60 protein-coding genes, 1 tRNA gene and 2 pseudogenes (2 of these 63 only partly in view) are annotated in these 54129 nt (G+C 67.1%); 23 read left to right on the forward strand and 40 right to left on the reverse strand.

From position 1 onward, the window contains the following. Positions 1-1022, forward strand: the 3' portion of a protein-coding gene (locus tag HALNA_RS14320; RefSeq protein ID WP_049937021.1) for a DUF7289 family protein. Its footprint begins 391 nt before the window's first position; 1022 of the gene's 1413 nt are visible here — the last part of the coding sequence; its start codon lies off the left edge, out of view; the stop codon is at positions 1020-1022. 4 nt (positions 1023-1026) lie between these two features. Here HALNA_RS14320 and HALNA_RS14325 read toward each other — a convergent pair whose 3' ends face one another. From HALNA_RS14325 to HALNA_RS14355, 7 genes and pseudogenes are all read right to left on the reverse strand, one after another. Beyond that, positions 1027-1785, reverse strand: a complete 759-nt coding sequence (locus tag HALNA_RS14325; RefSeq protein WP_049937022.1) for a DUF7289 family protein — start codon at positions 1783-1785, stop codon at positions 1027-1029. Further along, positions 1782-2219 carry a DUF7266 family protein gene (locus HALNA_RS14330; protein WP_049937023.1) on the reverse strand — a complete coding sequence of 146 codons (438 nt, stop codon included), beginning with the start codon at positions 2217-2219 and terminating at the stop codon, positions 1782-1784. The genes HALNA_RS14325 and HALNA_RS14330 overlap by 4 nt, the downstream gene beginning before the upstream one ends. Continuing rightward, positions 2216-3181, reverse strand: coding sequence for a DUF7261 family protein (locus tag HALNA_RS14335; RefSeq protein WP_049937024.1), 966 nt, complete (start codon positions 3179-3181; stop codon positions 2216-2218). Before HALNA_RS14335 ends, HALNA_RS14330 begins: the two co-directional genes overlap by 4 nt. After that, entirely contained in the window at positions 3169-3759 is a 591-nt protein-coding gene (locus HALNA_RS14340) for a DUF7288 family protein (RefSeq protein WP_049937025.1), read from the reverse strand. The genes HALNA_RS14335 and HALNA_RS14340 overlap by 13 nt, the downstream gene beginning before the upstream one ends. 2 nt (positions 3760-3761) lie before the next feature. After that, on the reverse strand, positions 3762-4244 hold the full coding sequence (locus tag HALNA_RS14345; RefSeq protein ID WP_049937026.1) for a DUF7287 family protein: 483 nt from the start codon (positions 4242-4244) through the stop codon (positions 3762-3764). Next, a complete protein-coding gene (locus HALNA_RS14350) occupies positions 4241-6274 on the reverse strand; it encodes a type II secretion system F family protein (protein ID WP_049938083.1) in 2034 nt (677 codons plus the stop codon). The genes HALNA_RS14345 and HALNA_RS14350 overlap by 4 nt, the downstream gene beginning before the upstream one ends. Position 6275: 1 nt before the next feature. Then, positions 6276-8819: pseudogene (locus HALNA_RS14355) on the reverse strand (type II/IV secretion system ATPase subunit); the annotation flags it as partial. Between the two features lie 300 nt (positions 8820-9119). On the opposite strand from HALNA_RS14355, the gene HALNA_RS14360 reads away from it, so the two are divergent. Continuing rightward, complete coding sequence (locus HALNA_RS14360; RefSeq protein ID WP_049937028.1) at positions 9120-9665, forward strand: cupredoxin domain-containing protein; 546 nt, start codon at positions 9120-9122, stop codon at positions 9663-9665. A gap of 137 nt (positions 9666-9802) precedes the next feature. On the opposite strand, the gene crcB is transcribed toward HALNA_RS14360, so the two are convergent. The 3 genes from crcB to HALNA_RS14375 form a co-directional block, all read right to left on the reverse strand. Next, complete coding sequence (crcB, locus tag HALNA_RS14365) at positions 9803-10168, reverse strand: fluoride efflux transporter CrcB (protein ID WP_049937029.1); 366 nt, start codon at positions 10166-10168, stop codon at positions 9803-9805. Further along, positions 10168-10554, reverse strand: a complete 387-nt coding sequence (locus HALNA_RS14370; protein WP_211226024.1) for a fluoride efflux transporter FluC — start codon at positions 10552-10554, stop codon at positions 10168-10170. Before HALNA_RS14370 ends, crcB begins: the two co-directional genes overlap by 1 nt. A 207-nt stretch (positions 10555-10761) precedes the next feature. Continuing rightward, positions 10762-11025 (reverse strand): Sec-independent protein translocase subunit TatA/TatB, encoded by a 264-nt coding sequence (locus HALNA_RS14375; RefSeq protein WP_049937030.1) that lies wholly within the window; start codon positions 11023-11025, stop codon positions 10762-10764. 123 nt (positions 11026-11148) lie between these two features. Here HALNA_RS14375 and HALNA_RS14380 point away from each other — a divergent pair, with 123 nt between their 5' ends. Both HALNA_RS14380 and HALNA_RS14385 read left to right on the forward strand, forming a co-directional pair. Continuing rightward, positions 11149-11625 carry a redoxin domain-containing protein gene (locus HALNA_RS14380; RefSeq protein ID WP_049938085.1) on the forward strand — a complete coding sequence of 159 codons (477 nt, stop codon included), beginning with the start codon at positions 11149-11151 and terminating at the stop codon, positions 11623-11625. Between the two features lie 88 nt (positions 11626-11713). Continuing rightward, entirely contained in the window at positions 11714-12517 is an 804-nt protein-coding gene (locus HALNA_RS14385) for an HD domain-containing protein (protein ID WP_049937031.1), read from the forward strand. On the opposite strand, the gene HALNA_RS14390 is transcribed toward HALNA_RS14385, so the two are convergent. The 3 genes from HALNA_RS14390 to HALNA_RS14400 all read right to left on the reverse strand — a co-directional run bounded on the left by HALNA_RS14390 (position 12514) and on the right by HALNA_RS14400 (position 14007). Beyond that, entirely contained in the window at positions 12514-13410 is an 897-nt protein-coding gene (locus HALNA_RS14390; RefSeq protein WP_049937032.1) for a mechanosensitive ion channel family protein, read from the reverse strand. The genes HALNA_RS14385 and HALNA_RS14390 overlap by 4 nt on opposite strands. Continuing rightward, positions 13407-13655: a YhbY family RNA-binding protein gene (locus tag HALNA_RS14395; protein WP_049937033.1), complete on the reverse strand. Its 249-nt coding sequence runs from the start codon at positions 13653-13655 to the stop codon at positions 13407-13409. Before HALNA_RS14395 ends, HALNA_RS14390 begins: the two co-directional genes overlap by 4 nt. Before the next feature lie 76 nt (positions 13656-13731). Beyond that, entirely contained in the window at positions 13732-14007 is a 276-nt protein-coding gene (locus HALNA_RS14400; protein ID WP_049937034.1) for a ribonuclease P protein component 4, read from the reverse strand. Positions 14008-14118: 111 nt separating this feature from the next. Between HALNA_RS14400 and HALNA_RS14405 the strand changes: the two genes are divergently transcribed. Together HALNA_RS14405 and HALNA_RS14410 are read left to right on the forward strand one after the other, a co-directional pair. Then, positions 14119-15171 (forward strand): glycosyltransferase family 4 protein, encoded by a 1053-nt coding sequence (locus HALNA_RS14405; protein WP_049937035.1) that lies wholly within the window; start codon positions 14119-14121, stop codon positions 15169-15171. Between the two features lie 24 nt (positions 15172-15195). After that, the gene (locus HALNA_RS14410; protein ID WP_049937036.1) at positions 15196-16299 is read left to right on the forward strand and encodes a glycosyltransferase family 4 protein; all 1104 of its coding nucleotides are present in this window, start codon (positions 15196-15198) and stop codon (positions 16297-16299) included. Between the two features lie 104 nt (positions 16300-16403). On the opposite strand, the gene HALNA_RS14415 is transcribed toward HALNA_RS14410, so the two are convergent. Further along, entirely contained in the window at positions 16404-16835 is a 432-nt protein-coding gene (locus tag HALNA_RS14415) for a hypothetical protein (protein ID WP_049937037.1), read from the reverse strand. A 123-nt stretch (positions 16836-16958) separates the two neighbouring features. Between HALNA_RS14415 and HALNA_RS14420 the strand changes: the two genes are divergently transcribed. After that, the gene (locus tag HALNA_RS14420; protein ID WP_049937038.1) at positions 16959-17288 is read left to right on the forward strand and encodes a hypothetical protein; all 330 of its coding nucleotides are present in this window, start codon (positions 16959-16961) and stop codon (positions 17286-17288) included. Positions 17289-17320: 32 nt separating this feature from the next. On the opposite strand, the gene HALNA_RS14425 is transcribed toward HALNA_RS14420, so the two are convergent. Both HALNA_RS14425 and HALNA_RS14430 read right to left on the reverse strand, forming a co-directional pair. Continuing rightward, on the reverse strand, positions 17321-18109 hold the full coding sequence (locus tag HALNA_RS14425) for a DUF2797 domain-containing protein (protein ID WP_084510062.1): 789 nt from the start codon (positions 18107-18109) through the stop codon (positions 17321-17323). Between the two features lie 29 nt (positions 18110-18138). After that, positions 18139-19068 carry an NAD-dependent epimerase/dehydratase family protein gene (locus HALNA_RS14430; RefSeq protein ID WP_049937039.1) on the reverse strand — a complete coding sequence of 310 codons (930 nt, stop codon included), beginning with the start codon at positions 19066-19068 and terminating at the stop codon, positions 18139-18141. Positions 19069-19149: 81 nt separating this feature from the next. On the opposite strand from HALNA_RS14430, the gene HALNA_RS14435 reads away from it, so the two are divergent. Continuing rightward, on the forward strand, positions 19150-19689 hold the full coding sequence (locus HALNA_RS14435; RefSeq protein ID WP_049938087.1) for a tRNA (cytidine(56)-2'-O)-methyltransferase: 540 nt from the start codon (positions 19150-19152) through the stop codon (positions 19687-19689). Here HALNA_RS14435 and codB read toward each other — a convergent pair. Next, entirely contained in the window at positions 19686-21080 is a 1395-nt protein-coding gene (gene codB / locus HALNA_RS14440) for a cytosine permease (RefSeq protein WP_084510064.1), read from the reverse strand. The genes HALNA_RS14435 and codB overlap by 4 nt on opposite strands. 106 nt (positions 21081-21186) lie before the next feature. On the opposite strand from codB, the gene HALNA_RS14445 reads away from it, so the two are divergent. Continuing rightward, positions 21187-22470, forward strand: a complete 1284-nt coding sequence (locus HALNA_RS14445) for a cytosine deaminase (RefSeq protein WP_049937040.1) — start codon at positions 21187-21189, stop codon at positions 22468-22470. A 55-nt stretch (positions 22471-22525) separates the two neighbouring features. On the opposite strand, the gene HALNA_RS14450 is transcribed toward HALNA_RS14445, so the two are convergent. After that, positions 22526-23230, reverse strand: coding sequence for a class I SAM-dependent methyltransferase (locus HALNA_RS14450; protein WP_049937041.1), 705 nt, complete (start codon positions 23228-23230; stop codon positions 22526-22528). Between the two features lie 187 nt (positions 23231-23417). Between HALNA_RS14450 and HALNA_RS14455 the strand changes: the two genes are divergently transcribed. Further along, a complete protein-coding gene (locus tag HALNA_RS14455) occupies positions 23418-23690 on the forward strand; it encodes a winged helix-turn-helix transcriptional regulator (protein ID WP_049937042.1) in 273 nt (90 codons plus the stop codon). 73 nt (positions 23691-23763) lie between these two features. On the opposite strand, the gene HALNA_RS14460 is transcribed toward HALNA_RS14455, so the two are convergent. From HALNA_RS14460 to HALNA_RS14470, 3 genes are all read right to left on the reverse strand, one after another. Next, positions 23764-24177 carry a zinc ribbon domain-containing protein gene (locus tag HALNA_RS14460; protein ID WP_049937043.1) on the reverse strand — a complete coding sequence of 138 codons (414 nt, stop codon included), beginning with the start codon at positions 24175-24177 and terminating at the stop codon, positions 23764-23766. A 111-nt stretch (positions 24178-24288) separates the two neighbouring features. After that, positions 24289-24975, reverse strand: a complete 687-nt coding sequence (locus tag HALNA_RS14465; RefSeq protein WP_049937044.1) for a type I 3-dehydroquinate dehydratase — start codon at positions 24973-24975, stop codon at positions 24289-24291. Then, positions 24972-26042, reverse strand: coding sequence for a DNA-methyltransferase (locus HALNA_RS14470; protein ID WP_049937046.1), 1071 nt, complete (start codon positions 26040-26042; stop codon positions 24972-24974). The genes HALNA_RS14465 and HALNA_RS14470 overlap by 4 nt, the downstream gene beginning before the upstream one ends. A gap of 93 nt (positions 26043-26135) precedes the next feature. On the opposite strand from HALNA_RS14470, the gene HALNA_RS14475 reads away from it, so the two are divergent. Beyond that, positions 26136-26867, forward strand: coding sequence for a helical backbone metal receptor (locus HALNA_RS14475; protein ID WP_049937047.1), 732 nt, complete (start codon positions 26136-26138; stop codon positions 26865-26867). Here HALNA_RS14475 and HALNA_RS14480 read toward each other — a convergent pair. Beyond that, positions 26864-28693 (reverse strand): flippase-like domain-containing protein, encoded by a 1830-nt coding sequence (locus tag HALNA_RS14480; protein ID WP_049937048.1) that lies wholly within the window; start codon positions 28691-28693, stop codon positions 26864-26866. The genes HALNA_RS14475 and HALNA_RS14480 overlap by 4 nt on opposite strands. 546 nt (positions 28694-29239) lie before the next feature. On the opposite strand from HALNA_RS14480, the gene HALNA_RS14485 reads away from it, so the two are divergent. Genes HALNA_RS14485 through HALNA_RS14500 form a run of 4 tightly spaced genes read left to right on the forward strand, consistent with a single transcriptional unit; the run spans position 29240 to position 32464 of the window. Further along, the gene (locus HALNA_RS14485) at positions 29240-29803 is read left to right on the forward strand and encodes a CNNM domain-containing protein (RefSeq protein ID WP_049937049.1); all 564 of its coding nucleotides are present in this window, start codon (positions 29240-29242) and stop codon (positions 29801-29803) included. A 21-nt stretch (positions 29804-29824) separates the two neighbouring features. Further along, the gene (locus tag HALNA_RS14490) at positions 29825-30268 is read left to right on the forward strand and encodes a DUF5788 family protein (RefSeq protein ID WP_049937050.1); all 444 of its coding nucleotides are present in this window, start codon (positions 29825-29827) and stop codon (positions 30266-30268) included. Further along, a complete protein-coding gene (gene polX, locus HALNA_RS14495; RefSeq protein WP_049937051.1) occupies positions 30265-32013 on the forward strand; it encodes a DNA polymerase/3'-5' exonuclease PolX in 1749 nt (582 codons plus the stop codon). Before HALNA_RS14490 ends, polX begins: the two co-directional genes overlap by 4 nt. 7 nt (positions 32014-32020) lie before the next feature. Further along, positions 32021-32464 carry a Mut7-C RNAse domain-containing protein gene (locus tag HALNA_RS14500; protein ID WP_049937052.1) on the forward strand — a complete coding sequence of 148 codons (444 nt, stop codon included), beginning with the start codon at positions 32021-32023 and terminating at the stop codon, positions 32462-32464. Between the two features lie 6 nt (positions 32465-32470). Here the strand turns inward: HALNA_RS14500 and HALNA_RS14505 are convergent, their stop codons facing one another. Continuing rightward, entirely contained in the window at positions 32471-33382 is a 912-nt protein-coding gene (locus HALNA_RS14505; RefSeq protein ID WP_049937053.1) for a DUF7139 domain-containing protein, read from the reverse strand. Positions 33383-33571: 189 nt separating this feature from the next. Here HALNA_RS14505 and HALNA_RS14510 point away from each other — a divergent pair, with 189 nt between their 5' ends. From HALNA_RS14510 to HALNA_RS14525, 4 genes are read left to right on the forward strand one after another with little or no spacing between them, the layout of a single operon-like run. Continuing rightward, positions 33572-33862, forward strand: a complete 291-nt coding sequence (locus HALNA_RS14510) for a DUF5789 family protein (protein WP_049937054.1) — start codon at positions 33572-33574, stop codon at positions 33860-33862. 59 nt (positions 33863-33921) lie between these two features. Continuing rightward, complete coding sequence (locus tag HALNA_RS14515; protein ID WP_049937055.1) at positions 33922-34584, forward strand: CPBP family intramembrane glutamic endopeptidase; 663 nt, start codon at positions 33922-33924, stop codon at positions 34582-34584. Further along, positions 34581-35051: a universal stress protein gene (locus tag HALNA_RS14520; protein ID WP_211226025.1), complete on the forward strand. Its 471-nt coding sequence runs from the start codon at positions 34581-34583 to the stop codon at positions 35049-35051. Before HALNA_RS14515 ends, HALNA_RS14520 begins: the two co-directional genes overlap by 4 nt. A gap of 31 nt (positions 35052-35082) precedes the next feature. Then, positions 35083-35523 (forward strand): DUF302 domain-containing protein, encoded by a 441-nt coding sequence (locus HALNA_RS14525; RefSeq protein ID WP_049937056.1) that lies wholly within the window; start codon positions 35083-35085, stop codon positions 35521-35523. Here HALNA_RS14525 and nreA read toward each other — a convergent pair. From nreA to HALNA_RS14545, 4 genes and pseudogenes are all read right to left on the reverse strand, one after another. Next, positions 35520-36770, reverse strand: a complete 1251-nt coding sequence (gene nreA / locus HALNA_RS14530; protein ID WP_049937057.1) for a DNA repair protein NreA — start codon at positions 36768-36770, stop codon at positions 35520-35522. The two genes, HALNA_RS14525 and nreA, sit on opposite strands and share 4 nt — an antisense overlap. Before the next feature lie 97 nt (positions 36771-36867). Next, the gene (locus tag HALNA_RS14535; RefSeq protein ID WP_049937058.1) at positions 36868-37836 is read right to left on the reverse strand and encodes a transcription initiation factor IIB; all 969 of its coding nucleotides are present in this window, start codon (positions 37834-37836) and stop codon (positions 36868-36870) included. Positions 37837-38059: 223 nt separating this feature from the next. Continuing rightward, positions 38060-39250, reverse strand: a pseudogene (locus HALNA_RS21700) (molybdopterin molybdotransferase MoeA). A gap of 109 nt (positions 39251-39359) precedes the next feature. Further along, entirely contained in the window at positions 39360-39998 is a 639-nt protein-coding gene (locus tag HALNA_RS14545; RefSeq protein ID WP_049935679.1) for an IS6 family transposase, read from the reverse strand. Positions 39999-40090: 92 nt separating this feature from the next. Here HALNA_RS14545 and HALNA_RS14550 point away from each other — a divergent pair, with 92 nt between their 5' ends. Further along, positions 40091-40270, forward strand: a complete 180-nt coding sequence (locus HALNA_RS14550; RefSeq protein ID WP_049937059.1) for a DUF7836 family putative zinc-binding protein — start codon at positions 40091-40093, stop codon at positions 40268-40270. Here HALNA_RS14550 and HALNA_RS14555 read toward each other — a convergent pair whose 3' ends face one another. Further along, positions 40271-40678, reverse strand: coding sequence for a translation initiation factor IF-2 subunit beta (locus HALNA_RS14555; protein ID WP_049937060.1), 408 nt, complete (start codon positions 40676-40678; stop codon positions 40271-40273). 394 nt (positions 40679-41072) lie between these two features. Then, complete coding sequence (locus HALNA_RS14560) at positions 41073-41624, reverse strand: DUF7344 domain-containing protein (protein WP_049937061.1); 552 nt, start codon at positions 41622-41624, stop codon at positions 41073-41075. Positions 41625-41945: 321 nt separating this feature from the next. On the opposite strand from HALNA_RS14560, the gene HALNA_RS14565 reads away from it, so the two are divergent. Then, on the forward strand, positions 41946-42179 hold the full coding sequence (locus HALNA_RS14565; protein WP_049937062.1) for a UPF0058 family protein: 234 nt from the start codon (positions 41946-41948) through the stop codon (positions 42177-42179). A gap of 231 nt (positions 42180-42410) precedes the next feature. On the opposite strand, the gene HALNA_RS14570 is transcribed toward HALNA_RS14565, so the two are convergent. The 3 genes from HALNA_RS14570 to HALNA_RS14580 all read right to left on the reverse strand — a co-directional run bounded on the left by HALNA_RS14570 (position 42411) and on the right by HALNA_RS14580 (position 45577). Beyond that, a complete protein-coding gene (locus tag HALNA_RS14570) occupies positions 42411-42833 on the reverse strand; it encodes a DUF555 domain-containing protein (protein WP_049937063.1) in 423 nt (140 codons plus the stop codon). Positions 42834-43202: 369 nt separating this feature from the next. Beyond that, complete coding sequence (locus tag HALNA_RS14575) at positions 43203-44117, reverse strand: DNA-3-methyladenine glycosylase family protein (RefSeq protein ID WP_049937064.1); 915 nt, start codon at positions 44115-44117, stop codon at positions 43203-43205. Between the two features lie 38 nt (positions 44118-44155). After that, positions 44156-45577 (reverse strand): APC family permease, encoded by a 1422-nt coding sequence (locus tag HALNA_RS14580; protein ID WP_049937065.1) that lies wholly within the window; start codon positions 45575-45577, stop codon positions 44156-44158. Between the two features lie 89 nt (positions 45578-45666). Here HALNA_RS14580 and thrS point away from each other — a divergent pair, with 89 nt between their 5' ends. Then, entirely contained in the window at positions 45667-47589 is a 1923-nt protein-coding gene (thrS, locus tag HALNA_RS14585; RefSeq protein ID WP_049937066.1) for a threonine--tRNA ligase, read from the forward strand. Here thrS and HALNA_RS14590 read toward each other — a convergent pair. The 8 genes from HALNA_RS14590 to HALNA_RS14625 form a co-directional block, all read right to left on the reverse strand. Then, positions 47586-47765, reverse strand: a complete 180-nt coding sequence (locus HALNA_RS14590; protein WP_049937067.1) for a hypothetical protein — start codon at positions 47763-47765, stop codon at positions 47586-47588. The genes thrS and HALNA_RS14590 overlap by 4 nt on opposite strands. A gap of 130 nt (positions 47766-47895) precedes the next feature. Further along, positions 47896-49728, reverse strand: a complete 1833-nt coding sequence (locus tag HALNA_RS14595; protein ID WP_049937068.1) for a GAF domain-containing sensor histidine kinase — start codon at positions 49726-49728, stop codon at positions 47896-47898. 98 nt (positions 49729-49826) lie between these two features. Next, positions 49827-50108: a glutaredoxin family protein gene (locus HALNA_RS14600; RefSeq protein ID WP_049937069.1), complete on the reverse strand. Its 282-nt coding sequence runs from the start codon at positions 50106-50108 to the stop codon at positions 49827-49829. A 116-nt stretch (positions 50109-50224) separates the two neighbouring features. Further along, the gene (locus HALNA_RS14605; protein WP_049937070.1) at positions 50225-51019 is read right to left on the reverse strand and encodes a DUF7537 family lipoprotein; all 795 of its coding nucleotides are present in this window, start codon (positions 51017-51019) and stop codon (positions 50225-50227) included. Positions 51020-51303: 284 nt separating this feature from the next. Continuing rightward, entirely contained in the window at positions 51304-51669 is a 366-nt protein-coding gene (locus HALNA_RS14610; RefSeq protein ID WP_157573552.1) for a hypothetical protein, read from the reverse strand. Positions 51670-51721: 52 nt separating this feature from the next. Next, the gene (locus HALNA_RS20140) at positions 51722-52072 is read right to left on the reverse strand and encodes a DUF5615 family PIN-like protein (protein ID WP_157573553.1); all 351 of its coding nucleotides are present in this window, start codon (positions 52070-52072) and stop codon (positions 51722-51724) included. Between the two features lie 9 nt (positions 52073-52081). Further along, positions 52082-52399 (reverse strand): DUF433 domain-containing protein, encoded by a 318-nt coding sequence (locus tag HALNA_RS14620; RefSeq protein ID WP_049937073.1) that lies wholly within the window; start codon positions 52397-52399, stop codon positions 52082-52084. Between the two features lie 330 nt (positions 52400-52729). Further along, positions 52730-52803: transfer RNA gene (locus tag HALNA_RS14625), tRNA-Lys, on the reverse strand. A gap of 100 nt (positions 52804-52903) precedes the next feature. Here HALNA_RS14625 and HALNA_RS14630 point away from each other — a divergent pair. Next, positions 52904-54129 carry the 5' portion of a DHH family phosphoesterase gene (locus tag HALNA_RS14630; RefSeq protein WP_049937074.1) on the forward strand. 232 nt of this gene lie beyond the right edge of the window, so only the first 1226 of its 1458 coding nucleotides appear in the window; its start codon is at positions 52904-52906; its stop codon lies beyond the right edge, outside the window.

The raw sequence follows: 54129 nt of genomic DNA on the forward strand, positions 1-54129 counted from the left end.
CATACCAGGGCGGCGGTGTCTGGCGGCGTGATACGTCCGGGAGCACCCTAGTGTCGCCGCCAGCCTTTCACTACCGCGGGCAGACGCTAACCCTCCCGCTGATCCTCGTCGGCGGCACGGCGGCGTCGACGAACGCGATAACCATGGCACAGCAGGCACCGCCGGCCGGCCGATATCCGAACGCGACGGCGGGGCTCCGGAATCCGCTTCTCAGCGGGAAGGTCAACGTCACCGTCGGGAGCAGCCACTACCGGGCGTGGGGCCGATTCTTCGAGGACCGGACGCAGGGAAGCGTCGCGTACGACCACGCCAACGAGAGCGTCACGGTCCAGCTAGTGACCCCGTTCAACGAGAAGTTCGACAACGTCATAGCGGCGACCGATCCGGGCGGGATCAACCCGAACCCCGGCCCGCCACCGTCACCGTCGGAGACCGGCGTCTACTACCCGAGCGTCGACTCGAAGATCGAATCCAAGATCACCGAGTGCGAGACCACGTCGAACTGTACCAGCGGCACGTCCACGATCACCACCGACGGGACCTACTACTACCCCTCGGGCATCAGCAGCGGTATGTCCATCGACACCGGGGACGGCGATGTCCAACTCGTGGTGAACGGGGATTTCGATCCGGGGACGGTCACCGTCTCGGGAAGTAACAACGTCACCGTCTTCACCCGACAGGATGTGGTGGTCGGCGACGACGTCAACGCCGGCGGCGACGCGGCGGCGTTCCGCGTGCTCGTCCACTCCGACGGCGTGGTGGATATGAACGGGAACTACAAGTTCGTCGGCATCGTCTACGCGCCGGAGTCCGAGGTCGACCTGAACGGCGGCGGCCCACCGTGGCAGACGAACGTCGAAGGGGCGATCATCAGCGAGACCATCGACATCAACGGCAACCCCAACAAGTTCCAGTACGACCCGTCGGTCGAGAACGCCACCCTCGACCTCGGCACCACGTCCCCGAAGATCACCTACCTCCACGTCTCCGTCACGCGGGTCAACGCGACGGCGACCTGACTCGTTATCGCGTGAGCGTGACGCTCACCGTCGTCTGCTGGACGTACAGCGCGTCGGTCTCGAACTCGTAGGCGATCACGCCGTCGGTCGGGTCGGCACCGGCCGGATCGACGGCGGTGAACCCGCGCCCTTCGAGGAACCGTTTCCACGCGTCCGCACGCGACGAGGTGATGGTGACGGTGACGTTCACCCGCGACCCGGACGCGGGGGCGAACCGGACCGGAATGCTGCGGCTGTCCCGCTGTGTCCGCACCAGAATCGTCGTATCGCCGCTCAGACTCCCGGTGTCGCCGCCCTGTGAGACCCCAAGCAGCGGGACGACCGTCCGTTCGTCGGAGACGGTCCACCGCGGCTCGGACAGCATCACCGCGTCGCTCCGGTCGCGGCGGATCGTCGCCCCCGACGTGTACGCGATGCTCGTGTCGTCGAGTCGGTAGACGATGGGCCGGGTTTCGATCGTGATCGTCCGGTTGTCGAGCGGATCGCTCGTGTTCGTCGCCCGAACGGTGATGTTCGTCGTGTCGCCGAGCTCGATACCGCCGTTACCGAGGCTCAGTTCGGTCGCTCGGCTCGGCGCCGCACGTCGAGACACGTCCAGCATGTTGTCATCGAGCACGTCGAACGCCCGCTCGACGTTGTTGAGTTCCTCGGCGGTGCGGACGTTCTCCAGCGAGGAGAACCCCGCGACGTAGACGACGCCGGTCGTGGAGACGATCAACGCGAAGATCAGGACGAACCCGATGATCTCGCTCTGGGCTCTCACGCCGCCCGCACCTCCAGTTCGCCCGCGGGTGTCAGGACGATCCGCAGTTGCCCGCCACGGACCGTCGTCGAGGCGACCGGCGTCGAGGTGACAAATGAGACGCGACGGGTGGCGTCGACGGTCTCCGCTTCCAACACGAGCGTCGAACTCGATCCGTTCACGCGAACGGTGTACCCGCTCCCGGCGACGCGTGCCGGCAGGTCGACGCCGAGCGAGACGGTCCGGGCGTCGGGTGTCCCGGCCAGACGATCCGCCGACATCAGGTTCGCGGCGAGGCGCTGGCCGACGACTTCGAGTGTGGTCCGCGTGGTCGATTCCCGGCGGTCGTCGACCGCGCCGCCGGCGGCGAGGAGGAGGCCGCTGACGAGGATGGTCGTGATGCCGAGAGTGAGGACGTAGTTGACGGCCGTCGAGACGCCGCGGTCGTGGGTCATTCGTCGGCCTCCGGTCCCGCGTAGATCCGGGCACGATAGGTCAGTTCGGCCGACTCGTACACGACGTCGGCGTGCAGGCTGTAGACGACCGGAACCTGATACGGTGCGATCGTGGTCGGCGAGTCGTCGAAATTCGCGTCGGTGGCCGGCGAGAGGGTCGTGTTCACCGTGAGGGTGTACTCGGCCGTCGTCCGGTTCCCGTACTGAATCAGCACGTCGTCGTACGGCTCGCTGATCCCCGATCCGAACGCGAGGGCGCCGCAGTCGGTTCCGTTGACCGTCCCAGCGGTCAGATTCAGTCGCGGCGGTCCGGCGAACTGCCCGGCACAGACGCCGTCGTCGACCGGTGCCGTTCCGTTCTTGACCGCGAGCGTCACGTTCCCCGTTCCCGCGTCCTCGTAGACGTAGACGCGCCACTCGTCACCGCCGTCACCGACGACGGCGATGCTGAACGCTTCGTCGGTGTCGGTCGTCGATTCGAGCCCGCCCGTGACGTTCAGTTCGGCCGCGTACACGTCGTCGGCGTCCGTTGCCATCGTCCAGTTCGCAGTCGTCGGCGCCCCCGTGGGTGTCGCCGTCCGACTCGCGTTCGTCTGGGCGAGCCGCGTCCCGTTGTGGTACGTCCGGTTCGTGACGGTTGCAGCCGTACCTCCGAGGAGGTGCCTGCGGGCGTTCAGTTCGGCGACACGGTCGACCCGGGCGCTGGCGTTTCGGACGCGCTCCGTCCGGGTTGCGTCTCCATCGTTCACTCCCGAGACGGCGGGCCAGAGGTTCTCCTCGACGGCGTCGCGGTACGCGAGCGCGTCGCTCTCGCCAGTGTCGACGCTCCGGGTTGCGAGGTTCTCCGTGTAGATGGCGGTGTTCAACAACAACACCAAGGCGACGATGGCGACGGCGATGGCAAACCCCGTAACGAGTAAGAGCTGTCCCCGTCCCGCGTCGCGGCCGGTCAGATCCGCCATACGGTGATGCGCACCTCCACGACGTTGAACAGGCGTTGGCCGACCGCCGCGTCGGGCGCGTAAAACGTCGTCGAGGCGTTCGCCCGCGCTTCGGCGACCGTCGTGTTGGGCGACCCGGCGAGCCGCGTGTCGTCATACAGGACGACGTTCCGGCTCGCGACCGTCGCGTCGTCGCTGGGCGTGCCCATGTCGACCAGCGGTTTCGGGCCGGCGTTGCTGTCGTTGACGTCGGTCCAGTAGAGGTCGACATTGAACGCGGTGCGTTGCTCGCGGAACGTCCGATTGAGTGCGTGGCCGAACGCGTTCGGTGGACCCCCGTTTCGGTAGCCGCCGCCGCTCGCGTTCGTGAACGTCCCCTCGCTCGCGTTCCAGTCCACGAGGGCGTCCCGGAGCGTGCCGTTGGCCTCGGCGGCGTCCAACACGCCGAGTGCGGCGGTCCGCTGTTGGTTACCGACGTGCTGGTTCGACGTACTCGCCGACAGCGGGGTCACGGCAGTCGTCTGCAGGGCGAAGACGATACCGCTCAACACGAGGAGGCCAGCGACGAACGCCTCGAGGGTGTGTGCCTGTGCGCGCATCGTCACCACACCCTCACGTAGAGTCGGTTCTGTTGGTCGTCCAAGAGGACGACCCGGGTCGCGACGACCGTGTCGTCGACCGTCGTCGGTGACGGACCGGCCGCCAGCCGCGTCCCGTCCAGCGTCCGGATGCCGGCGTCGTCCCGCACGGTGACGTTCACCCGGACGTTGCCATCGAGGCCGAGCGCCGGACGCAGAGCGGCCGCGTCGTCGTCGTACCGGCAGGTCGGGGGGGCGGTCCCGTCGGCGTCGAAGAAGTCCGCCGTGCAGTCGGCGTCGAGCACCGACGGATCGGCCGGGGACTCGACCAGCGCGTCCGCGCTCAGTCGGTCGGCCGCCCGGTCCGCGACGACGAACTCCGCGCCCGTGTCCGTCTCGAACGGGGCGAACATCGAGGGCATGAACGCGAACGCGAGGACGACCACGCCGAGAAAGAGGCTCACCCCGACGGCGAAATCGAGGGTCGTCTGGGCGCGGTCGGTCATCCAACCACCAGCCACACGGCCAGCGCGATGGTCTGGAGGATCACGACGAACTTGACGCCGGCCATCAGCTTCGCCGTCCGGATGTAGCCGCTGATGATTCCCGAGAGGATCGCCTGCAAGGTGACGGCGTGGAAAAAGAGCAAGGAGAGTAGTTGGGTGTCGATGCCGCCGCCGAACTGCGAGGCGCCGCTGGCGCTCCCGCCGCCGCTACTGCCCGCCTGCTGGGTCAACCCCGCCATCACGTCGAGGAACTGCGTTTTCAGAATCGCCATCACGCCCAGCAGGGTGAGATAAGTCATCAGGATGATCGCCACCTGCATCCGGGTTCGGGACCGCCGCTCGCGTTCGATGTCGTCCTGATTCTCGCTGGCCTGGGCCGCCGTCGTCAGCACCTCGGTGATCTGGCTGGAGGCCTCCTGGGCCTTGCTGATGAGCTTGACCGTCCGCGCCAGCCGGGGGATGTGGTACTTGTTGTTGAACTCGATCAACGCCGTCCGCAGGCTCATCCCGTAGTTCACCTTGGCGTAGAGCACGTCGAACTCGTCGGCCAGCTTTCCGGAGGAGGTTTCCGCGACGGTGTTTACGGATTCGAGAAGCGTCTGTCCGGTGTCGTTCGCGCTCGACAGTTTGCGGAGGTTGTCCGACAGTTTCCCGGTGATCGCCGCCCGCGACCGGACGTTCCACTCGTGGAAGACACCGAGGGGGACCAGCGTCAGGTAGAGCGGGACGTACACCCAGACGAACGTTCCCCAGACGGGCGCTTGCACCATCCCGTCCCACGTCGTCGGCGCCGCGCCGCTGACCCCCGCGAAGGCGACCAGCACCAGCGCCGTGGGGGCGGTCAGCGCCAGCGTGAAGAGCGGGTGATCCCGGAAGAAGTGATGTGGGTTCCGGAGGAGCTGTTTCGTCCGGAACGTGCCTTCCCGAGTTCTGATGCGGTCGAAGACGCCGAACTCGCCGACGTAGTTCTCGATTAGACCGAGGCTGAACAGCCCCCCGTTGGCGGTCCGCTCACTCCGCCCACCGTTGCTGGGGTCGAGGTAGCCGTCGCCCGGTTCGTCCTGTTTCACCGTCGACACCAACACCAGAAACATCACGCCGGTGATCGGGATGAGGCCGTACACCGTCGCGTACAGCATGAACGACTGCGCCTCGCCGAGCATGCTCATGATGACGAGGATGATGATGAGCAACAGGGGAAACAGCGAGAGGGTCATGTACATCTCGCCGAACAGCTCCAAGGTGTCGAGCGTGACCTCCTGTTGCTGTTTGGCGGTCCGCATGTGTTTGTCTTTCTTATCTGAGAGGAACGCCTGCATGTTCCCGCCGGAGTTGACGATAGAGAGCATGTCTGTCAGGAACTGCGAGAGGTCGTCACTCGGCGTCTCGATAGCCTGTTGCTGGATGGCGTTGCGGTAGTCGGTGCCGAAATACTCCGTCTCCTGGACGATGCTCTGGAACTCGCGGGCCACCTCACCGTAGGTGTCCTCGGCCCGCGCCATCGCCTCCAGAATCTCCAACTGGTTCAGACCCCCGACCGACAGGGCGTACATAAAGGAGATGGAGTCCGAGAGCAGCATGTTGATCTCGCGTTCCCGCGAGGAGGCCCGAGAGTAGGGGATGGCGACCAGCGTGCCGAAGCCGGTGGTGAAGCCGACCGATCCCGCGACGATGCCGAGGATGCCGATGGCGGCGGGGACCTTGATCGCCTCGATGATGCCGACGACCGTCTCGTTCGGTATCCGCGCCCCGGTCGAGAACAGATCGGGTGAGACAATGCCGAACGCGAAGAGGCTGTAGCCGACGAGCGTCCCCAGAACCCAGAGGACGAGTCCGAGGAGAACGCCAACCGCGAGCGCCCGCGAGAGGTAGAGTTCGACGGTCGTCGCCATCCGAGCCTGGACCAGTTTCGTCTCCACGTCGCCGACGAAGTCGCCGTCGTCGTCGAACAGCCGGCGGTAGAGCGGGTAGAACAGGTCGCCGAGAACGTCGACGCCGCGGTTCAGTCCGCCACCAGTGTCGAGACTCACGTCACACCTCCTCGTCCGCGTCCGCATCGGTCACGTCGCCGAAGCCCCACTCGTCCATGTCCGTGGACGAGTCGTCGTCCGTGTCGTCCGGTTCGGTGCCGGCAGTCACGTCGTCCGGTTCGGCTGCCTCGGACTCGCCCCAGTCCAAGTCGATATCGGCGCTCGACTCGTCGGTCGGCCCGTCGTCGAAGGAGATGTCGAACCCCTCGTCTGGCTCGGCCGCTCCGGCGTCTCGACCCGCATCCGCGTCGACCGGCGAGCCGTCGTCCAGGTCGACCTCACCCTCGTCGTCGGAGTCGGGGGTCTCGTCACCGCCGTCGGCCGAAGCCGAGGTCGTCACGTCCGGCGCGGCGTCCATCCCCGTGAGCGCCGTGTCGATGCCCGGAACCGAGTCGCCGCGATACTCCGCCAGCAACTCCGTCTGGGCCCGGTCGAGGATGTCCGCACACCGCTCGAGTTCCGCCTCGGTCGGGTCGGGTCGGGGAACCATCGCCTCCTTCTCCGGATCGATATCGATGAGAACGGACTCCATCTCGCGGAGGTCCTCCAGACTGCGTTCGAGTCCGTCGTTCGCCATCAGCGCGAGGATGGTGTCCTCGTCGTTGATGAACGCCTGGACGGTTGCGGCGACCTGCGTGTAGGTGTTGAGCCCGTTCTCGATGAGGTAGGCGAGGACGGCCTCGCGTTTGAACAACTCCTCTTCCAGCCGACCGCGAGTCCACCCGCGGTCGAACCGAATCTCGTCCAACGTGTTCGAGTTGCTCATCCGGAGGAATTCGTCCGTCTCGGCCTGCCACTGATACACGTCCTGAACGTTGATCTCGTCGTTTTCGGCGTCGTAGAAGTTGATCTCGGTGAGGTTCTTGTTTCGCCGGACCTTCCGGCCGCCCACCCTGGTCTGGGTCTGGATCGACACCAGATCGAGCGCGGAGAACATCGTCTTCGAGACGTTGATCGGGTCCGTGGTGAACCGCTTGAGCACCTCGCCCACGCTGTCGGCGTGGAACGTGGTCAGCGTGGTGTGCCCGGTCGACATGACCTGAAAGAGGGTTCGACCCTCCTCGCCACGGATCTCGCCCATGACGATGTACTCCGGACGCTGGCGGAGCGCGGCCTCCAGCAGGTCGAACTCGTCCACGTCGCCCTGTTCGTCGTCGGAAAAGGAGGGCCGGGTGACGGAGGCGACCCAGTTTCGCTGGGGGAGCTCCACCTCACGGGTGTCCTCGATGGAGACGATCTTCGAGTTCGAGGGGATAAAGAGGGAGACGGCGTTCAGGCTCGTGGTCTTCCCCGAGGCCGTGCCGCCGGCGAAGATGAGCGATTTGTTGTTCTCGATGGCGAGCCAGAGATACGCCATCTCCTCCAGCGAGAAGGTCTTCCAGTTGATGAGGTCGATCGGGGTGAACGGAACGTCCTTGAACTGGCGGATGGTGTAGTTGGTGCCGTGATCGGACACCTCTTTGCCGAGGGTGAGTTGAGCACGGGAGCCGTCCGGCAGGGTGGCGTCGACCTGTGGCCGGCGCTTACTAATGCCTTTCCCCGACCGCTGGGCGAGTTTCACCACGAAGTCGTCGAGTTCGTCGTCGCCGTGGTAGATGTTCGAGATGATCTGCTCGTAGTCGCTGTGGTAGACGAAGACGGGCGAGTGGTAGCCGTCACACGAGATGTCCTCGACGTTGATGTCGTGTTTGATGCCGTCGATACGCTCGTAGCCGATGAAGTCGCGTTTGAGATAGTAGAGGAGTTTCTCGACCTGGTACTCCGAGAGGTGGTCGGCGTCTTCCTCGATCAGGGCGGGTTCGGGGCGGACGCTGAGCCCGGAGAGCTCTTGATCGATATCCGGCGACGGCCGCCAGCCGAGTTTCGAGAGGAGACCCCCAACGGCGCCGTCGGCGTCCTCGACGCCGACACTCTCCGCGATACTGTCGAGCAACCCCGCACCGGACGTCTTCGAGTAGAGGTCGTACCGTTCGAGGAGGGCGTAAGTCTCGTCTTTGATAACGCGCTCGCGCTCGTCGAGACCGCCCGCTACCTTCACGTCGGCGTATTTGATCGCGTTCTGGAGTTTGGCCTGCAGGAAATCGAGCAGGTCGTCCTCGATGGGCGTGGTGTGGGGTTGGACCACGTAGTATTTCTTCTCGTTTTCCTTCCGGGACTGGAAGATGACGACGTAGGCGTAGGGTTTGTTCACCCAGTAGCGGTCGATCTCCTCGAAATGCGTCTTCTTCTCTATCGGGACCGTCTTCTCCATGTCGTATCGGTTGGTGACCGCCGTGGAACCGAACTCCGTCTCGAAGAAGGCGTCCTCGTCGATGTCCTCGTCGACGTCGACCGTCCGTTCGTCGACGACGGTGTCGAGGTCCGTAGCGAGGTCGTCGGCACGGGAGAGGACGTTCTCGGTCTTCTCGGGGTCGAACCCGAGCGTGTCGCTGGGGTCGAACGGAACCGCGTTCCCGTCCCCGTCGGTCGGGGGGTCGCCGTTCCCGTCGTAGTAGAACTCCCGTTTGTAATCCTCCCAGGTCCAGAGGTCCTTGACGACCGGCGTCCCGTCGGCCTGCACCCGCGTGAGCGCCGCATCGAGTCGGCTCGCTGCCGTTGCGCCGGCGACGAGTGACGCGTGAAGCTCCGCGTCGACCGCGTCGTGTCCCCGTCCGACGGCGGTCGCGCCGTCGAACCCCTCCGAATCGGAGCTCTCGGCGTCGTCGATAGCCATTGCCCGATCCAAGTTAGTCACAGATATAAACTCTGTTGGCCGATCTAGACGGATGATAATTGGACGCGGGAGGGGATCGACGTCTCGAACGTTTTTTCAGGGGGTGCCACATACCGAATCGCACAACTGACCATGACAGTTAGTCGCAGGAAAGTCGTCGCGGCCGCTGCCGGACTCGTTGGCTCACTCGCGGGGTGTGCGGGTGGTTCCGGTGGTGGCAGCGATGGCGGTGATGGTGGCGGCGAGGCGACCGAGACGAACACTCCCGAACCGACGGCGACGGCAACCGAGACGCCGACGCCGACCCCGTCCGGTCCGCCGGAGGACGCACCGACCACGACCATCACCGTCGAGAACAAGACGTTCGTCCCGATGGTCGCGGAAGTCGAACCGGGGACCGTCGTCGAGTGGGTCTACGATGGGATCGGCTCACACAGCGTCACGTCGATGTCGCCGTCCAGTTCGGAGAGCGGCCGAACGGCCTGGAACCCGGAGATCGCCTCGGACTGGGAGATGGACGCGGACATCACGAGCGACCCGGTCAGCCACTACTTCCCCGAACCGGGCGTCTACGAGTACAAGTGTTCGTACGACTTCGGACACATCGGCGGGTGTGCCGCCGTCGTCGTCGGCGACCAGGACTACGACCAGGAGATGCTCCCCTGCGAACCGCAGTGAACCGATACGGATTAGTGTAACTGTTCACCGGGGGTTCGCCAGGACGGGTCGGCGAACCCCCGGTGATGACTCACACTAAACCGCATGAGGCCCCGTTTTTCCTCGCTCGCCGTGGGACATCGCCCCACCGGCGACAGTCACCACGCTCCGGTCAGGAGGGCGGCCGCGCCGATACCGAAGAGCGCACCCAGAAGGTTCGCGAGGGCGTACCACGCCGCGAGCGTGCGGTCGCCGGCCTCCCAGAGACGAACGGTGTCGACCGAAAACGAGGAGAACGTCGTGTACGAGCCACACGCCCCGGTGCCCGCGAGGAGGAGAAGGTCCTCGCCGGCACCGAGAAAGGTGAGCGACGCGAGGACGAAGGAGCCGACGACGTTGACCGTGAACGTGGCGTACGGGAACGACCGCTTGCCCGCCACGCCGCCGACGTACTGTCCCGTGGCGTACCGGAGGACCGCACCGACGGACGCACCGGCCCCGATCAGGTAGGCAGGATCGACCATCAGATCCCCTCCGCGAGCCGTCGGGCGACGGACCGACCGATCAGGACGGCGGTGAACCCGACGGCGTAGCTCGCCGCGACGTATCCGAGGCCCACCAGCGGCGCCGACTGCACCGTCTCCAGCGCGAACGTACTGTAAGTCGTAAACGAGGAGAGGAAGCCGGTCCCCGCGACGTAGCTCGTCTCCCGGGCGACGACGCCGACGAGTTCGGCCTCGTACACCAGAAATCCGAGCGCGAAACAGCCGAGGACGTTCGCGGCGAACGTCCCGCCGAGTCCGGGGATCAAAAACGACAGAACGTGACGGAGGTTGGCGCCGACGAACCCGCCGATGGCGATCAGAAAGACGATTTCGGCCGTCCGCAGATGCGTCGGAATCCGGCTCATGGTGTGGCGTCCACGACAGCCCGGTTCGGGGCGACCGATATTAATCTCGGGGACGGAACCCCGACTACCGGGCTAGCCGGCGGCCACGGCCGCAGGTATCGATCGGGTGCCCGGCCCGGTGGGCCGTCGACACCGTCCCGTTCGGGTGGCTGTTCGCACGGCACGAGGGGGAGAGAGACGGGGAGTCGGGTCCGGAGACCCCGGCGTTCAGCTAGTTTTCTCGGTTTCGGTCGTCTCCGTGGTCTCCGTAGTCGGCGTCTCGGAGCCGGAAGCGGACTCCTCGGCACCTTCCTGCAGTTCTTCCTCGATCTCCTCGCGCCCGCGCTTGAACTCACCCATGGCCTGCCCGGTCGAACGGGCCAGTTTCGGGATCTTGTTCGCCCCGAACAGCAAAACGAGGACGAAGAGGACGATGAGCAACTCCGGCCCGCCGGGCAACCCGGGGAACAGTGGAACGATTGGGTCGTACATCACTACCTCCTGCTAGCCTGTTCGCAATTATAGGCTTTTTGCTGTTCACGACCCGTCGACGCGCCGTCAGCCATACCCGCCGGTATCAACAAGCGTAAAGCCGTTCTCCGCCGAATGGCGATCATGGTCGACATCGGCGACGAGGCTCCGGATTTCACTGCCCCGCTCGCGAACGGCGATGTCGAGAGCTTCAGGCTCTCGGAGCGTCTCGACGAGGCACCGATCGTCCTCGCTTTCTTCCCCGCGGCGTTTACCAACACCTGCACGACCGAGATGTGTACGTTCCGCGACCAGTTGGCGAACTTCGAGGACATCGGATCGACGGTGTACGGCGTCAGCGTCGACTTGCCGTACACGCTCAACGAGTTCCGCCGGCGGAACGACCTGAACTTCGGCCTCCTCAGCGACGAACGCCGCGAACTGATCGAGGCCTACGGGGTGGTCGACCGGTGGGAGCCACGCGACATCCGGGTCGCCAAGCGGGCCGTCTTCGTCGTCGACGGCGACGGCCGGATCACGTATACGTGGGTGGGTGACAACCCGAAACAGGAACCGGACTACGAGTCGGTGCGCGAGGCGGCGGCCGAAGCGTCCGCCTGATCGTGTGTATTGTGAGTTACAATACCGCGCACGGCCCGGACGACGGGAGCCGGCGGGCTTTTTTTCCACGGCCGGCGAAGGCCGCCGTATGGACAGTGACGACGCGGACGGCCGCACGTACGACCCCGACGCCCCCCACGCGTTCCCCGACCGGAAGCTGAACGAAGTCCTGTCGGTACTCCTTGATGACGTGGAGGTGACGACGTATCTCGAAGCCCAGAACGTCAACGCCGTCACGCGGAAGGGGTACAACGATCACGGCCCGAAACACATCAGCATCGTCCGGAACCGGGCGCTCCGCCTCTACGAGCTGCTGAAACGCGCCGACGTGGCGTTCAACGGCGCGAGCGATCAGGAACTCACGGAGGCCGACGAAGCGGTGATTATCGCGCTCGCGGCCACCCTCCACGACGTGGGCCACGTCGTCCACCGCGACCAACACGCCTACTACTCCATCCCGCTCGCCTCGGACATCCTCGACCGGCTCCTCCCGAAGTGGTACGACACGGGCGACGCGGTGCGGGTGAAAGCCGAGACGCTCCACGCCATCCTCTGTCACCACACGGAGGAAGACCCCCTGACCCGCGAGGCGGGCGTCATCCGCGTCGCCGACGCCCTCGACATGGAGCGGGGACGCTCGCGAATCCCCTACGAGAAAGGCGGGCGGGGCATCAACACGCTGTCGAGTCGGGCGATCCGTGACGTGACGCTCGAAGCAGGCGACGACAGGCCGGTTCTCGTCGAAATCGAGATGGTGAACGCCGCGGGGGTCTACCAGGTCGACAACCTGCTGAAGGCGAAGCTGCGGGATTCGACGCTGGAGGAGTACGTCCGCATCGTCGCCATCAACACGAAAGAGGAGAGCGGGCTGGTCGAACGGATCGAACTTTAGTCCACGACGGTTTCGGCCGTGACGCCACTGATCTCCAGTGAGCCTTCGAGGGTGCGGTTCGGGTAGGGGATATCGATACCCGCCTCGTCGAAGCGTTCCTTGACCGCAGCGACGTACTCGCCGCGGGTTTTGACGAAGTCCGAACGACTCGGGTCGTCGATCCAGACGCGAGATTTGAGCACGACGGAGGAGTCACCGAGGTCGGTCAGGCGAACGGAGGGCGCGGGGTCGTCGAGGATATCCGGGTGAGCGTTGGCCTCCTCGAGAATGATCTCGTTTGCCAGTTCGATGTCGTCGTCGTAGCCGATGCCGAAGGGCACCTGCAGGCGGAGTTGTCCCTTGGCGACCGGGTTCTTGATGACGCCGTCGGTGAGAGCGGAGTTGGGCACCGTCAGGAGTTCGTTGTCGAAGGTTCGCACCCGCGTCACGCGGAAGCTGATGTCCTCGACGATACCCGAGTTGCCGTCCCACTCGATCCAGTCGCCGATGCGGAACGGCTTGTCGGTGAAGATGAAGATGCCGGCGACGAAGTTGGCGATGACGTTCTGCATGGCGAAGCCGATGGCGAGCGTCGCCGCCGCGGCGACGGTGGCGAGAGACTGCAAGAAACTGCCGTAGCCCGCGAAACCGAAGGCGACGGCGATGCCGACGAAGACGACGAGCGCCAGCGTCAGCTTTCGGAGCGGTTTGCGGGCGTGGACCTCCAACCCCTGCGCGTCCATCACGCGGTCCACGAGCGGGATGACGACGGCTCGCCCGACGACGTAGACGACCAGCAGGGCGGCGACGAAGGCGATGGCCGAGCCGATAGCCGCCGCGTACGGCACGCCGTTCTCGGTGAGGATGCGGGCGATGGCCCCACCCCCGCCGTTCTGCAGGGCGACCGGCGTCATCGATAGAGGACTGCGGTGTTGCCCCGCATCTCGACGACCTCTGCATCGACCCGTTCGGCCAGATCGGCCGAAAGCGTCTCCACGTCCGTGCCGCCACGGGCCGCTCGCAGGAACTTCACTTTCACGAGCTCCCGATCCCCCAACTGGTCGTCGAGTTCGTCGACGACGGCCCCGAGTCCGCTCTTGCCGACCCACACCGTCACGTCGAGGTCGTGGGCCCGCTTGCGCAGCGCTTGCGTATCCATACACCGCTACTGGACCCGAACCGGTTTGAAAGTTTATAATAAGGACGGCGAGCGTCGTCGCCGTCGGCGATACCGCTTAACGGTACGGATACCGCGCCGTTGCCCCACAGTCACAGCGGACGACGACGTGGCCGTCCCCCAGACGGACGCGGGCGTTCCGACCCGGTACGAGGTAGGCGTCACAGGCGTCGCAGGTGAACCGCCGGAACGCCCGGGGAAGGGTGAGGCGGTTGCGCTCGGCGATACGGCGGGCCAGACGGACGTACTCCCGGGCGCGTTCCGCCTCGCCCTCCTTGACGGCGGCGCGGGCGAGCGCCGCCAGTCGGTCGACGCGCTCCTCGGGAATGCCCATGGTCGAAGCGGACCGCGGGGCGCCAAAGGCCTTCCGACACCGCGTCGGGGCGCGTGCCGTGGAACGGAAACTATCGGTAGCGTCAAGGGAACCACCGATCAATCGCCGGCCGTGCGGGTGTTGAACTACCTCGAACTGGAGGACCGACTCGACCGAAGCGGCATCGGCACCGCCGCCGACCAGCAACGCGCCGCGCTGGCGACGACCGACGTGTCGGTCGTCACGTCGCCGTGGATCGGCGGGTCGCCGGCCGGCGCCGCTGCCGGCTTCCTCCGGGGCCACGGTGCGTTCCGTAGGTACGACGTGGCCCACTGCAACGTGATCGGCCCCGGTTCGGTCGCCGTTGCCCGTCACGCCAAACGGACGGGGACGCCACTCGTCCTCCACGCCCACGTCACCGCTGAGGACTTCGCCGAGAGCTTCCGTGGCTCCACCTACCTCGCCGGCCCGCTCCGTCGCTACCTCCGCTGGTTCTACTCACAGGCCGACCTCGTCCTCTGTCCCAGCGCGTACACGAAGCGGACCCTCGAATCCTACCCCGTCGACGCTCCGATCCGACCGATCACCAACGGCGTCGACACCGCGTCGCTGGCGGGCTTTGCGGACCTCCGCGAGGCGTACCGCGAGCGGTTCGGCCTCGACGGACTGGTGGTTTTCTCCGTCGGCAACGTCTTCGAGCGCAAGGGCCTGACCACCTTCTGTCGACTCGCCCAGGACACCGACTACGAGTTCGCGTGGTTCGGCCCCTACGACACCGGGCCACAGGCTTCCGAGGCGGTGCGTCGGTGGACGACGAACCCGCCCGACAACGTCACCTTCACCGGGTGGGTGGACGACAAGCGCGGGGCCTTCGCCGCCGGCGACATCTACTGTTTCCCCACCAAGGCGGAGAACCAGGGTATCGCCGTACTGGAGGCGATGGCCTGCGGAAAGCCGGTCGTCCTCCGGGACATCCCCGTCTTCGAGGAGTTCTACACCGACGGCCACGACTGCCTGAAATGCGAGACGCGGGCGGAGTTCCGCGAGGCACTGGACCGACTGGCGGCCGATCCGGAGTTGCGCCAGCGACTCGGCGAGAACGCCGAGGAGACGGCGAGCGAGCACTCCCTGTCGCGGGTGGGCGAGAAACTGGCCGACGCCTACGCCGAAGTCACAAGCGATTAACCCCTCCTCGTCGAATCGCCGGTGATGCATTCGGTCGCCGTCTTCACGGACACCTATCTGCCGACGGTCAACGGCGTCACCTACACCGTCAAGGCGTGGCGCGACTGCTGGGCCGGCCGCGGCGGCCGGATGGACGTGGTCTACCCCCGAACCGACGGCTACGCCGCCCGCGCCGGCGAGTATCCGGTTCGGAGCGTCCCCTTTCCGTTCTACCCCGGCTTCCGTCTCGGCGCGCCCTGGATTCCGCGGCGCGTCCGCGACGTCGAGGTGGTCCACGCCCACACGCCCTTCGCCGTTGGCCTCGCGGGTCTCCGACTGGCCCGGCGCCACGACCGACCCTTCGTCGCCTCGTACCACACGCCCACGTCGGAGTACGCCGACTACGTGGCGCCGAGTGCCCGGATCGAACGCCTCGTCGAACGCGTAAGCGAGCGCTACGAGCGGTGGTTTCTGGACCACGCCGACGCAGTACTCGCACCGAGCGAGGCGACGGCCACCCACCTCACCGACGCGGTGGGTGTCTCGACGCCCGTAACCGTCGTCCCGAACGGCATCGATACCGAGCGGTTCCGCCCCGTCGACGCCGACGCCTTCCGGTCGCGGTACGGCCTCGACGACGCCGCGACGCTGATCGGCTACACCGGCCGTCACGGCTACGAGAAACGCCTGGGGGATATCGTCGACGCCGCGGCGACCCTCGACGCGACGGTCGTCTTCGGCGGCGACGGGCCGGCCCGACCGGATCTGGAGCGGCGGGCGGCCGAATGCGGCGTCGACGCCCGCTTTCTCGGCTTTCTCGACCGCGAGGAGCTTCCCGCCTTCTACAGCGCGCTCGACGCCTTCGTCTTCCCCAGCCCGATCGAAACGCAAGGGCTCGTCGCGCTGGAGGCGAACGCCTGCGGGACGCCGGTCGTCGGCGCAGACGACGGCGCCCTCGCCGACACCGTCGAGGACGGCGTCACGGGGTATCACTTCGAAACGGGCGACATCGAGTCCTTCCGGTCGTCGATCCGGCGGACGCTGGAGGACGGCGACGCGCTCCGCGAGTCGTGTCTCGAAGCGCGAGAACGACACGGGGTCGGCCGCGCAGTCGACCGTCTCGCGGACGTCTACGAACGAGTGAGGTGAAAACGCGGGTCGACTGACGGGCTTATACTGTTTATCGTAACTGGTTACGGTGGGTCGTCAAGACGGTCCGACGACCCTCCGGTAATGACTTACGATGAACAGTATTAGTCGTCCTCGATAGCCTGAGCGATCCGCTGGAGCTGGCGCGTCACGTCACGTACCTCGTCGCGGAGCTGTCGAACCTCGCGAACGAGTTCCTCGTTGCCGACGGACTCCTCCTCGCCCTGGCCGCCACCCATGCCCGGCGGGCCGCCACCGCCGCCCATGCCCGGCGGGCCGCCACCCATGCCACCGCCGCCCATGCCGCCGGGACCACCGCCACCCATCATCCCGCTCATCATCTGCGCGAAGGGGTTGCCGCCCTCGCCGCCACCCATCATCTCCTCGGGGTCGGGGCGCTCGCCCTCCTCGCGCTCCTCGGCGCGGCGCTCGCGGATCTCCTCGACGCGCTCGCGGAAGGACTTCTCCTCCTCGTCGCCCTCGGTTTCCTCGCCACCCTCTGCAGCAGCGTCGTCGCCAGTGTCGTCGTCTGCCATGGCCCTCGATTCGCAATCCACGCCGAAAAGGGTTGTCGTCTCCCCGGCACCGACGGTCGGTGACGCCCGATGCACCTCCGGGAACGCGTGTGTTTTTTGAGCATCGAGCGAGTGTCGCGTGGTATGGCAACCCGTGGACAGCACAGTGGTGGGGCGTCCCTCCCCGACGTGATGCCGTTCGATCCGGCCGTCCTGACGCGGCTAAGCTGGGAACTCGGCTCCCGTGTGGTCGACGACGAAACCTCGACCCGGGTCGGTCGGTGGGAACGCGTGCAGTCGTCGTGGTCGGCGTCGGTGTTTCGAGTGACGAGCGAAACCGTCGTCATGCGTATCCACACGCCGATCGGCCGAGAACGGTTCTACGGGGCAGCGTGGATGGACGTCCAGGATCTGCTCCCGGAACTCGACGGCACGCCCGCCTGGGAACGGCGCGCCCGGGACCGTCGGTCGTAATCGGCAGTCCGAAGCGGAGAAGACGGGGTCGGTCACCCGAACGCGCCGAGACTCGACTGGAGTCGCCGGTCGGTGTCGCCCTCGATCACCTCGTACCCAACCAGATCCCGCATATCGACCGCGTAGGTGCTCCCGCCGTGGTCGAGGACGAGCAGTCGCCCTTTCGTCCCCCGGACCCGGCCCGCCGCCAGCGTCTCGGCGACCGGGCGCTCGGAGAGCCCGAGGCCGTAGTCGAACGCGAACGTTTCGATGGGATCGAACTCGTCGAGCAGGGCGGCCCACGCCGCGTCGTCGACGGAGCGGCCGAGACCCGCCAGTTTCGCGGGCACCCGCACCCGGTCGGGGATTCCGGCCGCCAACTCGGCCTCGATTTCGCGGGCGATCCGGCCGTTCTCGACGGTTCGGATGTGGGCGCCGCGGTCCGCCCCCTGTTCGCGGAGGCGGGTCTCCAGCCGGTACGCCTTGGTGACACCCACCTTGAACGTCTCCGGGGCGAACGCGGCGAGGTAGATGGCGTGGTCGTCGACACAGTCCATCTCGTCTTTGAGGCAGGTGCCGGTACACCGGGCACAGACCCACGTCGAGGTGTGGTCGGGGCAGTGAGGTGTGTCGTCGGCGTCACAGGGGCGGTGGCCGTCGTCTGTGAGGGTGCCGGCACAGTGGCGGTCGTCGAGGCGGTAGGCGAGTTCCGTGCCGGGGTCGAGGGGGACGTACTCGACGGTCGCAGTCGGGTGGCGAGGGTCGGCGCTGGCCGCGTCGTCCCTGACCGAATCGCTCAGGAGGAGGCCGCCGTCGTCCGTGTCGTAGCCGACGATCTGCACGGGTGACGTTGGGGGCGCGGAGTAAAGGGCTATACGATCTCGTCGATCAACTGTCGGGCCGCGCGACGGACGGCGTCGTCGCTCGACGCCGAGGGCTCCCAGCCGAGGGCGGCTAGCTTCTCGATCGAGAGGCGCATCTTCGGCACGTCGCCCGTCCACCCGCGGTCGCCGCCCGTGTACTCGTAGGCCGGATCGAGTCCCAGCTCCTCGCTCACGATGTCGGCGATACGGGTGACGGAGGTGGTCGTCCGCGATCCGAGGTTGTAGGTGTTGAGCGCCGCGTCCGCGTTCTCGACGACGTGGCAGATGGCGTCCACGCAGTCCTCGACGTGGAGGTAGGATTTCTCCTGTCGGCCGTCGCCGAGGATGGTGAGCCGGTCGGGGTCGTCGTCGAGTTTCTCGATGAAGTCCGGAATCACGGTGCCGCGCTGGTGTGGGCCGACGATGTTGGCGAAGCGGAACGTCCACGCCTGCAGGTCGTAGGAGTGGGCGTACGTGGAGACGAGCCCCTCGTCGGCGAGTTTGCTCGCGCCGTACTCGCTGATGGGTTCGAGGGGGCCGTAATCCTCCGGCGTCGGCCGCGGCGCCTCGCCGTAGACGGTCGAGGAGGAAGTGAAGACGAAGCCGTCGACGCCGACGTCGTCGGCGCGTTCGAGGAGGGTGTAGGTCATCTCGGTGTTCTCCTCGAACAGCCGCCGGGGGTCGGCGTAGTTCGTGTCGGTGTAGGCGGCGAGGTGAAAGACGATATCCGTGTCGTCGGTGACGACGGCGGCCACGTCGTCGGGGTGTTTCACGTCCGCGACGACGAGTTCGGCGCCGTCGGGGACGCGGTCGGCCTCGCCCTTGGACAGGTCGTCGGCGACGACCACGTCGTTGTCCGGGGCGAGCCGAGCCGCGAGATGGGTGCCGATGAGGCCCGCGCCGCCGGTGACGACCACGCGCCGGTCGGTGAGATCCATGCCCGAGGGTCCGCCGCGCCGTCCAAGTGCCTTCCGGTCGGGTTCGAAAACCGTTACCCACTCCGCCCCCTCGGAACGCCCATGCAAGACAGTCCGGAGGTCGTCGTGTTGCGTCTGGGGCACCGCCCCGGCCGCGACGACCGCATGACGACACACGTCGCCCTGACGGCGCGGGCGCTCGGCGCCGACCGGGCGGTCCTGGTCGGCGAGGCCACGCAGGCGGGCGAGACGGTCACCGACATCACCGACCGCTTCGGCGGCCCGTTCGAGGTGACCGTCACCGACTCGTATCGGCCGCTCCTGCGGGACTGGGAGGGAACCGTCGTCCACCTCACGATGTACGGCGAGCCGGTCGAGGACGTGACGCCGACGATCCGGGAACGCCATCGCTCGGAGCCACTCCTCCTCGTCGTCGGCGCCGGCAAGGTCGACTTCGAGGTGTACGACCGTGCGGACTGGAACGTGGGCGTGACGAACCAGCCCCACTCCGAGGTGGCGGCGCTGGCGGTGTTTCTGGACCGGCTGTTCGATGGACGGGAACTCGACCGGGAGTGGGAAAACGCGAAGCGGCGGGTGATCCCGCAGGCGACGGGCAAGCGAGTCGAAGAGGTCGACGACTAGAGTCGCTCGGCCGACGAATCCACCTCGTGACCGGGCAGCAGTCCGTTCGCCTCCAGCAGGTAGTACGCGGCCGTGTGGACGACGAAAGCGGCGACGAGGCCGTTCAGCGCGGCACCACCGGGGCCGGGAAGCACCTGCGGCGCGGCCACGCCCGGAACGACCTGTCCGGCGGTGAGGACGGCGACGGCGGCGCCGACGGCGTAAGCGAGGATGGCGCTCCAGCGAACGTCGACGAAGTCGACGTCGTCCATGTGGGGAACGCTCAGCCGCCAGCAGAGCAGGAAGTCGGCGATGATGACACCGCCGAGAGGGGGGACGTACTGGCCGAGCGTCGACAGCCACGGGATGAGCAGACCCTCCGCGCCCGCCAGCGCGAGCAGGATGCCGACGGTGCCGCCGGCCAGCACGAACGGCCGCTTGCGGTCGAACTCGAACGCCTCGCTGCCGGCGACGCCGAAGGCGTAGGCGGCGTTGTCGTTCGTCGTCCAGATGTTGAGGATCAGGGCGATCAGACCGATGGCGGCGAGTCCCTGCGCGGCGAGCACCTCGTAGAGGTCGCCAGCGGGCGTCACGTCGTAGACGGCGCCGCCGACGGCGCCCGAGAGAAAGAGGAAGCCGTTACCGATCAGGAAGGCGATGAGGCCGGCCCAGAACCCGACGCGGGTCGAACTCGCGAACCGGGCCCAGTTCGGCGCCTGTGTGCCGCCGCTGATGAACGTCCCGACGACGATGGTGACGGCGGCGGCAAAGCCCATCTCCCCGCTCCCGGTGCCGGCGAACAGGCCGTCGACGCCGCCGGCGTCCCCGATGGCGATGAACACCGACAGGAGGCCGACGACGACGAGAACCGGGACGGCGATCAGCGAGAGTTTCTCCATCCCTTCGTAGCCGAAGTACGCCGTCGCGAGGTGGAGCACGCCCCAGATCACGATGAGCGCCAGCGTGAGCGTCGGGGAGTCGAGGCCGAAAAACGTCGCAGTGGGGACGGCGACCATCGGGATGGTGACCCCGAACCAGCCGACCTGCGTCCCGCCGAGTAGGAGGTCGGCGAACTTCGCGCCCAACCGGCCGAAACTGTACCTGGCGAGGAGGACGGTCGTCAACCCGGCTTTGGCCGCGATGCCACACAGCGCCGCCACGTAGATCCCGAGGATGGTGTAGCCGACGGCCGTCGCCGAGAGCATCGGCCCGAAGCCCATCGCCGCACCGACCTCGGCGCCGGACCACAGCGTGCCCGCGAAAAAGACGAACCCGAGGAGCACGGCCGAGATACTCACGAGTCCTTTCCGCTCGTCCCGAGGGACGTGGTCTATGGGATAGTCCGGATCGGGAAGGTCCTCGTCGCCGAACACGAACGTCCGCCAAGTCGATGATTCGTCTTCTGTTGCCATCGTCCGTTGTCGCACAGGTATTGTTGATAAAATTTGGCATTACGTCCACGTTCGTGCGGAAATTCGGAGTGCGAAGGAATATGTAGCGGCTGCCCATCGATCCGATATGACCGAGTACATCGTCACCGGGGGGCGGACCCTCGACGGCGACGTCGTCGACATCGAGATCAGGGACGGAACGATCCGACGAGTGGTGCCCGCGGGCGACGGCGATCCGGCGGCGTTCCCGGCGGACCGGCGCCACGACGCCGACGGTCGGCTGGTCACGCCGCCGCTGATCGAACCGCACGTCCACCTCGACGCGACGGGGACCGCCGGCGACCCGACATGGAACGAGAGCGGGACGCTTGCCGAGGGCATCGAGGTGTGGGCGGCGTACAAGGAGGGGATCACGGTCGACGACATCGTCGACCGCGCGACACGAACCGTCGAGTGGTACGCGGCACACGGTGTGACGCGGATTCGGACCCACGCCGATACGACGGAGCCGTCGCTGACGACGGTCGAAGCCCTCCTCGAACTGCGCGACCGGGTATCGGATATCGTCGACCTGCAGGTCGTCGCCTTCCCGCAGGACGGTATCTTCACCGATCCCGACCACGAGGACCTGCTCCACGAGGCGGTGCGGATGGGCGTCGACGTGATCGGCGCGATTCCACACAACGAACACACGCGCGAGGACGGGGTCGAGAGCGTCCGGGCGGTCTGTGACCTCGCCGAGCGCCACGACCGGCCGCTCGACCTCCACATCGACGAGACGGACGACCCGAACTCGCGGTTCACCGAGGTGTTGGCGAGCGAGGCTCTCAAACGCGGCATCGGCGACCGAACGACGGCGAGTCACACGACGGCGATGCATTCGTACAACAACGCCTACGCCGACAAACTGATCTCGCTGCTCGCCGAGAGCGGCGTGAGTGTCGTGACGAACCCGCCGGACAACTCGGTCCTGCAGGGGAGTTACGACGACTACCCGCGGCGGCGTGGCCACACGCGCATCGACGAACTCCGGGCGGCGGACGTCACCGTCGGTCTCGGCCACGACTCCGTTCTCGATCCGTGGTACCACTACGGCCAGGCCGACCCCCTGGACGCCGCCTTCGTCCTGCTTCACTACGCCCACATGGCCGGCCGGGACGACGTGGCCGACCTCTGGGAGATGCTGACCGAGGCGAACGCCGCGGTGGTCGGCGCGAGCGGGTACGGCCTCCGGGAGGACACCGAGGGGTCGCTCGTCGTCTACGACAGCCCCGACGCGTTCAACGCGCTCCGCACCCGGGCACCGCGGACGCTCGTGCTCCGGGCAGGCGACGAGGTGGCGCGGACGGAGCCGGCGCGGACGACGGTTCAGCGCGACGACGGCCCGAGTGCCGTCGACTTTCACCGGTGACTGCCTCCTAGAAGGAGAGAGGGCTCCCACGGCACCGCATCACTGGGCTGAAACGTCAGACGTGTGCGTTCCAGTAAGAGACCGAGGCGACGTGGTCACCGATCGGCGTCTCCCCGAGAGCGGTGTCGACGCTCCGGAACGCCCCGGCCAGCCGGTTCGGTATCTTCCGGTAGAAGCCGTACGGGAACACGAAGTCGTGGCTCGCGTCCGTGAGCGTCAGGCCCGCTCCGTCGATGAGGCGTTTCACCTCGTCGTGACCGTAGAGCCGCGAACCCATCGGGAGCAACCAGTTGTAGAGGACGCGCGTGCTTCGGTCGTTGAACGTATCGAAAAACACCTGCTCCTTGGAGACCCGGCACATCTCCGCGAGGAACTTCGCCGGCGTGTCGGCGAGATGGAAAAACCGCATCGCAAAGACGGTGTCGAAGTGGTCGTCCGGGAACGGGAGGCGGGCAGCGTCGCCGCGGATGAACTCGATGCGGTCGGCCACACCCGCCGCACGGGCCTTCTTTCGACCCTCGGCCATCATCGCCGAGGAGATGTCGAGGCCGACGATGTCGGCCCCGCGCTCGGCCAGCATGGCGGTAAACCGTCCCGTCCCGCAAGCGATTTCGAGCACGTTCCGGCCGTCGAGGGGATTCAACGCGTCGAGGACGGCCCGCTTTTCCCGACGGTCGATGAGTCGCCCACCACGCGAAAACCGCTTGACGTCGTACTCCTGGGCAACTTCGTCCGTCTGGTACCACTCCTCTCCTTTCACGCTACGCGTCTCTCTGCCCGAAGATTAAAACCGTACTGGATGTATCCGCCGCACGTGCCCGGCCATCGTCCCGCGGCCGACGCGTCATCGTTCTGCCTCTTTTTACAATTAATCACATATAAGGTGTTTCGTGTGTTTGCACTAATATAGAGATAACCTTTACCACTACTGACTCGGACGTGAGGGTATGAGCACCACAGCGGCTGATTCCGTCGGCGACGATCGACTCACGACCACCGAATACCGGGAGCGACTGCGCGAACTGCCCCCGAGTGCGAAACTCGTCGCCAAGGTGCTCGAAGGGGAGTCGCCACTCTCGCAGGGTCAACTCGCCGAGGAGTCGTTGCTTCCGGACCGGACGGTCCGCTACGCGCTGAACCGTCTGGAGGAGTCCGACATCGTCGACTCCCGGTACAGCTTCAAGGACGCGCGAAAGCAGGTCTACTTCCTCCGCACCTGAAACGGCTCGCCGTGACCGTTGTCCGGTGATTCGTCGGACCGTCAGACACGACCGATGCCACCAGTGGCAGCCATCACCGTTTCTCGTCACGCGAGCCAGCACACCACGGACAGAAGGAGAGTTCGGGGTCGTACTCCCGGCCACACGACGGACACGCGACGGTCCGCTCGGCGTCGGGGGCCGGGCCGCCTCGGCCGACGCCACCCGTCGCCGACCGGCGGGCGACGTAGTACGTATCGACCGTGTTCAGCGTGAGCAACAGGACGATCGGTCCAGTCACGCGGAGCGGAAGCGTCGACAGCGTCACCGTCTCGGGGTCGGCAAACGAGGCGATCAGCACGAGTCCGGCCCCGAGCACGAGCGAGAACCACACGAACGCGCGCCCCCACTCCCGAAGGTAGGCGTGCCCCGCACCCGCGACGCCGATCACCGCGCCGACGACGCTGACGACCACGGCGACGACCACCCGTCGCTCCCTGTCACCCATCGTAGCACCGATGGACGCGCCACGCGCTTATACCCTCGGCCGACTCGTGCGGACGGCTGTGCCGAGGGGTCGCCGAGCCGTCTTATCCACACACCGGCACGCCGCTCCACATCACCGACCGCCGAGGCGGTCGACCAGATCCGCGAGCGTCGCCAGGTCGTACTGGCCCGGCGCGGTCGCCTCGGCCGGATCGACCGGCGCGTAGCCGATTTTCGACCCGTAGAGCGGGGCGACCACCCGGGTGTGCCGGCCGGCCTCGCCCATCGCCATCGTCGCCACCCGATCCCCGCGTTCGGTCGCCGCGTGCGTCGCCGACAGCAGCCGTAGCGCGTCGCCGGCCCCCGTCGCCGTCACCGCCGCCTTCCCCACGTCGCCGTGGTCGGCGGCCGTCGCGAGGGTTTCGTCGAGTCGCGCCGTCGAGGGCGTCGACTCGAAGTCGTGGAACGACGCGATGACGGTGGCGCCGTTCGCCCGCGCGGTCGCTGCGGCCCGCTTCCCCGGGCCGTTCCGCAGACTCGCCAGTTCGACATCCACCGCGCCGACGGCGTCGTGGGCGCTCGCCGCCTCCAGCGCCGCCAGCCGCTCCGCCTCGGGCGCGTCGGCCTCGCCGCCCTCCGTCGGATCGCGGTTCGTGGCGATGATCGGCAGCGATCCGTCGTAGTCGGCGAGCGCCGCGAGCGGGTCGGCCGCGAGATCCATCCGAAACTCGACGGCGTCGGCACTCTCACGCGCCGCCGGCTCGTCGCCGAGGTCGGCCGTCGCCGCCGCGAGGACCAGCGAGTCGAAGTCCATGCTCATCCCTCGGGTGGGAGCGGGTTAAGCGCGTCCCCGTCCGCCGGCCGGTGATTCAGGACGTACCGCCGGCCGCGCTCGGCCGAGCGCTCCGACACCGACTCGACGGCGTACGGACGGATACGACGCTCGCGTTTCGTCACCACCCGGAAGTCGAAATGTTCGGCCTCGTAGCCGCCGTCACGGTCGGTCATGGCCGCGCGGTGACGGTCGAGGCGCTCGGCCACCCGGCGCTGTGACCGCGCCGGCAGATCGTCCAGTCGGTCGTCGAGTGCGTCGAACAGGTCGCCGTCGAGGTCGTAGCCCACCGAGTTCCGGGCGGCGTGCATCGCAGCGAGGGCCGTCGTGCCCGTCCCCGCGAACGGATCGAGGACCCGATCGCCCCGAACCGAAAACATCCGAATCAGGCGCAGGGGAATCTCCAGCGGAAACGCCGCGGATCGGTCACGGCGGCCGTCCGCGCCGCCGCCGAGCGCCTGCTCCTCACCTCGAAGCTCCCAGAGGTCGGAGAACCAGCAGTTGCGCTCCTCCCAGAAGAACGCGCTCTCGTACCGGCGGTCGTCGCCCGGCGGAAGGGAGCGTGGACCGCCCTTCCGGAAGAGAAGGACGTACTCGTGTTCGAGCGTGACGTAGGCGTTCGGCGGGAGCGTGCCCGACCCCATGAACTTCGTGTGGCTGTTGGTCGGCTTCCGCCAGAGCACATCGGGCAGCGGCGTCAACCCCCGCGAGCGGAGGGCGTCGACGATCCTGGCGTGGTTGGGATACTGCTGGAACTCGCCGCCGACCGAGCGGGTGGCGTCGCCGACGTTGACACAGACGACGCCGCCGGGGGCGAGGGCGCGAACCACGTCGTCCCACACGGCGTCGAGTTGGGCGTGCATCAACTCGAAGGCTGCGTCGCCGTCGCCGGCGTCGAGGGCCGCGCGCACGTCCGGATCGCGGTCCGCAAAGAGGTCGTCCCAGAGGTCGATCATCGGGTACGGCGGCGAGGTGACGACGAGTTCGACCGACTCGTCCGCGACGGCGTCCATCGCCACCGCGTCGCCGACGTGGAGGACGTGCTCCGTCCGCATTGCCCTACCCTCCCCGCCGCCGACGGGTATCGGTGTCGGTTCCGGCGACCGAGTACGGCAATCCCTATTGTCCGTCCGTCCCCGAGGGAGACCATGGACCCACCGGATCGCATCGTCTCGCTCGCGCCGGCGGCCACCGCGACCATCCGTGAACTCGGCGTCGCGGACCGCCTGGTCGGGATCACGACCCACTGCCGCGCCGAACTCGACGCCGGACCGACGGTCCTCGGCGGGTGGCTGAACCCGGATCTGGACGAACTCGCTGCGCTCGATCCCGATCTGGTCTGTACGAGCGACGCCCTCCAGGCGGAGGTTCGTGACGCCCTCCGTGACCGCGGCGTCCGCGTCCACCACATGGACGCCCGGACGCTCCCCAAGGTGATCGAGGGGTTCGCCGCCCTCGGCGACGCCGTCGGCCGCGAGGCCGAAGGCGAGCGGATGGCCGCCCGGAGTCGCGAGCGACTCGACCGGCTACGCGCCCGGGCGACCGACACGTGGCCGACCGTCTACTGCGAGGAGTGGGCCAACCCGCCGATGGCCGCCGGCAACTGGGTGCCCGAAGTCGTCGCCGCCGCGGGCGGGCACCACCCGTTCGTCGACCCGGGCGAGCGGTCACGGGCCGTCGCGCGCGACGCCGTCGAGGCCGCCGATCCGGACCACGTCGTCCTCCACCACTGCGGCCACGGGGAACACACCGACCCCGCGACGTTTACCGACCGCGGGTGGGCCGTCGACGCCGAGGTCCACGCCGTCGACGACGCCCTCCTGAACCAGCCGAGCCCGAACCTGATAGACGGCGCCGAGCGGCTCGCCGAGCTGTTTTAATCCACGTCCGGCTCCGGATCGGGAGCGTCCGTTCCGCCCCCGGTCGTCTCCTCCACCGCGCTCGTCAGCGAGACGTTGAGCGCGAGCATGGAGACGACGCCGCCGGCGACGGTGACGAGGTTCTTCACCGCGTGATCCAGCACCGCGGCGCCGAAGGCGGTGGCGCCGGTGACGGGTGTCAGGCCCGCGACGAGGAGGGTGAAAGCCGCCTCGTAGAGGCCGATGCCGCCGGGCGAGAGCGGGAGCACCTTCGCGAGGTTGCCGACGCTGACGGCGAAAAAGCCGACGGCGACGAGCGTCGGCGTCGCGAGCGGAACGTCGAAGGCCGCGAGAACGAGGACGGCGGTCACCACGTCGAGCGCCCAGATGGCGAGGCTGCCGACGCCGACGCGGACGAACGCGCCCCGGTCGGCCGCCACCGTCTGTACGTCGGCGACGAACCGCTCCAGAACCCCCGCCACGTAGTCGGCGTAGGAATCCGAACTCACGCCGGTGACGACCCGCCGGACCAGGTTGCCGTCGCGGCGCGCGCTCACGACGATGGCCGCGACGGCGAGAAGCGCCGCCGCGGCGACGCCGGCCGCGACGGTGAGCGCGACCTGCGCGCTCCGTGGGTCGATGCCCGGAACGCCCGACGAGACGGCGGTGACGAGCCGACCGCTCGCGCCCGTGAGGACGAATCCCAGCAGGACGGTGCCGCCGAGGACGGTGATAGTCAGCAGGTCGAAGACGCGCTCGACCGCGAGCGACGCGAAGCCGGTCGGATAGGGAATCCCGCGCCGTGCCTTCACGACGTAGGCGCGCACCCCGTCGCCGAGTCGGGCGGGGAAGACGAGGTTCCCCGTCTGACTGATGAAGACGGCGCCGGTGAGAAAACCGAGGCGCTCACGATAGCCGAGTTCGCGGAGGATGTCGCGGTAGCGGGCGCCACGGAGCGGCCACGACAGGAGGTAGACGGCGCCCGCGAGGGCGACGAGTTGGAGGTCTGCCCCCTCCAACTCCTCGAGGACGGCCTGTGGGTCGAGATACAGCGTCATCAATGCGAGGGCGACGAGGGTCATGAGGGCGCCAGCGCCGACGCTCACCCGCCGGGTGATCCGGGGACTGACCGAGAGCTGCCACCATAGCCGGAGGATCCCACTCCCCATCCCGAACACGTCGCGCACGAGGTCGACTTTCGTGTCGCCTTTGGGCTCCCACTCGACGGGGAACTCGGCGACGGTCAGCCCCGCCCGCTGGGCGCGGACGAGGAGTTCGGTGTCCCAGAACCAGTGTTCGTCCGCCACGTCCGCGTGCAGACGCTCGAACGCCTCGCGGCTCAGCGCCTTGAACCCACACTGGTGATCCCGGAGCGATGAGCGGAGAAAGAGTCGCACGAGGCCGTTGTACGCCCGCGAGGGGACGCCGCGTTTGGGCGGGCGGTCCGCGACCTGTCCGGGCATCCAGCGCGACCCGGTGGCCACGTCGGCGTCGCCGGTGCGCACCCGCTCGACCAGTTCCTCCAAGTGGCGCATATCCGTCGCGAGGTCGGTGTCGAAGTAGACGAGGGTGTCGCCCGCGGCGGCCGCGAACGCGTGTTCCAGCGCCCCACCACGGCCGAGGCGGTCGTCGCTGTGGAAGTGACGCACTCGGTCGTCCTCGGTGGCCATCCGGTCCGCAATCTCGGGCGTCCGGTCGTCACAACCGTCCTCCGCAACGAGCACCTCGAAGGAGCCCTCGGGGAGGAAGTCGGCGAGGGTGGCGAGCGTCGTCCGGACCGTCCGTTCGATGGTGGCCTCCTCGTTGTAGGCAGGGAGGACGACGCTCACGTCGACGCCGGAATCCATTTGCCGAGGATGGTCGGGCCGCGTTCAAGAACTTTCTGTCTGCGGCCCTCGGTAGTGTTCAAATAGGTCTGTGACCACCTCGAAAGCCCCGACTCGCTGGAGTCGGGGGGCTCGCTGCGGTCCTCGGCCTTCGGCCTGCGGTCCTTACGTCGCCCACCTTCCTCCAGCAGCGAGGGAGCAAAGCTCCCTCGGGCAATCGGGCGGCTCCGCCGCCCGATGACGAGTCGCCCCTTTCACTCCCACCCGGCGGCAGCCGGTTGGCCAGCCGATGCGGGCGGGACTGATAGTGTTTATTGTAAGTCAGTACCGGTGAGTCACCAAGACGGTCCGGCGACCCACCGGTAACCAGTTACAATAAACACTATCAAAAGGGCCGGCGTCTCGGCGAACCCGGACGTTCACGAGAGCGAAGCTCTCGTGAGCCAACCAGAAGCCGAAGGCTTCCGGGGACGCCGGGGGCTTTCGAGGTGTCTTCAAGAGAGACGTACTAATCGCAACAGCACAGCGGTCCCCGCCGTTTTTCCCGTCGTCGACACGAGATACCCCATGACCACGTTCGACTCGACGGCCGTAAGCGTCGTCGCGCTGATCGGCCTGCTGGCGGCGAGTGCTTTCTTCTCCAGCACCGAAATCGCCGTCTTCTCGCTGTCCCGGGAGTGGCTCGACGAACGCGTCGCCGCCTCTGACCGTCGGGCTTCGATGCTGGCCGAACTCCGGGACGACCCGCATCGACTCCTCGTGACGCTGCTCGTCGGCAACAACCTCGTCAACGTCGCCATCTCCAGCATCCTGGCCGTCCTCCTCGCGGACCGGTTCTCGGGTGGCGTCGCCGTCGCGCTGACGACCGTCGTCGCGGGAAGTGTCGTCCTCGTCTTCGGCGAAATCCTGCCGAAGGCGTACGGCCTAGGTCACGCCGAGGAGTGGGCACTCACGACGGCGCGGCCGGTGTGGGTCGTCGAACGGCTCCTCCTCCCCATCGTCGTCGTCTTCGACTTCGTGACACGCCGCGCGGGGGCGATGATGGGCGCCGACCCGGACATCGAGGAGCCGTATACGGACACGGACTCGAAGCATACGGGAGGGAGCGAGCGGGGCGAAGGAGCGAAGTGAGCGGCCCGCCAACGGCGAGCCGTGAAAGAGTTCGAGCGCAAGCAACTCCTCGAACGCGTCAACCGAGAGGGGGCGACGGTGGGCGCGGACATCCCCGAGCGCATCACGGTGCAGGGCGAGGAGGTGGACCTCCAGCGGTTCGTCTTCGAGATCAAACGCCGGGAGACGGTGCCCGCCGGCGAGCGTGAGCGGGTCGATCGGGCGAAAAAGAACCTGCGACGCGAACGCCTCCAGCGCCTCCAGCGCATCGAGGACGACGAGGTGAGCTACGAAGAAGGCAAGCAGTTGGTCGAGAGCATCATCGGCATCGACCGCGCGCTCAACGCCCTCGAGCAACTCGGCCCGGCGAACCTCGAACGCGAGGCGCAAGCGCAGGAAGCGGCCGACCGCAAGCGCTGGATGTCGTTCCTGAAGAAGGCGCTCGGACACGAGGACACCAGCCACAACACGCGAGGGCGACTGTGAGCCGCAACGCCGACGTCGCCGCCCGGTTCGAGGAGATGGCCGACCTCCTCGAAGCGCAGGACACAGAGTACAAACCCCGGAGCTACCGCCGCGCCGCCGAGAACGTCCGCGACTGCCCGGTCGCGGTCGAGGAACTGGTCGAGGAGGGGAAAGACGCCGTCATGGACATCGACGGCGTGGGCGACGCCCTCGCGGACAAGATCATCGAGTACGTCGAGACGGGCGAACTCGAGGAACTGGAGACGCTCCGCGAGGGACTGCCGGTCGACATGGCGGCGCTCACGAGCGTCGAAGGCGTGGGACCGAAGACGGTCGGAGCGCTCTACGAGGCCCTCGGGGTCACCACGCTCGACGAACTCGAAGCCGCCGCGCGCGACGGGGAGATCCGGGCGGTATCCGGCTTCGGCGAGAAGACGGAAGCGAACATCGTAGAGAACATCCCGTTCGCCCGGCAGGCACAGGAGCGGGAACTGCTGGGCGACGCCCGCCCCGTCGCCGAGGAGATACTCGACGCGCTCCGCGACGCCGATCCGATCGAGCGGGCCGAAGTCGCGGGGTCGCTCCGGCGGTGGCGCGAGACCATCGGCGACGTGGACGTCCTCGCCGCGAGCGCGGACGGGGAGGCGGCGGTCGACGCCTTCCTCGGCTGGGACCCGGACGCGGCGGTGATCGAGTCGGGGACGACGAAAGCGAGCGTTCGTTCCCGCGGGATGCGGATCGACTTCCGGGTCGTCGTCCCTGCGGAGTTCGGCGCGGCGCTCCAGTATTTCACCGGGAGCAAGGATCACAACGTCCATCTGCGCAACCTCGCCATCGACCGCGACCTGAAGATGAACGAGTACGGGATGTTCGATATCGGGGACGTGGACGGCAAGGGCGACGATCAGCGCGCCGGGCGTCGGGTCGGCGGCGAGACGGAGGCGGAAATGTACGACGCGCTCGACCTGCCCGTAATCCCGCCGGAACTCCGCGAGGATCGGGGCGAAATCGAGGCCGCACGGGCGGGCGAGTTGCCCGACCTGGTGGTCGAGGCGGACGTGGGCGGCGACCTCCACACCCACACCGACTGGTCGGACGGCGGGGAGTCGATCGGGACCATGATCGAGGCGGCCGAGGAGCGCGGCGACGACTACATCTGCATCACCGACCACGCCACCGGCCCGGGGATGGTCGGCGGCGTCGGCCTCGACGACAACGAGTTGCGCGAGCAGATGGACGCGGTGGCCGCGGCTGCCGCGGACGCGGATATCGAGGTCCTCCACGGCGTCGAGGCGAACGTCGACGCGGACGGCGGCCTCTCCGTCGGGGACGGCGTCCTCGCCGACCTGGATATCGTGATCGCCTCGCCCCACAGCGGCCTCGGGATGGACCGGGCGGCGGCGACCGAACGGCTCGTACGCGCGATCGACCATCCGGAGACCGACATCCTGGGCCACCCGACCGGCCGCCTCATCAACGACCGGCCGGGCCTCACGCTCGACGTGGACCGACTCGCGGCGGCCGCGACCGATGCCGAGACGGCACTGGAGGTAAACGCCAACCCGAACCGCCTCGATCTGAACGACGAGGCGATTCGGACCGCCGTCGACGCGGGCGCGCCGGTCGCGATCGACACCGACGCCCACGGGATCGGGGAACTGGATTACCGTCGCTACGGCGTCCACACCGCGCGGCGCGGGTGGGCCGAGGCGGGTGACGTGTTGAACACCCGATCGGCCGCCGACCTCCGGTCGTGGCTGGAGTAGCGGCGCGATGGCCGAGCAATTTCTCTGTGACGCGATGCTCGGCAAACTGGCGCGCTACCTGCGGATGTGTGGCTACGATACGGCCTACACGTCCGATCGCGGCGTCGAGAGGGATGGCGCGATCAACGATCTAGCGCGACACGAGGACCGGACACTCCTCACCCGCGACACCGATCTCGCGGCGCGGACGGCGGGCGCCATCCTGCTCGCAAAACGGGATATCGAGGACCAACTCCGCGAACTCGGCGACGCGGGCGTGTCGCTCTCACTGCCCGAGACGCCGACGCGGTGTGGGCGGTGCAACGGGACGCTCGCGCGCGTCGACGGCGTCACGCCGACGCCCGAGGACACGCCGGACCCCGCCGAGACCCCTCTCTGGCGGTGTACGGAGTGTGGACAGTACTTCTGGAAGGGGAGTCACTGGGACGGCGTGCGGGGGCGACTCCCGTAACCCCGGTCAGCGCCCGTTCCAGTCCTCGCAGGCGTCCATGTCGGCCATGACGCCGTCGTGGAAGCCGCAGTAGGGCTGGATGCCGCGCTCGGTGCGGACGTACTCGAAGTGTTCGCAGTTGCCACAGTAGCGGTCGGCGGCGTCGGTGCTCGCGCCGGCCACGTCGGAGGACTGCCAGACTTCGCTGCCCCCACCCGACGCGGTGGCCGTGCCGCCACCGCCCGACGAGCCGTGACCGCTCCCGGCCGTGGGCGATGACGAGGAGGAAACCGAGGCCACCTCACGGATGTCGTCGTCGTCGCTCCCGCCGTCGCTCACCTGCGCCCCGACAGTCGCGGTCGGGGTGGAACTGCTCCCGCCGAGGCCGACGCCACCTCTCGGTTTCGAGCGGTCGACTTCGATCACTTTCGTCTCGCCCTGTCGGGTCACTTCCATCGTGACGGTGCCGCCGGGGTCGTTCCGAGTCTTGAAGTTGGCGATACCGACGAACAGACACCAGAAGGTAGTGAGCGCACCGAGGAAGTAGACGCCGACGGTGGGCAGGGTCAGATCCACCATGCCGGGCGCGCAGTTGGCGCCGGACCACCGGCAGGGGTAGGCGTAGGCAAAGAGCGTGACGCCGAGAACGGCGACGCTGGCGCCGATGCCCGCGGCGGCGCGAGTGGAACGCTCGGCCGGCAGGACGGCCGAGATACCGAGGAAGACGGCCGGCACGCCGAGGCCGGCGAGGATGCCGCCGTACTCGCGAACTTCGAACAGGGTGGTCCCACCGCCCATCAGTACGTCTGTCGTGGCGACGACGATGCCCGCGACGACGAGGACGATGCCGACGACGAACAGACTCGCCCCCGCGTAAATCTGCCGGAGGCTGGGCCCGCTCCGGTCGTCCCCGTGGTAGACCTCCCCGAGACTGGTCATACGCTGGCTACAGCCGCCTCACACAAAACCCTACGTCAGACGGGCGTGTGACGGCAGTACAGTCGATACGTTGGATCGCGGTGAGGGTGGACTGGGCGCGGCGGCCCGGTGGACGGGGACGAGGACCCCTGGATCGGTGGTTCCGGGCGGTCCGAAGGGGTTAACTCACGGGGGACAGTACCGCGAGCCATGAGCGACGATACGGACGAGGAGGAAGCGCCGGCGGTCGAACTCGGCGAGGGCGAACCGGTCGAGGGGGCGCCGCTCGCACGGGTGGCCTCGCGGCTCACGTGGCCCCAGGAAGCGAGCAGGGTGCGCGAGAAGGAAGGCGACGCGACGGTTCGAACGCCCGATGGCCCCCGAACCCTCGATTCGATCCTCGACGCCGTCGACGAGACGTACTTCGACACCCGACAGACGTTCCTGTCGGCCGTCCGGTCGGAGGTCGGGACGGGGCCGATCCCAACCGCCGACGAGTGAGCGCGCCCTCTCGTCGCCGATGGCGAGGATCTATCCTGATGGCCGACAACCGCTAGACGATGCGCACACCCCACCTCTCCTGGGTGCAGACATCCCTGCTCGCCGGGCTCTGTCTCGCCGTGTGCTGGTCGCTCTGGAGCGTTCCGCCCACCAGCCTCGACGCCCGGATCGTCCGCGACGTGGTCCTGTTCGTCGCCCTGCCCGGTGCGCTCGCACTCTCGCGGGGCCGTGACCTCGGCTGGCGCGTGGATCGACGCGCCCTCCGCAACACCCTCCTGCTCGCCTGCTTCGTCGTCCCATTTTACATCGTGGGGTCGTCGCTGCCGACGATCCGGACGTACTACCCGATGTGGGCGACTGACACCGCCCTCGCCGCGTTCGTCCCGCACGCACTCGCCCAGTTCGTCGTCGCCGCGGCCGCCGAGACGTACTACCGCGGGTTGCTCTGTGTCGGCGTCCGCGAACTCGGATTCAAGAGCGTCTTCATCAGCCCCGTGGTCTACGCCGCCCACCACGTCCACAAGCCGCCGATCGAACTCCTCCTCTCGGCGCCGACGGACGTGCTCTTCGGCGCCGTCGACTACAAGAGCGAGTCGATCCTCCCCTCGGTGGTCGCTCACGGCGTCGGTCTGGCGCTGCTTGACTGGTTGGTGCTCCACCCCCCGATCGTCCCCACCGCGACCGTCGTTCGAACCCTCTCGTGGCTTCCCGTGCCGCTGTGATCGCAGCGCGATTTTATTTCACCGCCGGCCGTCACGTCGAGTATGGCAACGTTCCAACACGTCCTCGTGCCGACGGACGCAACAAGGCGGCGAGGCGCGCGGCCGAACACGCGACCGATCTCGTGGGCGACGACGGCAGGCTAACGGCCCTCTACGTGATCGACATGGGCGACGCCGACTACGTGGCGGTACCGAACGACATCGAGGAGATCAAAACGCGCATCCGAAAGAAGGGACAGAAACTCGTCGACGAGGTCCATGAGATGGCCGCGAACGCAGGCGTCGACTGCGAGACGAGGGTCGTCACGGGCATCGCCGACGAGGCAATCACCGCCGACGCCAAGGATCACGACGTGGATCTGATCGCCCTCGGAAAGCGCGGCAAGCGCGACCCCGACAAGCCGCTGATCGACAACACGGCGCGGCGAGTCGTTCAGGCGTCGTCGGTGCCGGCGCATACAGTTTGATGTTGCGTCGTCTCCACTACTACTCACAGCTATGATGCTCCCGATCGATCCGACCACAATCGACCCCGCAGACATCGGCGAACAGCGCGCAACTCTAGAGATGGACCACGAGGAAGCGATCGAACACGTCCGCGAGACGTTCGAAGCCGCGGGCTTCGGCGTGCCGGTCGAGTTCTCCGTCTCGGAGATGCTCAACGAGAAGATCGACGCCGGCCGCGACCCCTACTACGTCCTCGGGGCGTGCAACCCCGCGATGGCCGACCGCGTCCTCGAGGCCAGCGACGGCCGCGTCGGCGCGCTCATGCCGTGTAACGTCGTCGTCTGGCAGGAAGAACCCGGCGTCCAGACCGTCTACCACGCCAGCATCATGCGGATCGGGCGACTGCTCGGCATGGCACCGGACGACGAGGAGATGGCCGACATCGTCGCCGAGACGGGTGAGATGGTCGAGGCGGCCTACGAGGCGCTTTAAAAATCCGACAGCGTCGTCTGTAACCCCGCGACCATCGCGGACTTGCGACGCAACGACCCCATCGACGCGGGCAGGTAGTCGACGACACCCCGAACCGCGTCGGCGAACGTCTCCGCGGTGGCGTGTTCGCCGTCGAAAGCGTGGCGGACGCCCTCGCGGACCTGCCAGACGCCCGCCGGTCCCCAGTAGTCGTCGGAGACGTGCCGGAGGACGAGACATTTCGCCTGCCGGCCCCGCTCGTCCAGATGTTCGAGGGTCGCCAGCCGGGCGGCGTGGTACGCCCCCGCCGTCTCCTCGACGTAGCCCGTGCGGCCCTCGGCGCCCTCGCGGTCGGCCGCGAACCACATCCCCGCCTCGGGGTCGGGGTTCCAGACGCTCCCCGGCGCCTTCAGTTCGACGAGTTCGAACTCCCACCGACCGGGCGCGAGAAGCACCCAGTAGGCGTTGCCGAGGAACTCGTTGCGGTGGATCTCCACCTCGTCGATCCCCCCTGCGTCCCGGAGCGATCCCCGCAGGAACTGGCCGACGGTGTCGTCGACGGCGGTGATCGACCACCGGGTCGGGACGAGCCGGCGGTTTTCGCGCCGTCCCAGCGCCCCCGCCGAGAGGATGGAGTTCACTTCGTACACGTCGAAGCCGCGGCGATAAAGGTAGTTGATCGCCCCCTCGGCGCGCCAGTCGTCGTCTTCCAGGGCTTTCTCCACCGCGCGGGGGACGTGCGGGTTCTCGCCGAGATGGGCGGAACGGGCGCGGGCGCTCGGGCCGGTCGGCGCCGAGGCGCCGTCGGCGTCGAACTCGACCGACGGATCGCCGTCGAGACCGATCTCCACGTCGACCGGACGGTCCGCGATAGCGACTTCGCGGCCGACGCCGACGAAGCCGTCCCAGGTGTCCGATACGTCGACAGGGGACGACCGACGGGAGTTGAGTAGGCTCGTCCGCCGGCGGAACACCTCGTCGAGGTCGATTCCTTCCTCGTACCACGCGCCGCTGGTGACGTACCGGGTCGCGTCGCCCTCGTTGCCGACGGGCGAGAGGATGCCGGTGGAGACGTTCGGGTAGTCCGATCGGCCGACGAAGATGGACGGGGAGACGCTGCCGACGATGGCGTCGCCCGAAACCGAGCGCTCGACGCGGTCGGCGACGCTCTCGACGTGATCGAGTATCTCGTAGGACTTCCCCTTCGCGAGGCGCCGTCGCTCGGCGCGTTCGTCCGCCTCGATATCGACGAACTCGTCGAGGCGCATAGCGGTCATTTCGGGGGCCGGGATTTGAGGCTGTCGGCTGTAGCCGGCCAGAGAGTGACGCCGCCCTAGATGGCCCCCTGACGGCCGACCGGAGGGCCTAACTGTGGATACCCATCGCCTCGATCTGTTCCTGATACCGATTCCGGATGGTGACTTCGGTCACCTGGGCCACGTCGGCCACCTCGCGCTGAGTCTTCTTTTCGTTACAGAGCAGGGAGGCGGCGTAGATGGCGGCGGCCGCGTACCCCGTCGGCGACTTGCCCGAGAGCAGACCCTTCTCCGCGGTCTCCTCGATGATTTCGTTGGCTTTCGCCTGCACTTCCTCGGTCAGGTCGAGTTCGGAACAGAAGCGCGGAACGTACTTTTTCGGATCGACGGGCTTCATCTCCAGTCCGAGTTCCTGGGAGATGTAACGGTAGGTGCGACCGATCTCCTTGCGTTCGACGCGTGAGACCTCGGATATCTCTTCTAGCGATCGGGGGATGCCCTCCTTGCGGCAGGCGGCGTAGAGGGCGGCGGTGGCGACGCCCTCGATGGACCGCCCGCGGATCAGGTCCTCGTTGAGCGCGCGCCGATAGATCACGGACGCCACCTCCCGCACCGAACGGGGAACGCCCAGCGCGGAGGCCATCCGGTCGATTTCGCTCAACGCGAACTGCAGGTTGCGCTCGCCCGCGTCCTTCGTCCGAATCCGCTCTTGCCACTTCCGCAGGCGGTGCATCTGCGAACGCTTCCGCGAGGAGATCGAGCGCCCGTAGGCGTCCTTGTCCTTCCAGTCGATGGTCGTCGTCAACCCCTTGTCGTGCATCGTCTGAGTGGTCGGGGCACCCACTCGTGATTTCTCCTGCCGTTCCTGGTGGTTGAACGCCCGCCACTCCGGACCGGGATCGATCTGCTCTTCCTCGATGATGAGTCCGGTCTCTTCGTGAATCAGTTCCCCGTCAGCCGTCCTCACGAGGTCTTCCGGATCGAGATCGTCGAGATCGACATCCTCGTCGGCTTCGTCCTCCTCCTTCTCGCCCTGCCATCGCGTCCGGTCGTCCCGCTGGCGGGTGGGCCGTGTCATCGCGTTTATATAGTCGTAGCTGGATTTTACTTAAATCCTTGGACAGGTACGACCCAGAAAATCACAGATCCGCCGGCCGGTCCACGTCGCGCCGGACGCCGGGGTCGCCGGTGTCGACGAGCGTTCCGTTCTCGAGGAGGATCGACCGGGGCAGCGAGGAGGACACCGATCACCGACGCCGACTCGCCCGAGGCGTCGAACGGCGGGGAGACGACGGGGAGGTTCATCGCTCCACGACGGGGGAGGGGATAACCTCGACGGATCGGTCGCGGTCGAGCGCCGACTCGGTGAGGACGAACCCGCCGCCTGCGTCGCGCGCGCACTCCGCGAGAGGACGCTCGGATCGAAGGCGTCGTCGTACACCGGGAGGGGGGAGTCGGCGTGACCGAGGGGCATCGCCACGCCGTCGTCGAGGGTGACGGGGACCGCGTACGCGAAGCCGGGCGCGGTGATGCCGACGGACCGGGCCAGCCGTTCGGTGACCGTCGGGAGCGACGCGTCGCCGGTCAAAAACGGGCGGGCGACGAGCGTCGTGACAGCGTGGGCGCCGACGGGTTTCCCGGGGATGACGAAGGCGACGGCGTCGTGGTCGGGGAGTTCGGCGACGGCGATCGGTTTCCCCGGTCGGAGGCGCACCCGGTGAAAGTGCAGATCACCGAGGGCGTCGAGCGTCCGGATCACGAAGTCCTTGTCGCCGACGCTGGTGCCGCCGGTGGTCGTCACGACATCGTGTTCGCGCGCGAGGGCGTCGATCCGCGACTCGACGCGGTCGTAGTCGTCGGGGACGCTTCCCTCGTCGGTCGCTTCGTGACCCCACGACCGGACGAGGCCGACGAGCATCGCGGAGTCGAGGTCACGCTGACACCCCTCGTGAATCTCCGTTCCGGTGGCGAGCAGTCCCACCGAGAACCGGTCACGGACGGCCACGGAATCGATCCCGAGATCCGCGAGAGGAGGGCGTCCTTCGGGGAGAGTCGCTCCCCGGCCGCGAACAACGTGTCGCCTTCGGCGACGTTGCTCCCGCGCTCGTAGACGTAGGTACCGGGGGTGAGGTCGATCCCCCGCAACTGGCCGGCGTCGACGTGTGCCTCCTCGCGTTTCAACACCGCGTTCGCCCCCTCGGGGGGGCGCCGGTGGCGATGCGTGCCGCTTCACCGGGGTCGAGCGTCGGCGGTTCGTCCTCCGGGAACACCTCGATGTCGGCGAGGTCGAGCGGGTAGGGGTCGGTCGCGTCGAACGCGAAGCCGTCCATCGTGGCGTGGCTGTGGGCGGGCACGTCCGCGGGAGCGTGGATCGTCTCCGCCACGGTGCGGCCGGCGATCCGGTCGAGCGGGACCGTCTCCCTGCCGAGCCGTGGCAGCCACGCCTCGCGGAGGCTGCGGACCCGTTCGGCGCCCTCGTTCCACGCGATCAGGTCGTCGTGTGCGGTCTCTCCGGTCGTAGTGTTGGGGGGTAGGCTTCACCGAGTGTCGTGGGCATCGCCTACCGTGCCACGACCCGTGTTAGAACTGTACACGGTCGCGTTAACTTTGGCGTGAATTGTGCCGGACGGCGAGGGCTTGGAGCCACGATTCTGCTGTCTGCGGTTCGACATGGCTAAAACTAGTTGCAAACGAGGAGGTTCGTCGTTCTATCTCCCAAAAGACACGTTCGATAGCATTCCGATTCCCGTGTGAAATCATCCGGAATCGGTAGCCGTCTTCGTCGAGAACGTTCACTAGATAATCGGCATCGTCGACGAGGAACTCGACGCCATCGAGCCGATATTGCCGATGCAGCTCGGCCAGAAACCATCGCGTTGTCTGTTTCGTCGTCGTCGGAAACAGCCTAAACTGCAGGATATCGTTCGTTTCGGGATCAACGGCACCGTACAGCCAGTAGTCGTCGCCGTTGATGCGGATCACCTTCTCGTCGACCGCAAGTTGATCCGCACTCACCGTCGAAATCGGCTGTAGATCAGCCTTATGCACCCAGTTGTGAACCGCGACGTGACTACGTTGGACTCCCAACTCATCGAGAAACTGACTGGCATCTCTCGTTGACATGCCGGCGAGATGACACCGGATGCCCACTTGAATCGCCCACTCGGGAGTCCGCTTGCGCTCCACAAACGACAAGTCGATCCACTCGATACACTCGCTGAGGCGTTCGGATTCTGCCATAGACACTCAGAAATCGAACGCCTCATCCTCTAACTTAACGCGACCTGGGACACTCGCCGAACGTTTATGAGACTCCGTGACACAGACCGGATATGGTCGAAGCGTTCGTCAGACTGTTGTGTCCCGAGTGTGGGAAAAACTGGGAGAACGGGCCGACTGAACTCCCCGGTCACCGGAAGAATTTCAGCTGTCCGAACTGCCACGCGACGCGCCGACTCGCGGAGTTCATGCGGACCGAACGCGACCTGGAACTCGTCAAACAGTTCGAGTGATTAGAGCTCCGGCACGGCCGACAGCGCTCCACACGCGTCACATTTCAGCACCGTCGCGCCGCGCTCCTCGACGAGTCGGGTGTCTGGCGAGCCACACTCCGAACACGTCACGAACGACTCGACGTACTCGTCGAGTGCGTCGGCGACGCGGGACTGCTTGAAGTCACCGGTGAAGCGGGCGCGCCCCCGGTCGTCGATGCTGGCGCTGGTGCCCAGTTCCGACTGGAGGAACTTGAGGAGGTGCGCCTCGTCCCGGTTCAACCGGTCGAGCGTGGGCGCGAAGTTCTCATAGCTGGTGACGTTGCCCTCGGGCCGCACCTCGGGGTCGGGCACCTGGAACCGGTCGGCCGCGTCGCCTACCTCGGGGGTCTCGGTCAACGCGCGGTCGAGACTGTCTTCGTAATCCATATTTCGCTATCCCGGCGCGGGCGACTAAAGCGTTTCAGGAGTCGCTCGGCGGCAGTTAATAAGTGAGACGGGGACTCCGGGTTCGAGCGCTAATGTGTCGTTTGAAGCCGTCGATCGAGGGTAAAGGATCGCCTACCGATCGGGGACAGTAGTCGCCCCGAACTGGCCGTATAGAGTCCGACAGCGACCTAATTCCGACGATCACGGTCGCATAAGGAAGACGTTTACAATCGCTACGGGGATCGAATCCGCGGTCGAGGGCCGAGAAGCGGATCGATCCGGACGCCGCGTTCGCGCGTCCGAGTGATTGCCAACCGCCGTCGAGGCGTATCGGTACGCCGCCACGGACCGGATCGGGATCGTCAACGACTGCGGCGACCTGCCCGGGCACGGCTCACCCGCGGACATCGCGGACGACGGCGGCCATCCCGATCAGCGACAGGAGCAGGGCCGCACCGAGGGAGAGATCGGTCGGTAACGCCCCGAGTTCGCCGACGAAGACGACGAGGAGGGCGACGGAGAGCAAGACGACGGTGCTCAGGCCGGACGACTCGAACGAGGCCGACGCGTCCGGCGGATCGGGATCGAACCGATCGAGATACCGCAACAGGTCGTCGGTTTTGGACGTTCGCTCGACGGTTCCCCGGTCACGGTCGAAATCGACGGCGCCGAACTCGTCGAGTTTGGGGAGGTGTGCCTGGTACAGCGAGACGTACACCCGCTTGCGTTGTGTGGAGGTGACGGCCGACTCCGCAATATCGTTCTCGACGGCCGCGACGTGTCTCGCGAGGTCACCCTGCGTCGTCGAGTCGTGGTCCCGGAGATACTCCAGGATGAGCCGCCGCCGGTGGTTCTGGAGGATGGCGAAGATCCGGTCCAGTCGCTCCGACGATGCTGGCCCCGCGTCGGATCGTGTCTCCGCCTCGACGGCGGATGTCGAACTCATGCGAGGGGGGAACGGCGGCGACACGCCTGTACTCGCCGCTGCCCGTACCCGGCTCCCCCCGGTGAAAATATCATTTCTATTTACACGTCTGGTTATATCGATGAGTTATAACAATGTCGGTGGTATTTACGTTGGTGAGTGAATCGACACCTGGGTCTGCAGACCGGTCTGGCGTCGGAGAGGGTAAGGAGTCCTTACCGCCGAATTCCGGGGTATAGGACGCGTCCTGTCAACTGCGGGAGTGAGAGTCCGTGTCTATAGCCGCATGTTAACTCCACTCAAGATAATAATATAACCTTCCACTCGCTATAGATGGTTGTTATGAAAAAGCAGGAGCTCATTCACCTGCACGGCCTCCTCGCGGAGGTAGAGAAACAGTGCGCAGCATGGCACGACGACGAAATCGACCTGACCGCCTACGAGGACATGGGGGTACGACCCACATCGATCCACAAATCGAAGACGGACCACAAGGCGGCTGTTTTTAAATTGGCAAAGGGAATCACTTCTTCGCTGGAAACGTCCGAGGAGCGCGTCGCTCCTCACGCGGACTGATCCGACGGCGCGGTCTCCTGCAGAGCACTACCCGGCCAGCGCCGGCTATACGTCTCCTCATAGGGGGCATCGTAGCCGGCCGGAGGGCCAGCGATCCTCGACTGGCTGTGGTCTCCGATTCGGGCGAAACCGAACCTATGAACAGCTACGATAATCCCTATTAGAAGTCGGTCCCGGTGAGTCGCCGGCACGTCACGGCGACACATCGGAACACGGGGTCACCGATCCCCCTCACTCGTCGACCAGTTCCTCGAACTCGGGGATGAGATCGTCCTCGTCGTCGCTCTCGTCGTCCGCGTCCGCCGACGCCTCCTCTTCGGACTCCATCGGATCGACCCGCAGGATCGAAAGCGGCACGTTCTCCAGTCGCTGCCCGATCTCCTTGCGCGCGATACGCGACGCGTGTTCCTCCTGTTCGACGTTGAACACCTTCATTTCGAGTTCGAGGGCGACGAGGGCCTCGTCGGCGGCGATGAAGGCGGGCGGCAGGTCTTCGCCCGACGGCGACGTTCGGGACCCCATCTCTATTTCGACGTAGTTGAGGTCCGGATTCAGCATCTCGCCGGTTTTCGCGATGGCGATACGGATCGCCTCGTCGGAAGTCTCTACGTCGTACACCGGAACCGCTGCCTCGACGACGACTCGACAGTCCATACCACACCGTACTTGTACGTCCACCGTCATGAAGTTTCGGCCGCGTGATCCGTATGGGCGTCGAGACGACGATGCAGTGTATAGTCTATTCAATCTATTTGACGGCCGAATCCGGTAGTCCCGATTTTTTCGCGGCCTACACCGATTTTGTCGGCAGATAGATTCGACACCGGAATGCACAGTTGAATAATTATGCAATTAATTTTCGATAGCACACGCGACGGAAGGGCTCGGCGCCGAGATCGAGCGGCGGATGCACGCCCCGTTCGACGGGATCGAGGCCGACGGCGCGGCGGGCGCGTAACGACCCCTCGTCCGGATCGTCGTGCGTCGCCGACGCGGTCCCCCGACCACCGGGAACGGGCCGTACTACTCCTCGCCCGCCCGCAGGTAGTAAAACAGGTACGTCTGGGCGTAGCCCGCGTACGCGCCGCCGAGTCGATCGCGGATCGCCCGCGACGTGTCGGCGTACGAGCCCTTATCACAGTCGGGGTAGTGATCCGCGATGGCCGAGCGAATCCACGTATCCAGCGGGACGGCCTCCAGATAGCCCAGCGAGAAGAGCAACACGCAGTCGGCCACCTTCTCGCCGACGCCGACGAAGCGGGTGAGGTACTCGCGGGCCGCCTCGTACTCGCGTCCCCGCGCGGCGGCGGGGTCGGCCTCGCCATCGGCGACCATCGACGCGGTCCGTTGGACGTACGGCGCCCGATAGCCGAGTTTCAGGTCGCGGAGGTCGTCCTCGGTGCGTTCCGCGAGTTGCGCCGGCGTCGGGAAGGCGTGGTAGGTCCGGCCGTCCGCGGTGACCGTGTCCCCGTACTCGCGGGCGAGGGCCATCTGCATTCCGTGGATGCGCGAGACGCGCATCTGGGCCGAGCAGATGAATGAGATCAGACAGGGAAACGGTGGATCACGAACCAGTCGCATCCCGCGGTAGGTGTCGTAGGCCCGGTCGAGAAGCGGGTCGTCCGGCGTCGCCGCGAGGACGGCGTCCAGGTCGTCGTCGAGGCGCAGGAGGTGGGTGAGGAGGGGGACGGCGTCGGTTGTCGACTCCCACTTCAGTCGCCCCTCGGTCTGGCGCACCCGGAGGACCGCCCGGTCGTTGCCGACGGCGTCCATCGGCGGCACGACCGTCTCGTACCACGCGTCCCCGCCGTGGGCCGCCGTGCGCTCGTACATCCCGCCGTCCGGTCGGTCCCAGAGGTAGCTCTGCCCGCTCTCGACGGTCGCCTGCAGGTCGAAGTCGCCGTCGAGGTCGGCAAGCGGGATGGCGCCACGTTCCATGGAGGGAAGGAGGACCCCCGTGGTTTCCCGGTTTCGTTTTATTCGTCGTACGCCGCGGTCAGCGGCGGCCGGTCGACGCCCCGGTCCGCGCGGTAGTCGGCCGCGACGGCGACGACCGCGACCCCGAGGAGTTCCCACAGGAGAAGGGCGGGCACCACCGTCGACAGCGGGTCGCGGACAAGGACGGCCTCGTCGACGGCCGCGAGTGCGGGCGTCCAGCGCGTGAACCCGAGCGAGGTGGCGGGGTCGAGCGCGACGACGCGCACGAGGACGACGGCGGCGGTGACGACGCCGACGGTAGCGACGAGAGCGAGGGCGGGCGTCGGGGGGCGAAGCCGGCACCGGCGATAGAGCGCCGGCCGGAGGAACGGGAGGACTGCCGCAGAGGCCGCGAGCGCCGCGTAGCCAACGAAGACGCCCGCGAGCGACAGGTAAAGCGCCTGGCCGACCGCGTCGAGGGCGACGACGACGCCGGCGAGCAAGCCGGTCACCGCCAGCGCGGGGTCGGGCAGACCGGGACGGGTGTCGCGGTCGACGCCCGGCACCACCTCGGCGAACCCCCGGAGCGTCCGGGTCGGGAGCCACGCCGTCGCCAGCGCCGCCGCGGCGGTGGCGAGGACGGTTCCGGGAACGACGAGGAGTTCCACCCCCACGCCGAGTCCACTGGCGGCGGCGTTGGCGAACGGGGCCGGCGCGAACACCAGTCGGGTCCACGGGATGACCCCCAGCGTGACGAACGCGGCGACGGTGGCGACGAGGCCGGCGATCAGGACGCCGACGAGCGTCGCTCGCGGCACCGTCCGGCGTGGATTCCGGGTGACCGACGAGGCGGCGGCGCCGGCGTCGAACCCGACGAAGCCAAAGAGGGTCACCACCGTCGCCGCGCCGAGCGACGCCAGCGGCCGCTCCCGGAGTGTCGGCGTGGGAAAGAGCGGCGAGAAGTTGTCGGGCGCGACGGCGAGGAGGGCGGCGACGGCCATCACCGCAAGGAGGGCGACGAGCGGCCCGGTCGTGGCGAGTTGCGCCCGGGCGGCCGCCGCGGGGCCGAGGGCGTGAACGGCGACGACGACGGCGAGGACGGCCATAGCGGTGGCGGTGGGGGAGAGGGGAACGAGGAGGGAGAACGTCCGCCCGAGGGCGGCCGCGAGGGCGGCGAGGACGGCGACGTACGCCCCGACGGTCGGCCACGCGGCGAGGAAGCCGAGCGGGCGCGACCCCCACGTCCGGGAGACGGCGGCGTAGACGATTCCGTCGCGTTCGGCGAGCGGACTGGAGAGGTAGACGGCGTAGGCGACGGCGACGGCACAGACCGCGAGCGTTCCGACGAGGTAGGCGACGGGCGTGGCGGGACCGCCCAGGTTCTCGACGCCGTGGGGCAGGCTGAACACCCCGGCGCCGAGCGGGAGGCCGAGAGAGAGCACGACGACGTGACCGAAGCCGAGAGGGCGGTCTCGTGACACGGTCACAAGGGGCACGGCTGGCAAAAATAGCTTGCGCGGGCGAGACGCACCTTCGACAGTATTATTCCGTTCGTCCGACTTCCTCCGATATGAGCGAAATCGTAGTGACGCTTCCCGACGGGTCGGAACTCTCCGTCGCGGAGGGGTCGACGGTCGAGGACGTCGCCTTCGAGATCGGACCGGGTCTCGGGCGCGACACCGTGGCCGGCGTCGTCGACGGCGACCTCGTCGACAAGGACACGCCCCTGTCGGACGGCGCCGACCTCGTCATCGTCACCGAGGACAGCGACGAGTATCTCCGCGTCCTGCGCCACTCGGCGGCCCACGTCTTCGCGCAGGCGCTCCAGCGCCTGCATCCCGAGGCCAAACTCGCCATCGGCCCCCCCACCGACGACGGCTTCTACTACGACGTGACGAACGTCGACCTCGACAGCGAGGATCTGGCGGACATCGAGGCCGAAGCCGAGGCGATCATCGCCGAGGATCTGGACATCGAGCGCGAGGAACGCCCGCGTGACGAGGTGTTGGCGGAGTACGCCGACAACCCGTACAAGCGGGACATCCTCGAAACCGAAGCGGCGGGAGAAGACCCCGTCACGATCTACCGACAGGGCGAGTTCGAGGACCTCTGTCAGGGTCCACACGTCGGGTCGACCGGTGAGATCGGTGCGTTCAAACTCCTCAACATCTCCTCGGCCTACTGGCGGGGCGACGAGGACGAGGACACGCTGACACGGGTGTACGGTACGGCCTTCGAGGGCGAGGCGGAGATGGAAGCGTACCTCGAACGCCGCCGCGAGGCCCAGGAGCGCGACCACCGGAAACTCGGGCGCGAACTCGATTTATTTTCCATCGACGAGACGACCGGCCCCGGCCTCCCGCTCTATCACCCCAACGGGAAGCGGGTCCTCGACGAACTCTCGGGGTTCGCGCGCGACCTGAACCTCGATGCCGGCTACGACCCCGTCGAGACGCCCCATCTCTTCCGGACGGAGCTCTGGAAGAAATCCGGTCACTACGAGAACTACGTCGACGACATGTTCCTCCTCGACGTGAACGACGAGGAGTACGGACTGAAGCCGATGAACTGTCCCGGTCACGCCACCATCTTCGACCAGCAGTCGTGGTCGTACCGCGACCTACCCGTCCGCTACTTCGAGGACGGCAAGGTGTACCGGAAGGAACAGCGTGGCGAGCTCTCGGGGCTCTCGCGGGTGTGGTCGTTCACCATCGACGACGGGCACGTGTTCGTCCGCCCGGATCAGATCGAAGACGAGGTGAACCTCGTGATGGACAACATCTTCCACGTCTTCGAGACGTTCGGCCTGGACGCGGAGGTGGCACTCGCCACCCGCCCGGAGAAGTCCGTCGGGAGCGACGACATCTGGGAGCGCGCCGAGTCACAACTGCGGGACGTACTCGACTCCCAGGACATCGCGTACGACGTGGAGGCGGGCGACGGCGCCTTCTACGGCCCCAAGATCGACTTCGCGTTCGAGGACGCCCTCGGCCGCAAGTGGGACGGCCCGACGGTCCAACTCGATTTCAACATGCCCGAGCGGTTCGATCTGACCTACACCGGCGAGGACAACGAGGACCACCGCCCGGTCATGCTGCATCGCGCTCTCTACGGCAGTTACGAGCGCTTCCTGATGGTGCTCATCGAACACTTCGACGGGAAGTTCCCGCTCTGGCTGTCGCCCGAACAGGTCCGCATCCTCCCCGTCAGCGACGACAACCTCGGCTACGCGGGCCGCCTCGCGAACGAACTCGACGACTTCCGGGTCGACATCGAGGATCGCTCCTGGACGGTCGGCCGCAAGATTCAGCAGGCCCACAGCGACCGCGTGCCCTACATGCTCATCGTCGGCGACGACGAGGAGACGAGCGGCACCGTCTCGGTCCGGGATCGGAAAGAGCGGGAGCGAAAGGACGTCGACCGCGAGGCGTTCGCGGCCCACCTGCGGGCCGAACGCGACGAGAAGCGGATCGAACCGGACTTCCTCGATTAGAACATCACGCGGTTTTCGTCGTCGATCAGGTTGTAGAGTCGCCGCTCACAGTCGGTCGCGAACTGGGAGCGAGCACCGGCCGGCATCGTCTCGGCGTCGGGCCTCGATTCTGCGCGCCACGTATCGTCTGTCAGTGTCGGTGCCGTGCGGTCGGTCGTCGGGAGTGAAGTGCTCATGTGCGGTGGAATCGGAAGTCGGTCGAACGTCGATACCTGGGGGTCGGGAAAAGTCAGTCGCGTACAGGTACGACGTGAGCACGCATCGAACGGGACGACGGACGCATCTATCATAAACGTTCCTGTTCGATCAGGCGGGGACGGGGCAGTCGACGCCCGAGAACTCGAAGCGGGCGCCGCCGTCGGTGCCGTCGACGACGGCCGCCGACCAGCCGTGGGCCTCGGCGATGGCCTGGACGATGGTGAGTCCGAGGCCGGTGCCGTCGTTCGTGGAGTAGCCACGGTCGAAGACGGCGTCGCGTTCGTCGGCGGGGATGCCGGGGCCCATGTCCTCGACGTAGAACCCGCGCTCGATGACGCCGACGCGAACGGTGAGCGGATCGGAGCCGTGTTCGACGCTGTCGTCGGGAGCCTGCGACCGAGGGCTGGTCGAGCCATGCTCGACGCTGTTCCGAAACAGGTTCTCCAGCAACTGCTGGAGTCGCTCGCGGTCGGCCGTGACGCGGCCATCGCTCTCGACAACGAGGTCGGCGTCGCCGGTGGCGACGCTCGCCCACGCGTCGTCTGCCACATCGCCGAGGCGCACCTCCGCGGCCGATTCGATGACCGATCCCTGTCGCGCGAGTTCCAACAGGTCGGTGACGAGCCGTTCCATCCGGTCGAGGGCGTCATCGGCTTCGGTCAGGTGGTCCGCCGCGCCCGTCTCCCGCGCCAGTTCGAGTTGTCCCTGAGCGATGTTCAGCGGGTTGCGGAGGTCGTGGCTGACGATGCTGGCGAACTCGGAGAGCCGCTCGTTTTTCCGTTCCAGTTTCTCGCGTGCCGCGCGCTCCTCGAGTTCGTAGCTCACCCACCGAGTCAACAGTTCGACGAAGATCCGCTCCACGTCCGAGAAGGCCGTCTCGCGGGCGTCGGCGTCGGCGAAACACAACGTCCCGTACAGGTCACCGTCGACGATCACCTTCCCGCCGAGATAACACCCGAGGCCGAAGGCGTCGTAGGCGGGGTCGTCCGCCCACCCCGCCGCGACGGCGTTGTGAACGCCGAGCAGGCCCTCCCCCTGGATTGTCTTCCGGCAGTACGCCCGCGAGAGCGGGCACTGCTCCCCCGGCTGGAGCGACGGGTGCGTTCCCCGTGAATCGACGATCCGCTGTGTGTCGCCGTCGATTCGCGTGAGGAAGCCGTAGTCGACGCCGAGGCGATCACAGCCGAGTTCGAGGACGCGCCCGAGTCGGTCCTCGAACGTCAGATCGCGATCGGAGAGCGTCTCGTAGAGCGCGGCCAGCGACGCCTCGGTCGCCCGGAGTTCGGCGGCGAACGCCGCCCGCTCGGAGACGTCGAGACCGACGACGACCAGCGAGTCCTCGGCGACGCGCGTCAGCGTCCACTCGTGATCGATCCGCCCGCCCGCCGGAGTCTCGACCGGCGCCTCGACGACCCGTTGCCCCGTCGCGAGTGCCTCGGCCAGGCGTTCGCGTGCATCCGGCACGACGATGGCGGTCACGCCGGCCCCGCGGAGCGACACGTCGTCGTCCCACACCGCCGCCGCGCGCGAGTTCCACTGGCGTATCTCGCCGTCCGGGGCGACGAGCAAGCCGATTCCCGGGATGGCGTCGAGAATCGTCGCCGTCGAAACCGACGACGCGTTCGTGTCCGCGCTCGTGTCCACACCCACCGCCGCCACGATTCGATCGATCAACCCATCGACTGCGGCGGTGTCGTCGACCGGCGCCAACACCTGCGGCAGGTCGGGGGCGCGGTCAGCGACCACCCGTTGCAGTTCGATACCCGTCCAGTCGGTCGGTCCGAACGCGATGACGACGCAGTCGATCGACTGGTCGAGGGCGTCGCGAGCGTCGTCAGCGGTCGTCGCCGTGTGGACGATCATCCGCGCCGCGGCGTCGAGGGCAGTAGCGATGCGGGTCGCCGCCGACGACGGCGGGTGGAGATACAGGACGCGAATCACGGCTATCGAATCGCCCCTTCGCACCGAGAGGGGTAAAACACACCGGCGTGGCGGGCCGCCGACCCCGAGGCGGGCCCGTCGTCCGACGCCAGTACGACCTACGCCGTCAGGATCGCTCGCAGATCGTCGGGATCGACGCGGTATTTGAACTGCGGCCGCCCGTCGACCGTGACGTAGGGGACGCGCTCGCCGTATCGCTCGCGCAGTTCGGCGTCTGCGTCGACGTCGACGGTTTCGAGGTCGACCGGTCGCGAGAGCGACATCGCGACGCGCTCGATCGTCTCGATGGCCTCGTCACAGAGGTGACAGCCGTCGCGCGTGTAGACGGTGACCTGCACCTCCGCCGCCGGATCGGGGGTCGCCGACTCGTCGTGGGTCACACCCGATCGTAGCCGCCACCCGATCCTAACGCTGTCGACTGTGACTGGGCCGTGGGACTCGCCGAGGCGGCCAGCCCCCGGTCGAGTCGGGGCAGGCAGTCGATCATTCCTCCGGCCTACGCCGCCGACAGCCACTCGGGGGTCGGCACGTCCGTCCCGCCGATGCGCGTCTGTGAGTAGTGGTAGACGACCGTGCCGCGGGTGTAGGTCACCGTCGTCCGGATGTCTATCACCCGCCCGCGGTCGCTGACGACGACCCGACCCGACGCCGCCGTGGCGGTGCCGTACGTCCCCGAGAGCGTGTCGTTGTGAACGCCGACAACGTCGTACACCAGCGCCGTGGTGCCGCCACGCGTCACCGTCTCGTTCAGTTCGAGTCGGTAGGTCAGGAGCTGTGACCGGAGGACTGCGTTGTCTATCGACTGGGCTGCGCGGACGAACGTGGTGTTGGAGCGGCCGACGACCGTCTCGTTGCGCACGCTCCACTGCCGGAATGTTCCGTCGGCAAAAAAGACCTCGCGTGTCCGCTCCGTGCCGTCGATGCGGGCGGAGAGCCGTCGGCCGCCCGTGTCGAGTCGCATCTCCAACGTGGTGTTCGCGGCCGCGTCGCTCTCGGCGCTGACGATACGGGACCGATACTGCACCGTCGCCGACGGGCCGGTGAGCACCGCCCGGTAGTGGGACTCGAGTGCCGCCCCCGTGTCGTTCACCCCGGTTTCGGACCAGCCGCCGGGGAACGTCCCGTTCCCATCACTGGCGGGTGTGGCCGTGGGTGTGGAGGTTTGAGTGGGTGTCGCCGTTGGGGTTGCCGTCTCCGTCGGGGTCGCCGTTCCGTCCGGACCAGCCCCGCCGCCACAGCCGGCGAGGACGACGAGAACCGCGAGCGCCAGCGCCGTACCGATCCGAATCATACCGTTACTGGAGCGCACGCTCTTATCACTGTCACGCTCTCCACCGGGTACGCCCGCTCGTTCGGGTCGTCGTCTCGGAGTGACTGACAGTATTTATTGTAACTGGTTACCGGTGGATCGCCGGACCGTCTTGGCTTCCCACCGGTAATGACTTACAATAAATACTATGAAAACCCGTCGAAGACGGAGGGGGCCGGGAGGGAGTTGAACGCTCCCTTCGGTCGCCCCGCAGTCGATTACCGGGGCCGCGCTCCCGCTGTGGGCTACCAGCTATGCACGCCAACCTACAGACCATCGAACCGGGAGAAGCCCAGCAGTGGTATCTCGAAGACCGCGCCGACAGCCTCAGCGAGAACTCCCTCAAAGCCCACGGCTACCGCACCAAGCACTTCGTCCGCTGGTGTGGCATCGACAATACGAACGTCCTCACCGGGCGACACTTCGCCTGCTACAAGGCGTGGCGACAGGAGGACGGTGACTTCACCGATCGAGCCGAATCTGAGGATGCTGATCTCTTCCATCCGCTCGCCCGCCGTGGGCTTGCTCACCCCGATCAGGTCGCATACGTCGCGGGTCGTCAGAACCCCGCCGTTGGCCGGATCGAGGAGTGCCCGAACGAGGGGCCGGCGCTTCTCGGGGATCGTGCTCAACGCGATCCGAGCGCACACCTGCATATCTTCGACGGTGACGTATCGGCTGGCGTTAGAGCCACTCCTCGGTTAGATACACGACAGGTGGCAGTTCCTCAGCTGAAGAGATAGCGTCACAGACCGCAGAGAGAATGCGGTAGAGTTCGAACGCCGACAGCCGCTGGTTCGGTGCGTAGAAGGTTCTGTCGCCATCCGCCCGAATCTCGCTTACGTAATCGTCGTCGTGAGTCACGACGATCCGGTCAGTCGAGTCAGCGTATCCGCGGACTTCGGCATCTTTCGCTCCCCGGCCCAGTTCCGATACGTCGACGACTCGCTCGACATCGTGACCATCCTTCTCGCAGAGCCGAGCGAACTTCGCTTCCGTATCCTCGTCGAACAACAGCGGTAACCTCACCGACATCGGACGCCGTTACTCCAAATCCTCGGGACCCGTCGCGACATCCGGATTCGACTCCGCTTTCTCACGCCGTTCGCCTCGTTTCTGCTCGATCCTCGCCATCTCGTCGGGGTGGTCGTGATAGTAGGCCAGCGCACGGTACACGTCGGCGACATCGAGGTCGTGCCGATCCGCGACCGTCCGCGGTTCAAGCCCACGCCCTTCCACCCGTTCGTGGACGAAGTACACCCCGATCCGCGTCCCGTCGATTCGTGGTTTACCACCCAACACGTCCTCGGTACTGACGATCCGAGATGGAGATGTACCGGGCCCCGACTTCGTTCCACTCATACCGCTCTATTGCGCGTCGGCGTATGAAAAGTCTCGCTTCATCCGAACCCGATCCATCGGCCGAGCCCCGCCGTGTCGGGTCCGCGGCGGCGGCGCGTGATGTCGCAGGCTGGCGGGTCGGTCGGGTCCCGAGCGAACTGACGGCGTACGGTGTCTCGCAGAAGCGGGCCGGGAGGGAGTTGAACCCGATTGCGAGGCTCACTGGCTCACGGCTCCGCCGTTCGCCATACCGAGACGCTCACTTCGTTCGCGTCTCGCACCGCTCGTCTCGCGTGGTTCAACTCCTCCACGGTCGTTCGAAACCGCTCGCTATCGCTCGTGGATTTCTCACGGGCCGGGAGGGAGTTGAACCCCCGACCGACGGATTAAGAGTCCGTCGCTCTACCTGACTGAGCTACCGGCCCTGTACCTTCGCTATCGGTGGGCAACTAAAAGGCGTTTCCCTTCCCGTCCGGTGAGCGGAAGGGACGAGGTTAAGTGAAATGCCGAGATACGTCGGCGTGCATGAGCAACGCGGCTACGGTCTCGACGATGTCGTCGTACGCGATCCTCGGCTGTGGGAGCGTCGGCCACGCGGTCGCCGAGGGCCTCGCGGACGAAGGCAAGAACGTGCTGATCCTCGACCGGGACGAGAGCCGCGTCGAAGCGCTTCGCGACCAGGACCTCGACGCCCGGCGCACCGACATCCGGGACGACGAGGTGGCCGACCTCGTCGCAGACCGGGACGTCCTCCTCATTCTCGCCTCCGACGTCGAGGCGAACAAGGCGGCCGTCTCCACCATCCGCGAGCGCGGCGGCGACCAGTTCATCATCGTCCGCGCGTCCGACCCCGTCTCGGAGGACGAGTTGACCGAAGCGGGCGCGGACGTGGTGATCACCCCCTCGCAGGTGATCGCCGAATCCGCCCTCCGCGCCCTGGAGACGGGCGAACTGGAGTACAAGGCCCAGCAACTCGCCGACCTCCTGCGGTCGGCGACGGGGCCGGTCGCCATCCTCACCCACGACAACCCCGATCCGGACTCCATCGCCAGCGCGGTGGCGCTCCAGGCCATCGCCGAGGCCCACGACGTCGACGCCGATATCCTCTATCACGGCGACATCGGCCACCAGGAGAACCGGGCCTTCGTCAACCTCCTCGGCATCGAACTCCTGCCGCTCTCCGACGCGGAGTCGCTCGACGACTACGGCCTCGTCGCGCTGGTCGATCACATGAAATCCGGCGACGTGGGCCTCGAAACCGGCGTCGACATCTTCATCGACCACTACGAACCGGAGACGGAGTACGACGCCGAGTTCATCGACGTACGGCCGAACGTCTCCTCCACCTCGACCATCCTCACGAAGTATATCCAGGAGTTCGACCTCTCGCCGGACGAGGCGGTGGCGACGGCGCTGCTGTACGGTATTCGCGCCGAGACGCTCGATTTCAAGCGCGACACGACGCCCGCCGATCTGACCGCGGCGGCGTATCTCTACCCCTTTGCCAACCACGACACCCTCGAACAGGTGGAGTCGCCGTCGATGTCGCCCGAGACGCTCGACGTACTCGCCGAGGCGATCCAGAACCGGCAGGTCCAGGGGAGCCATCTGGTCTCGAACGCGGGGTTCATCCGTGACCGCGACGCGCTGGCACAGGCCGCCCAGCACCTCCTGAATCTGGAGGGGATCACCACTACCGCCGTCTTCGGCATTGCCGACGACACCATCTACCTCGCGGCGCGCTCGAAGGA

Source organism: Haloplanus natans DSM 17983, assembly GCF_000427685.1.
GTDB classification, from domain to species: Archaea; Halobacteriota; Halobacteria; order Halobacteriales; family Haloferacaceae; genus Haloplanus; species Haloplanus natans.

What these genes read in the sequence shown, in the direction of transcription:
- HALNA_RS14330 (WP_049937023.1), bottom strand. Translation starts at nt 2,219, where the DNA reads ATGACCCACGACCGCGGCGTCTCGACGGCCGTCAACTACGTCCTCACT.
- HALNA_RS14335 (WP_049937024.1), bottom strand. Translation starts at nt 3,181, where the DNA reads ATGGCGGATCTGACCGGCCGCGACGCGGGACGGGGACAGCTCTTACTC.
- HALNA_RS14340 (WP_049937025.1), bottom strand. Translation starts at nt 3,759, where the DNA reads ATGCGCGCACAGGCACACACCCTCGAGGCGTTCGTCGCTGGCCTCCTC.
- HALNA_RS14345 (WP_049937026.1), bottom strand. Translation starts at nt 4,244, where the DNA reads ATGACCGACCGCGCCCAGACGACCCTCGATTTCGCCGTCGGGGTGAGC.
- HALNA_RS14360 (WP_049937028.1), top strand. Translation starts at nt 9,120, where the DNA reads ATGACAGTTAGTCGCAGGAAAGTCGTCGCGGCCGCTGCCGGACTCGTT.
- crcB (WP_049937029.1), bottom strand. Translation starts at nt 10,168, where the DNA reads ATGGTCGATCCTGCCTACCTGATCGGGGCCGGTGCGTCCGTCGGTGCG.
- HALNA_RS14370 (WP_211226024.1), bottom strand. Translation starts at nt 10,554, where the DNA reads ATGAGCCGGATTCCGACGCATCTGCGGACGGCCGAAATCGTCTTTCTG.
- HALNA_RS14375 (WP_049937030.1), bottom strand. Translation starts at nt 11,025, where the DNA reads ATGTACGACCCAATCGTTCCACTGTTCCCCGGGTTGCCCGGCGGGCCG.
- HALNA_RS14380 (WP_049938085.1), top strand. Translation starts at nt 11,149, where the DNA reads ATGGTCGACATCGGCGACGAGGCTCCGGATTTCACTGCCCCGCTCGCG.
- HALNA_RS14385 (WP_049937031.1), top strand. Translation starts at nt 11,714, where the DNA reads ATGGACAGTGACGACGCGGACGGCCGCACGTACGACCCCGACGCCCCC.
- HALNA_RS14390 (WP_049937032.1), bottom strand. Translation starts at nt 13,410, where the DNA reads ATGACGCCGGTCGCCCTGCAGAACGGCGGGGGTGGGGCCATCGCCCGC.
- HALNA_RS14395 (WP_049937033.1), bottom strand. Translation starts at nt 13,655, where the DNA reads ATGGATACGCAAGCGCTGCGCAAGCGGGCCCACGACCTCGACGTGACG.
- HALNA_RS14400 (WP_049937034.1), bottom strand. Translation starts at nt 14,007, where the DNA reads ATGGGCATTCCCGAGGAGCGCGTCGACCGACTGGCGGCGCTCGCCCGC.
- HALNA_RS14410 (WP_049937036.1), top strand. Translation starts at nt 15,196, where the DNA reads ATGCATTCGGTCGCCGTCTTCACGGACACCTATCTGCCGACGGTCAAC.
- HALNA_RS14415 (WP_049937037.1), bottom strand. Translation starts at nt 16,835, where the DNA reads ATGGCAGACGACGACACTGGCGACGACGCTGCTGCAGAGGGTGGCGAG.
- HALNA_RS14420 (WP_049937038.1), top strand. Translation starts at nt 16,959, where the DNA reads ATGGCAACCCGTGGACAGCACAGTGGTGGGGCGTCCCTCCCCGACGTG.
- HALNA_RS14430 (WP_049937039.1), bottom strand. Translation starts at nt 19,068, where the DNA reads ATGGATCTCACCGACCGGCGCGTGGTCGTCACCGGCGGCGCGGGCCTC.
- HALNA_RS14435 (WP_049938087.1), top strand. Translation starts at nt 19,150, where the DNA reads ATGCAAGACAGTCCGGAGGTCGTCGTGTTGCGTCTGGGGCACCGCCCC.
- codB (WP_084510064.1), bottom strand. Translation starts at nt 21,080, where the DNA reads ATGGCAACAGAAGACGAATCATCGACTTGGCGGACGTTCGTGTTCGGC.
- HALNA_RS14445 (WP_049937040.1), top strand. Translation starts at nt 21,187, where the DNA reads ATGACCGAGTACATCGTCACCGGGGGGCGGACCCTCGACGGCGACGTC.
- HALNA_RS14455 (WP_049937042.1), top strand. Translation starts at nt 23,418, where the DNA reads ATGAGCACCACAGCGGCTGATTCCGTCGGCGACGATCGACTCACGACC.
- HALNA_RS14460 (WP_049937043.1), bottom strand. Translation starts at nt 24,177, where the DNA reads ATGGGTGACAGGGAGCGACGGGTGGTCGTCGCCGTGGTCGTCAGCGTC.
- HALNA_RS14465 (WP_049937044.1), bottom strand. Translation starts at nt 24,975, where the DNA reads ATGAGCATGGACTTCGACTCGCTGGTCCTCGCGGCGGCGACGGCCGAC.
- HALNA_RS14470 (WP_049937046.1), bottom strand. Translation starts at nt 26,042, where the DNA reads ATGCGGACGGAGCACGTCCTCCACGTCGGCGACGCGGTGGCGATGGAC.
- HALNA_RS14475 (WP_049937047.1), top strand. Translation starts at nt 26,136, where the DNA reads ATGGACCCACCGGATCGCATCGTCTCGCTCGCGCCGGCGGCCACCGCG.
- HALNA_RS14480 (WP_049937048.1), bottom strand. Translation starts at nt 28,693, where the DNA reads ATGGATTCCGGCGTCGACGTGAGCGTCGTCCTCCCTGCCTACAACGAG.
- HALNA_RS14485 (WP_049937049.1), top strand. Translation starts at nt 29,240, where the DNA reads ATGACCACGTTCGACTCGACGGCCGTAAGCGTCGTCGCGCTGATCGGC.
- HALNA_RS14500 (WP_049937052.1), top strand. Translation starts at nt 32,021, where the DNA reads ATGGCCGAGCAATTTCTCTGTGACGCGATGCTCGGCAAACTGGCGCGC.
- HALNA_RS14505 (WP_049937053.1), bottom strand. Translation starts at nt 33,382, where the DNA reads ATGACCAGTCTCGGGGAGGTCTACCACGGGGACGACCGGAGCGGGCCC.
- HALNA_RS14510 (WP_049937054.1), top strand. Translation starts at nt 33,572, where the DNA reads ATGAGCGACGATACGGACGAGGAGGAAGCGCCGGCGGTCGAACTCGGC.
- HALNA_RS14515 (WP_049937055.1), top strand. Translation starts at nt 33,922, where the DNA reads ATGCGCACACCCCACCTCTCCTGGGTGCAGACATCCCTGCTCGCCGGG.
- HALNA_RS14525 (WP_049937056.1), top strand. Translation starts at nt 35,083, where the DNA reads ATGATGCTCCCGATCGATCCGACCACAATCGACCCCGCAGACATCGGC.
- nreA (WP_049937057.1), bottom strand. Translation starts at nt 36,770, where the DNA reads ATGCGCCTCGACGAGTTCGTCGATATCGAGGCGGACGAACGCGCCGAG.
- HALNA_RS14535 (WP_049937058.1), bottom strand. Translation starts at nt 37,836, where the DNA reads ATGACACGGCCCACCCGCCAGCGGGACGACCGGACGCGATGGCAGGGC.
- HALNA_RS14545 (WP_049935679.1), bottom strand. Translation starts at nt 39,998, where the DNA reads ATGGCAGAATCCGAACGCCTCAGCGAGTGTATCGAGTGGATCGACTTG.
- HALNA_RS14550 (WP_049937059.1), top strand. Translation starts at nt 40,091, where the DNA reads ATGGTCGAAGCGTTCGTCAGACTGTTGTGTCCCGAGTGTGGGAAAAAC.
- HALNA_RS14555 (WP_049937060.1), bottom strand. Translation starts at nt 40,678, where the DNA reads ATGGATTACGAAGACAGTCTCGACCGCGCGTTGACCGAGACCCCCGAG.
- HALNA_RS14560 (WP_049937061.1), bottom strand. Translation starts at nt 41,624, where the DNA reads ATGAGTTCGACATCCGCCGTCGAGGCGGAGACACGATCCGACGCGGGG.
- HALNA_RS14565 (WP_049937062.1), top strand. Translation starts at nt 41,946, where the DNA reads ATGAAAAAGCAGGAGCTCATTCACCTGCACGGCCTCCTCGCGGAGGTA.
- HALNA_RS14570 (WP_049937063.1), bottom strand. Translation starts at nt 42,833, where the DNA reads ATGGACTGTCGAGTCGTCGTCGAGGCAGCGGTTCCGGTGTACGACGTA.
- HALNA_RS14575 (WP_049937064.1), bottom strand. Translation starts at nt 44,117, where the DNA reads ATGGAACGTGGCGCCATCCCGCTTGCCGACCTCGACGGCGACTTCGAC.
- thrS (WP_049937066.1), top strand. Translation starts at nt 45,667, where the DNA reads ATGAGCGAAATCGTAGTGACGCTTCCCGACGGGTCGGAACTCTCCGTC.
- HALNA_RS14590 (WP_049937067.1), bottom strand. Translation starts at nt 47,765, where the DNA reads ATGAGCACTTCACTCCCGACGACCGACCGCACGGCACCGACACTGACA.
- HALNA_RS14605 (WP_049937070.1), bottom strand. Translation starts at nt 51,019, where the DNA reads ATGATTCGGATCGGTACGGCGCTGGCGCTCGCGGTTCTCGTCGTCCTC.
- HALNA_RS20140 (WP_157573553.1), bottom strand. Translation starts at nt 52,072, where the DNA reads ATGTCGGTGAGGTTACCGCTGTTGTTCGACGAGGATACGGAAGCGAAG.
- HALNA_RS14620 (WP_049937073.1), bottom strand. Translation starts at nt 52,399, where the DNA reads ATGAGTGGAACGAAGTCGGGGCCCGGTACATCTCCATCTCGGATCGTC.